The organism is Streptomyces sp. NPDC127092 (genome assembly GCF_042722475.1).
Taxonomy (GTDB): domain Bacteria; phylum Actinomycetota; class Actinomycetes; order Streptomycetales; family Streptomycetaceae; genus Streptomyces.
The window spans coordinates 1-56,144 of sequence record NZ_JBHXFE010000047.1 but is presented as its reverse complement, the minus strand read 5'-3'; the positions used below and the strand labels follow the sequence as shown (position 1 = coordinate 56,144).

At 73.1% G+C, this 56,144-nt stretch carries 50 protein-coding genes and 1 pseudogene (1 of these 51 running past the window's edge); 23 read left to right on the top strand and 28 right to left on the bottom strand.

The features are described 5' to 3' along the window. The 5 genes from ACFWJO_RS30815 to ACFWJO_RS30795 form a co-directional block, all read right to left on the bottom strand. A protein-coding gene (locus ACFWJO_RS30815) for a BTAD domain-containing putative transcriptional regulator (RefSeq protein ID WP_386870424.1) crosses the window boundary here: on the bottom strand, window positions 1–299 show its 5' portion. Its footprint begins 526 nt before the window's first position; the window shows 299 of its 825 coding nt (coding positions 1–299); the start codon lies at window positions 297–299; its stop codon lies beyond the left edge, outside the window. A gap of 27 nt (window positions 300–326) precedes the next feature. Then, window positions 327–1,118 carry a thioesterase II family protein gene (locus ACFWJO_RS30810; RefSeq protein WP_386870422.1) on the bottom strand — a complete coding sequence of 264 codons (792 nt, stop codon included), beginning with the start codon at window positions 1,116–1,118 and terminating at the stop codon, window positions 327–329. A 182-nt stretch (window positions 1,119–1,300) separates the two neighbouring features. After that, the gene (locus ACFWJO_RS30805) at window positions 1,301–2,035 is read right to left on the bottom strand and encodes a 4'-phosphopantetheinyl transferase family protein (protein ID WP_386870420.1); all 735 of its coding nucleotides are present in this window, start codon (window positions 2,033–2,035) and stop codon (window positions 1,301–1,303) included. Window positions 2,036–2,067: 32 nt separating this feature from the next. Beyond that, window positions 2,068–3,777, bottom strand: a complete 1,710-nt coding sequence (locus ACFWJO_RS30800) for an acyl-CoA dehydrogenase family protein (RefSeq protein ID WP_386870418.1) — start codon at window positions 3,775–3,777, stop codon at window positions 2,068–2,070. Window positions 3,778–3,866: 89 nt separating this feature from the next. Then, window positions 3,867–4,106 carry a hypothetical protein gene (locus ACFWJO_RS30795; RefSeq protein ID WP_386870416.1) on the bottom strand — a complete coding sequence of 80 codons (240 nt, stop codon included), beginning with the start codon at window positions 4,104–4,106 and terminating at the stop codon, window positions 3,867–3,869. Between the two features lie 176 nt (window positions 4,107–4,282). Between ACFWJO_RS30795 and ACFWJO_RS30790 the strand changes: the two genes are divergently transcribed. From ACFWJO_RS30790 to ACFWJO_RS30775, 4 genes are all read left to right on the top strand, one after another. Then, a complete protein-coding gene (locus ACFWJO_RS30790) occupies window positions 4,283–4,885 on the top strand; it encodes a hypothetical protein (protein WP_386870414.1) in 603 nt (200 codons plus the stop codon). A gap of 62 nt (window positions 4,886–4,947) precedes the next feature. Further along, entirely contained in the window at window positions 4,948–5,172 is a 225-nt protein-coding gene (locus ACFWJO_RS30785; RefSeq protein WP_386870412.1) for an acyl-CoA carboxylase epsilon subunit, read from the top strand. 121 nt (window positions 5,173–5,293) lie between these two features. Further along, window positions 5,294–7,033, top strand: a complete 1,740-nt coding sequence (locus ACFWJO_RS30780; RefSeq protein ID WP_386870410.1) for a fatty acyl-AMP ligase — start codon at window positions 5,294–5,296, stop codon at window positions 7,031–7,033. 129 nt (window positions 7,034–7,162) lie between these two features. After that, window positions 7,163–8,398 (top strand): acyltransferase domain-containing protein, encoded by a 1,236-nt coding sequence (locus ACFWJO_RS30775; protein ID WP_386870408.1) that lies wholly within the window; start codon window positions 7,163–7,165, stop codon window positions 8,396–8,398. 75 nt (window positions 8,399–8,473) lie between these two features. On the opposite strand, the gene ACFWJO_RS30770 is transcribed toward ACFWJO_RS30775, so the two are convergent. The 4 genes from ACFWJO_RS30770 to ACFWJO_RS30755 form a co-directional block, all read right to left on the bottom strand. After that, window positions 8,474–9,082 (bottom strand): DNA-binding response regulator, encoded by a 609-nt coding sequence (locus tag ACFWJO_RS30770; protein ID WP_384422565.1) that lies wholly within the window; start codon window positions 9,080–9,082, stop codon window positions 8,474–8,476. A gap of 34 nt (window positions 9,083–9,116) precedes the next feature. Beyond that, window positions 9,117–10,325, bottom strand: coding sequence for a sensor histidine kinase (locus tag ACFWJO_RS30765; protein ID WP_386870406.1), 1,209 nt, complete (start codon window positions 10,323–10,325; stop codon window positions 9,117–9,119). A gap of 93 nt (window positions 10,326–10,418) precedes the next feature. After that, complete coding sequence (locus tag ACFWJO_RS30760; protein ID WP_386870404.1) at window positions 10,419–12,689, bottom strand: TOMM precursor leader peptide-binding protein; 2,271 nt, start codon at window positions 12,687–12,689, stop codon at window positions 10,419–10,421. Beyond that, complete coding sequence (locus tag ACFWJO_RS30755) at window positions 12,686–12,865, bottom strand: hypothetical protein (RefSeq protein WP_386870402.1); 180 nt, start codon at window positions 12,863–12,865, stop codon at window positions 12,686–12,688. Before ACFWJO_RS30755 ends, ACFWJO_RS30760 begins: the two co-directional genes overlap by 4 nt. 305 nt (window positions 12,866–13,170) lie before the next feature. Between ACFWJO_RS30755 and ACFWJO_RS30750 the strand changes: the two genes are divergently transcribed. From ACFWJO_RS30750 to ACFWJO_RS30730, 5 genes are all read left to right on the top strand, one after another. Continuing rightward, entirely contained in the window at window positions 13,171–13,965 is a 795-nt protein-coding gene (locus ACFWJO_RS30750; RefSeq protein ID WP_386870400.1) for a BTAD domain-containing putative transcriptional regulator, read from the top strand. A gap of 165 nt (window positions 13,966–14,130) precedes the next feature. Continuing rightward, window positions 14,131–15,738: an acyl-CoA carboxylase subunit beta gene (locus ACFWJO_RS30745; protein WP_386870398.1), complete on the top strand. Its 1,608-nt coding sequence runs from the start codon at window positions 14,131–14,133 to the stop codon at window positions 15,736–15,738. Window positions 15,739–16,046: 308 nt separating this feature from the next. After that, entirely contained in the window at window positions 16,047–17,246 is a 1,200-nt protein-coding gene (locus ACFWJO_RS30740; RefSeq protein ID WP_386870396.1) for a cytochrome P450, read from the top strand. Further along, window positions 17,243–17,464: a ferredoxin gene (locus ACFWJO_RS30735; RefSeq protein ID WP_386870394.1), complete on the top strand. Its 222-nt coding sequence runs from the start codon at window positions 17,243–17,245 to the stop codon at window positions 17,462–17,464. Before ACFWJO_RS30740 ends, ACFWJO_RS30735 begins: the two co-directional genes overlap by 4 nt. Window positions 17,465–17,569: 105 nt before the next feature. After that, entirely contained in the window at window positions 17,570–18,511 is a 942-nt protein-coding gene (locus ACFWJO_RS30730) for a bile acid:sodium symporter (RefSeq protein ID WP_386870392.1), read from the top strand. 13 nt (window positions 18,512–18,524) lie between these two features. Here the strand turns inward: ACFWJO_RS30730 and ACFWJO_RS30725 are convergent, their stop codons facing one another. The 8 genes from ACFWJO_RS30725 to ACFWJO_RS30690 form a co-directional block, all read right to left on the bottom strand. Further along, the gene (locus tag ACFWJO_RS30725; protein ID WP_386870390.1) at window positions 18,525–19,652 is read right to left on the bottom strand and encodes an LLM class flavin-dependent oxidoreductase; all 1,128 of its coding nucleotides are present in this window, start codon (window positions 19,650–19,652) and stop codon (window positions 18,525–18,527) included. A gap of 16 nt (window positions 19,653–19,668) precedes the next feature. After that, window positions 19,669–20,736, bottom strand: a complete 1,068-nt coding sequence (locus ACFWJO_RS30720) for an LLM class flavin-dependent oxidoreductase (protein WP_386870388.1) — start codon at window positions 20,734–20,736, stop codon at window positions 19,669–19,671. Then, window positions 20,733–22,133: an NtaA/DmoA family FMN-dependent monooxygenase gene (locus ACFWJO_RS30715; protein ID WP_386870386.1), complete on the bottom strand. Its 1,401-nt coding sequence runs from the start codon at window positions 22,131–22,133 to the stop codon at window positions 20,733–20,735. Before ACFWJO_RS30715 ends, ACFWJO_RS30720 begins: the two co-directional genes overlap by 4 nt. A gap of 20 nt (window positions 22,134–22,153) precedes the next feature. Continuing rightward, complete coding sequence (locus ACFWJO_RS30710) at window positions 22,154–23,365, bottom strand: LLM class flavin-dependent oxidoreductase (protein WP_386870385.1); 1,212 nt, start codon at window positions 23,363–23,365, stop codon at window positions 22,154–22,156. A gap of 113 nt (window positions 23,366–23,478) precedes the next feature. Further along, on the bottom strand, window positions 23,479–23,607 hold the full coding sequence (locus ACFWJO_RS30705; protein ID WP_386870383.1) for a putative leader peptide: 129 nt from the start codon (window positions 23,605–23,607) through the stop codon (window positions 23,479–23,481). Window positions 23,608–23,798: 191 nt separating this feature from the next. Next, window positions 23,799–24,782, bottom strand: a complete 984-nt coding sequence (locus ACFWJO_RS30700; protein WP_386870381.1) for an ABC transporter substrate-binding protein — start codon at window positions 24,780–24,782, stop codon at window positions 23,799–23,801. Between the two features lie 35 nt (window positions 24,783–24,817). After that, window positions 24,818–25,582, bottom strand: a complete 765-nt coding sequence (locus ACFWJO_RS30695; protein WP_386870379.1) for an amino acid ABC transporter ATP-binding protein — start codon at window positions 25,580–25,582, stop codon at window positions 24,818–24,820. Then, window positions 25,579–27,012, bottom strand: a complete 1,434-nt coding sequence (locus tag ACFWJO_RS30690) for an ABC transporter permease subunit (RefSeq protein ID WP_386870377.1) — start codon at window positions 27,010–27,012, stop codon at window positions 25,579–25,581. The genes ACFWJO_RS30695 and ACFWJO_RS30690 overlap by 4 nt, the downstream gene beginning before the upstream one ends. 940 nt (window positions 27,013–27,952) lie before the next feature. Between ACFWJO_RS30690 and ACFWJO_RS30685 the strand changes: the two genes are divergently transcribed. The 11 genes from ACFWJO_RS30685 (at window position 27,953) to ACFWJO_RS30635 (ending at window position 38,000) form a co-directional block, all read left to right on the top strand. Continuing rightward, on the top strand, window positions 27,953–28,975 hold the full coding sequence (locus tag ACFWJO_RS30685; protein WP_386870375.1) for an ABC transporter substrate-binding protein: 1,023 nt from the start codon (window positions 27,953–27,955) through the stop codon (window positions 28,973–28,975). 5 nt (window positions 28,976–28,980) lie between these two features. Continuing rightward, on the top strand, window positions 28,981–29,811 hold the full coding sequence (locus tag ACFWJO_RS30680) for an ABC transporter ATP-binding protein (RefSeq protein WP_386870373.1): 831 nt from the start codon (window positions 28,981–28,983) through the stop codon (window positions 29,809–29,811). Next, window positions 29,808–30,701 (top strand): ABC transporter permease, encoded by an 894-nt coding sequence (locus ACFWJO_RS30675; RefSeq protein WP_386870371.1) that lies wholly within the window; start codon window positions 29,808–29,810, stop codon window positions 30,699–30,701. Before ACFWJO_RS30680 ends, ACFWJO_RS30675 begins: the two co-directional genes overlap by 4 nt. A 54-nt stretch (window positions 30,702–30,755) precedes the next feature. Continuing rightward, window positions 30,756–32,126 (top strand): LLM class flavin-dependent oxidoreductase, encoded by a 1,371-nt coding sequence (locus tag ACFWJO_RS30670; protein WP_386870369.1) that lies wholly within the window; start codon window positions 30,756–30,758, stop codon window positions 32,124–32,126. 235 nt (window positions 32,127–32,361) lie between these two features. Continuing rightward, window positions 32,362–33,342, top strand: a complete 981-nt coding sequence (locus ACFWJO_RS30665) for a TauD/TfdA dioxygenase family protein (protein WP_386870367.1) — start codon at window positions 32,362–32,364, stop codon at window positions 33,340–33,342. Between the two features lie 90 nt (window positions 33,343–33,432). Then, window positions 33,433–33,891 (top strand): RrF2 family transcriptional regulator, encoded by a 459-nt coding sequence (locus ACFWJO_RS30660; RefSeq protein WP_386870365.1) that lies wholly within the window; start codon window positions 33,433–33,435, stop codon window positions 33,889–33,891. Window positions 33,892–33,967: 76 nt separating this feature from the next. Next, window positions 33,968–34,162, top strand: coding sequence for a putative leader peptide (locus ACFWJO_RS30655; protein WP_386870363.1), 195 nt, complete (start codon window positions 33,968–33,970; stop codon window positions 34,160–34,162). 173 nt (window positions 34,163–34,335) lie between these two features. After that, complete coding sequence (locus ACFWJO_RS30650; RefSeq protein ID WP_386870361.1) at window positions 34,336–35,442, top strand: aliphatic sulfonate ABC transporter substrate-binding protein; 1,107 nt, start codon at window positions 34,336–34,338, stop codon at window positions 35,440–35,442. A 32-nt stretch (window positions 35,443–35,474) separates the two neighbouring features. Then, window positions 35,475–36,275, top strand: coding sequence for an ABC transporter ATP-binding protein (locus ACFWJO_RS30645; protein WP_386870359.1), 801 nt, complete (start codon window positions 35,475–35,477; stop codon window positions 36,273–36,275). After that, the gene (locus ACFWJO_RS30640) at window positions 36,262–37,158 is read left to right on the top strand and encodes an ABC transporter permease (RefSeq protein ID WP_386870357.1); all 897 of its coding nucleotides are present in this window, start codon (window positions 36,262–36,264) and stop codon (window positions 37,156–37,158) included. Before ACFWJO_RS30645 ends, ACFWJO_RS30640 begins: the two co-directional genes overlap by 14 nt. Before the next feature lie 26 nt (window positions 37,159–37,184). Beyond that, the gene (locus ACFWJO_RS30635) at window positions 37,185–38,000 is read left to right on the top strand and encodes a sulfite exporter TauE/SafE family protein (RefSeq protein ID WP_386870355.1); all 816 of its coding nucleotides are present in this window, start codon (window positions 37,185–37,187) and stop codon (window positions 37,998–38,000) included. Here ACFWJO_RS30635 and ACFWJO_RS30630 read toward each other — a convergent pair. Further along, window positions 37,978–39,375, bottom strand: a complete 1,398-nt coding sequence (locus tag ACFWJO_RS30630) for a uracil-xanthine permease family protein (protein WP_386870354.1) — start codon at window positions 39,373–39,375, stop codon at window positions 37,978–37,980. The genes ACFWJO_RS30635 and ACFWJO_RS30630 overlap by 23 nt on opposite strands. Then, the gene (locus ACFWJO_RS30625) at window positions 39,372–40,505 is read right to left on the bottom strand and encodes an aryl-sulfate sulfotransferase (RefSeq protein ID WP_386870352.1); all 1,134 of its coding nucleotides are present in this window, start codon (window positions 40,503–40,505) and stop codon (window positions 39,372–39,374) included. Before ACFWJO_RS30625 ends, ACFWJO_RS30630 begins: the two co-directional genes overlap by 4 nt. A 206-nt stretch (window positions 40,506–40,711) precedes the next feature. Between ACFWJO_RS30625 and ACFWJO_RS30620 the strand changes: the two genes are divergently transcribed. Further along, window positions 40,712–41,266 carry a helix-turn-helix domain-containing protein gene (locus ACFWJO_RS30620; protein WP_386870350.1) on the top strand — a complete coding sequence of 185 codons (555 nt, stop codon included), beginning with the start codon at window positions 40,712–40,714 and terminating at the stop codon, window positions 41,264–41,266. 44 nt (window positions 41,267–41,310) lie between these two features. Here ACFWJO_RS30620 and ACFWJO_RS30615 read toward each other — a convergent pair whose 3' ends face one another. The 5 genes and pseudogenes from ACFWJO_RS30615 to ACFWJO_RS30595 all read right to left on the bottom strand — a co-directional run. Further along, complete coding sequence (locus ACFWJO_RS30615; protein ID WP_386870348.1) at window positions 41,311–42,237, bottom strand: LLM class F420-dependent oxidoreductase; 927 nt, start codon at window positions 42,235–42,237, stop codon at window positions 41,311–41,313. A gap of 216 nt (window positions 42,238–42,453) precedes the next feature. Further along, on the bottom strand, window positions 42,454–44,517 hold the full coding sequence (locus ACFWJO_RS30610) for an ABC transporter permease (protein WP_386870346.1): 2,064 nt from the start codon (window positions 44,515–44,517) through the stop codon (window positions 42,454–42,456). A gap of 99 nt (window positions 44,518–44,616) precedes the next feature. Further along, complete coding sequence (modA, locus tag ACFWJO_RS30605) at window positions 44,617–45,426, bottom strand: molybdate ABC transporter substrate-binding protein (protein ID WP_386870344.1); 810 nt, start codon at window positions 45,424–45,426, stop codon at window positions 44,617–44,619. A 90-nt stretch (window positions 45,427–45,516) separates the two neighbouring features. Next, window positions 45,517–45,906: a molybdopterin-binding protein gene (locus tag ACFWJO_RS30600; RefSeq protein WP_386870342.1), complete on the bottom strand. Its 390-nt coding sequence runs from the start codon at window positions 45,904–45,906 to the stop codon at window positions 45,517–45,519. Between the two features lie 124 nt (window positions 45,907–46,030). Continuing rightward, window positions 46,031–46,147: pseudogene (locus ACFWJO_RS30595) on the bottom strand (branched-chain amino acid ABC transporter); the annotation flags it as partial. Between the two features lie 78 nt (window positions 46,148–46,225). Between ACFWJO_RS30595 and ACFWJO_RS30590 the strand changes: the two are divergent. Together ACFWJO_RS30590 and ACFWJO_RS30585 are read left to right on the top strand one after the other, a co-directional pair. Then, entirely contained in the window at window positions 46,226–46,939 is a 714-nt protein-coding gene (locus tag ACFWJO_RS30590; protein ID WP_386870340.1) for a response regulator transcription factor, read from the top strand. Further along, window positions 46,936–48,342: an ATP-binding protein gene (locus tag ACFWJO_RS30585; protein ID WP_386870338.1), complete on the top strand. Its 1,407-nt coding sequence runs from the start codon at window positions 46,936–46,938 to the stop codon at window positions 48,340–48,342. The genes ACFWJO_RS30590 and ACFWJO_RS30585 overlap by 4 nt, the downstream gene beginning before the upstream one ends. On the opposite strand, the gene ACFWJO_RS30580 is transcribed toward ACFWJO_RS30585, so the two are convergent. From ACFWJO_RS30580 to ACFWJO_RS30565, 4 genes are all read right to left on the bottom strand, one after another. Then, window positions 48,305–48,859, bottom strand: a complete 555-nt coding sequence (locus tag ACFWJO_RS30580; RefSeq protein ID WP_386870336.1) for an SgcJ/EcaC family oxidoreductase — start codon at window positions 48,857–48,859, stop codon at window positions 48,305–48,307. The genes ACFWJO_RS30585 and ACFWJO_RS30580 overlap by 38 nt on opposite strands. Window positions 48,860–49,010: 151 nt before the next feature. After that, window positions 49,011–51,635, bottom strand: a complete 2,625-nt coding sequence (locus ACFWJO_RS30575; protein WP_386870334.1) for an RICIN domain-containing protein — start codon at window positions 51,633–51,635, stop codon at window positions 49,011–49,013. Between the two features lie 40 nt (window positions 51,636–51,675). After that, entirely contained in the window at window positions 51,676–54,051 is a 2,376-nt protein-coding gene (locus ACFWJO_RS30570; protein ID WP_386870332.1) for a non-reducing end alpha-L-arabinofuranosidase family hydrolase, read from the bottom strand. 303 nt (window positions 54,052–54,354) lie between these two features. Continuing rightward, window positions 54,355–55,917, bottom strand: coding sequence for a sigma-70 family RNA polymerase sigma factor (locus ACFWJO_RS30565; protein WP_386870330.1), 1,563 nt, complete (start codon window positions 55,915–55,917; stop codon window positions 54,355–54,357). Window positions 55,918–56,144: the final 227 nt, after the last annotated feature.

Genomic DNA, 56,144 nt, shown 5'->3' with positions numbered 1-56,144 from the left:
CCGCCCGGCTCGGTGACGAGCACGCTCTTGGCGCCGTTCGGCAGGGACTCGCGCTCGGCACCGGCGCCGAGCGCGGCCCCGATGGCGTTGCGGATCTGCAGGATGTACGTCTGCAGGGTGGTCTGGACGCTGCGCGGCGGATGCTCGCCCCACACCTCCTCCACCAGCGAGGCCACCGAGACGACCTCGTCCGCCTGGAGGGCGAGCAGCGCGAAGACCTTGCGCGGTTTGACCGCCGTGAGGTGCACCGGCACCCCGGACAGGGTGGCCCGGAACGGGCCTAGCACGCTGATGTCCATGCGCGGATCTCCTTCGGGTTACGTGGATCAGCCGGCCTGGTGCGGCGCCGTGCCGGGGCGCGCCGCGTCAGGTCCTGTCGCAGGGGCCCGCAGGGCCTCCCCCATCGCACGGGGCACGTCACGGCCCCGTACGAAGAAGTGCGTGCCGCGGACGGTCCGCAGCCGGAATCGGGTCGTGGTGCAGTCCTGCCAGGCGTGCACCTCGGGCGCGGAGACCAGCGGGTCGACCTCGCCCGCGAAGGCCTCCAGAGGGCACGGCAGCGCGGTCACGGGTGTGGACCGCAGGTCCTGGGCGAGCAGCAGATCGGTGCGCAGGGTGGCGAGGGTGCCGGCGAGCCAGCCGATCCGGTTGCGCAGCGGAGCCGGGATGGACTCCTTGTCGCCCAGGGCCGTGATCAGCTCCTCGTCCGGGAGTTCCGGGCTGAGGAGGGTCTCGAGGATCGGGGCGGGCAGGTGCGGCGCCGAGCAGGCGCCGACCGCGAGCAGCTCGGGCGGGCGCCGCCCGGCGCGCACCCGGTGCTCGGCGAACCGGTAGGCGACGAGCGCCCCCAGGCTGTGCCCGTAGAAGGCGTGCGGCTCGTCGAGCAGCGGGCCCAGGTCCTCCTGGAGCTCCTCGACGAGACGCGCGCCGTCGGTGATCCGTTCCTCGCGCCGCCGGGACTCCCGGCCGGGCAGCCGTACCGGCAGCACCGACACGCCGGCGCCGATGCGCCGCTGCCAGCCGGCGAAGGTCATGGCGCCTCCGCCGGCGTGATGGAAGCAGAACAGCCGGACCCCGTCACTGGCGGGCCCCGGCCGGACCGCGAGATAGCGCTGCACCCGATCCCCCTTCGTCGCCGCACTCCTCGGCGCGCCGTTCCTCCGCACCGGTCGGCCGGATCCCGGCCGCACGCTCCTGCGCCGCACCTTTTCGGTCAGATGCGCGAGGAGAGGGTCACCGCAGGGCCTCGGTCATCGCTCAACTGGCGGTGGAGCCCCGTCTGCGCGCCCTGGGACAGGTCCTAGCCGAAGCCGGGGTCCTTCACGGCGGCGCTGACGGTGTAGGCGTCCTCGACCAGCCAGCTGTGGAAGGTCCACTCCCGGGCGGTGCGGGGCGTGCCGTCGGGCAGCAGCATGCGGATCGGTCCGCCCGGCGGACTGAACCCGAACTCGGTGAAGCGGAACCTCAGTCCCTGGCCGATGGCCTTGCTGTAGGCCTCCTTCAGCGTCCACAGGCGGACGAGGTCCCGGTTGCGCCGCTCCGGCGGCACCTCCTCCAGGCACTCCAGCTCGTAGGGGGTGCAGGCCTTGTGCTCGGTGCCGAGCTCCAGCATCCGCCGGTCGGCCGGCTCGGTGTCCACGCCGATCCGGCCGACCCTGGTCAGGCCCACCACCAGGAGGCCCTCCGTGTGGCTGAGGCCGATCTCCAGCTGGTCGATGCCGCGCAGGTACGGACGGCCGCCCGGTTTGTACGCCAGTTCGAGCTCGCTCGGCGGGGCGCCCAGCACGGCGCCCGCCGCGGACTTGAGCAGCAGCCGGGCGGCGACGAACCGGTCCCGGTTGCGCGAGGCGGGCATCCGGACCAGGCGGGCGTGGTCGTCCGCCCCGAGGTCGGCGGCGACGTCCGGCGCGCCTACGTCCGCGGGCACCCAGTCGTCGACGGCCGCGTACACCACACAGCTGCCGCGCACGGCGACCGCGTCCCGCACCTCCTGCCACGGGCTCCCGCCTCCCGGGTGCCGCACCGGCCGCTCCATGTCGAACCTCCTCGTTCACGCCGGACGTACGGTCACGAGCGCCCCAGCGCGGTCGCGTACAGGTCGTAGCTGCGGGCGTCGTCGAAGCGGTGGAGCAGCTCGGCGAGCAGGTGGTCGGCGGGCTCCGCCGGCATCCGGACCGCCGAGCGGTCGAGCCGGCCGGCGACGCGGGTGAGCGCGGTCGCCGCCCAGTCCGGCCCGGCGAGGAAGCCGCCGGCCGGACGGTGGCGCCACACGCCCAGGCAGGCGGCGCCCGCGACGAGCAGCGCGTAGCGGTCGGCCAGCGCGTAGGCACGCGGGCCGAGCTGCTGCGCGGCGGGCCGGGCGGCGAGTTCGGCGCAGCCCTCGCGCAGCGCGCCGAGCTGCGCCACGAGCACCCCGGCGGCCTCGGCGAGCGGTCCTTCGGCGTGCCGCGCGGACTCCTCCAGGGAGCCGAGCAGCGAGTCCCGGTCGGCGGGCAGCCCGTTCTCCCCCACCTCGCAGGGCGGCAGTCCGGCGTCGAACGGCCGGAAGAGCCGGGCGAGTCCGCCGTCGTCCCCGGCCCCGGCGAGCGAGGGCAGCCGCAGCAGCTGCCCGACGAGCACGGCCCTGCTGGCCGAGGCTCCGGCGCTGCCCAGGCCGAGCATGGGGAGATCGCGCGCGGTCTTCTGGAAGATCGCGTAACTCCCGCTGGTGGCGTACGCCTCGGAGCCGAGCACGATCGACAGGTCGTCCATCGTCTCGGTGAGGATCATCGGCAGCAGGTACTTGGCGACGGCGGCCAGGGTCCGGCTCTCCCGCGGCAGCACGTGCGCCGCCCGGGTGGCGACGAGCGACAGGCAGTCGCACACCAGCAGGTCGGTGAAGGCGTTCACGAGCGCGGTGCGGGTGCGCGAGGAGTGCAGCGAGGACGGGCTGCGCTGGCGGCGCGAGCGGGCGAAGGCCGTCGTGGTGCGCAGGGCGGTGTCGGCGCAGCCCAGGGCCATCGACAGACCGGCGCTGCGGGTGAGCGGGAAGACGTGCTCGGCGAGCCGGGTCCCCTCGCCGGCCGCCCCGAGCAGCCGCCCGGTGGCCGGCCGGTCGCCGTCGAAGGCGAGCCCCTGGACGGCGCAGCCGCGCACGCCGACGGTCGGGCGGCGCGGCAGCAGCCGGATCCCGGCGCCGTCGGGGTCCGCGGGGCCCGGCGCCAGGAGGGCGCTCAGCCCGTCGGGCGTGTCCGCGAAGAGGACGAGGGCCCCGGCGCGGGCCGCGTTGTTGAAGGCGTCCTTGCGGCCGGCGATGCGGTAGCCGGAGCCGTCCGGCACGGCGGTGAGCCGGTTGTGCAGGAAGTCGTTGCGCTGCGGCGGCTCGGGATAGGCGCAGGCCATCCGGCCCTGGGCGAGCAGCAGTCCGGCGGTGTCCCGCCGCTGGCCCGGGGTCCCGGCCGTCCACACGACGACCGCGGCCAGGTACGAGGTGAGGCCGTAGCCCAGGCCCAGCGCCGCGTCGCGCCGGAACACCGCGCGCAGCACCCGGGCGAGGGCGTCGAGCCGGTCGAGCCTGCCGCCCAGTTCGGCGGGCACGAACTCGGCGTTCAGGCCGAAGCGGTCGAGCAGCCGCTCGGCGGCCGGCAGCAGCCGCTGCCCTTCGTCGGCGGCCAGGAACTGCTGGGCGCCGAGCGGGTTGCCCGGGTCGTCGAGGTCCCCGAAGTCGTGTTCCAGCCGGGCGATGCGTTCCTGGACGGCGACCTCCGAGGAGTCCACCGGGTCCACCACCGTCGTCATGCCATCCCTCCGTCCTGCTCTCGCCCACGGGGCCCGCCGTCGTGCTCGCGCCGCCGTTCTCGTGCTGCCCGCCGCTCGGCGGGCACCGCTCAATTCGCGCTCAAGGTCTTCCGGCCAGAATCGGTTCCGTCGTTTCCGCCGGGCGCGGACGACGGGTCCGTCGACCGCGGGTCCGCGTCCCTGCCCTGCAGGTACTGCTGCCAGAGCGGGTTCTGGTCCACGGGCACCCACATGGAGCCGTAGGCCACCAGTGAGGTCCACACCGACCGCGCGAGCCGCCCGAGGAGCACTCGGGTGGCCACGGGGTCGCCGTTTCCGGTTGCGGGCATGTCGTGCCGTCCCTTCTGAGATTCGGGGAAAGGCCACGATCGCCGCGGCGGCTCGGTGGATCCTCGAGGAACTCTCGTGCGCGCGGCTCCCGGCCGTGCTCGAGCGGTACTCGAGCGGCGTGTGATCGGATGCCTTGGACTGCATGCACCACCGGGACGAGAAGGGGGGCCGGGCGGTGTACCCACGCGAGCGTGAACCTGAACTGACCGTGATCGGGCACTTCGCCACCACCGCGCCGCCCGGCACGTTCGAGCCGCGACTCCTCGCCTACGCCCGCCGCAGGGCGTCCCGCAGGGGCTTCGTGTCCCGGCTGACCGCCACCCTGGCCGGGCCCCCCGGCCGCTACGTCCACCTCGACCGCTGGACCGGCCTCGACCGCCTGCTGCGCGCGGCGCACGAGGAGCCGGCGGTCCCACCCGCGGCGGCGGAGACGGAACTCCTGGTCACGGTCGGCCGGATGGCCCCGAACGGCACGCCCGCCGAGGCGGCCCGGCTGGTCCTCCTGCGCGCCACGGTGGACCACGCCGCCGACCCGGAGCGCTTCGAGCTGGACTTCGGCTCCCTCGTCGGCCTGTGCGTCGCCGAGGACGCCTTCGGCGGCAGTCTCCTGCTGCGCTCGGTCACCGACCCGTACGCCTACACGGGCCTGCTGTGGTGGCACGACCCCACGGCCGACGACCGCGTCCGCGCGAGCACGCCCTGGAGCGCGGCCCGCGCCCGCCTCGCGGCCACGGCCCGCCTGACGGAGGACGTCGCCCGGCCGCTGCCGACGCTCTGACGGGCCCTGCGCCCGACCCTTCCCCGAGGGCTTCTCGAGCGCGCGAGCCAAGCATCGACGGCATGGACGAGACCGAGAAGACGCAGCCGGCGTTCGTCGTGGTGCGGGGCCGGCCGGACCCCGTGGAGCTCGCCGCGGTGACGGCCGTACTGCTGGCCAGACTGCGTGCGGCGGGCGCGGCGGGCGCGGAGGACGACGCCGAGGAGACGGCGGGCGGGGCGGCGCGGGCGCCGTGGGGAGCGGCACGCCGGACGCGGCCGCGGGTCGGATGGACCGCGGCTCACTGACGCCGCCCGGCCCAGCCGCGGTCGAGTGCGCTTCTAGACGTCGTACCTACGGTCGAGTGGCGGGTGAAACGGGCGCCGACGTCGGGGGCGTCAGCGCCCGTACGACACGCAGGGGGCCGGAATGAGCGACTATCGCACGTTCACCGAACTGATGATCGACAGAGCCGAGCGGACGCCCGAGCGCACCGCGCTGCTCATGCTGCCGGACAGCGACGAACGCGGTCGCCCCGCCACGGTCTCGTACCGCGCGCTCGACACCCAGGCCCGCCGGCTGGCCGGCCGGCTGGTCGCGGACGGCGCCGCCGGGGAGCCGGTGCTGCTGCTGCACGACTCCCGGAGCCAGTTCGCGGTGTCGTTCCTGGCGTGCCTGTACGCCGGGGCGGTCGCCGTGCCGGTTCCTCCCTACGGCGGCCGCAGCCACCACGAGGAGCGGGTGGCCGGGATCGTCCGGCAGACCTCCCCGCGGGCCGCGCTCACCTGCGCGTCGCTCGCCCCGGACGTCTCACGGCTGCTCGCCCGGCACGGCCACGGCTCGGTGCCCTGTCTCGCGGCCGACGCGGTCGCCGGGACGGGCACCGAGCGGCTGCCGGAGCCGGACCCGGACACGGTGGCGTACCTGCAGTTCTCGTCCGGCTCCACGGGCAGCCCGAAGGGCGTGGTGGTGACCCACCGCAACCTCCTCGCCAACCAGGAGGCGCTGGCCCGGCTGCTCGGCGCGGGGCCGGACGCGCGGATCGGCGGCTGGCTGCCGTTCCACCACGACATGGGCCTGGTGGGGCAGTTGCTGCATCCGCTGTGGCTCGGGGCGACCGCCGTCACGCTGTCGCCCGAGGCCTTCGTCCGGCGGCCCGCCCGCTGGCTCGAGGCCGTCGGACGGTACGGGATCGAGGTGAGCGGCGCCCCGGACTTCGCGTACGAGCTGTGCGCGCGGCGGGTCTCGGACGAGGAGCTGGCCGGGCTCGACCTGTCGGGCTGGCGGGTCGCGATCTCCGGCGGTGAGCCGGTGTGCGGGAGGACCCGGCGGGCGTTCATCGAGCGCTTCGCGCCCGCGGGCCTGCGCCCGGAGGCGATGTACGCGGCGTACGGGCTGGCCGAGGCGACGCTCCTGGTCTCCGGCGGCCCGTCGGCGGAGGGCGAGCGGACGGTCGACGGCGAGGCCCTGGAGCAGGGCCTGGTGCGCGAGGCGCGGCCCGGGCGGCCGGCCCGCACCCTGGTGTCGTGCGGCCGGGTGGACGCGGCGGCCGGCCGGGTGCTGGTCGTGGACCCGGAGAGCCGCCGGGAGCTGCCGGACGGGCAGGTCGGCGAGATCTGGGTCGGCGGGCCGGGCGTCGCCTCCGCGTACTGGCGCGACCGCTCGGCGACCGCGGAGCGCTTCGGCGCCGTGACGACCGACGGGACGGGCGGGATGCTGCGTACCGGCGACCTCGGCACGGTGGCCGGCGGCCGGCTCTACGTCACGGGCCGCCTGAAGGACGTGATCATGGTCGCGGGCCGCAATCTCTACCCGCAGGACGTGGAGCGCACCGTCCAGCGGGTCAGCACGCTGTTCGGCACCGGCTCGGCCTTCTCCGTACCGGGAGACCGCGAACGCGTGGTGGTGGTGCAGGAGTTGCGGACCAGCCAGCGGTACGCGCTGGACCTGGAGGAGCTGGTGACGGACGTACGGCGCTGCCTCAGCGAGGAGTTCGAGGTGGCGGTCGCGGGCGTGCTCCTGGTGCGCCCGGGCACCGTCCGGCGCACCAGCAGCGGCAAGGTCGAACGGGTCGCGATGCGCCGCCTGTTCCTGAACGGCGGTCTGCGGCCCCTGCACCAGTACCTGGCCGACGACCTGGTGGGAGCGGCGGGCCCGCGCCGGACCTAGGGGTCCGGCCCTGGGCGCGGAAGACGCGTACGGACAACGGAGGGGCGGCGGGCCCGCGCCGCGAGCGGCGGGCGACCCTGGCCGGCGGACGAACCGCCGGCGGGAAGGACCACGGAGCAGGGGGAAGACATGAGCGGAAAGGCACCGGGCGAGCCCGGCGAGAGGGAGTTCGCCGCCTGGCTCACCGAGCGGATCGGCCGCTACGCGGGACGGGAGGTCGGCGACGACGAGGACCTGTCCGGCTGGGGCCTCGACTCGGTGGCCCTGCTCAGCCTGTGCGGGGAGATCGAGGAGCAGTTCGGCCCGCTGTTCGACCCGGCGGACGTGTGGACCCATCCGACCGTCCGCGATCTCGCGCACTACCTGGCGATGCGCCACGGGATGCGCCGGAACTCGGGGCGGGTGCGGGCGGCGTTCGTGTTCACCGGGCAGGGCGCCCAGCATCCCCGGATGACCGCCGGGCTGCACCGGGAGCTCACCGGCTACCGGCGTCACCTCGCCGCGGCGGACGAGGCGATCGCCCCGTACCTGGGGCGCTCGGTGGCTGGGCTGATCCTCGACGGGGACGACCGGGTCCACCAGACGGCACTGACCCAGCCGGCCCTGTTCGCCGTCGGCTACGCGCTGGCGATGACGCTGGTGGAGGAGGAGGGCGTGCGTCCGGTCGCCGTGCTCGGCCACGGCATCGGCGAGCTCGCCGCGGCCGTGGTCGCGGGCGCGCTGGCCCTGGACGACGCGGCCCGGCTGGTGTGCTGTCGCGGTGCCTTCATGCAGTACCTGCCGTCCGGCGGCGGGATGATGGCGACCTGCGCGAGCCCGTTCGAGGCGGCCGACGCGGCGGCGGAGGAGCCCGAGGTGACGATCGGCGCGGTCAACGCGGCGCGCGCGACGGTCCTGTCGGGGCCGCTCGCGGGCCTGGAGCGGGTGCGGGAGCGGCTGGCCGCGGTCGGCATCGCGAGCACCTTCCTCCAGGTCCAGCACGCCTTCCAGTCGCCGCTGATGCAGCCGATGACGCCCCGTTTCGAGGCGGCGGCCCGGCACGTGACGGGCGGGCGGCCGGAACTGCCGTACTACTCCACGGTGTACGGCCGGGAGTACGACGAGCCGCTGTCGACGGCGTACTGGACGGCGCAGATCACCACGCCGGTGCGGTTCGCCGACGCCGCCCGCCGGATGCTCGCGCAGCAGGGGCCGAGCCATGTGGTGGAGATCGGTCCGCGGGCGGTGCTCACGCCGTTCCTGCGGCGGATGGCCGGGGCGCGCGGGCCCGTCTGTCTGGCGGCGTGCCGGGGCCCGGAGAGCGACGCGGTGCACCTGGCGGGCGTGCTGTCGAAGCTCGACGCGGGCCCGTTGTCGGAGGGCTGACCGCGGCCCGGGGCGGGCGAGGGGCCGGCGGCGCACCCCACGGTGCCGGTCCGGCCCCGACCGCCGGGCAAGGCCCTACGGGATCCAGCCGGCCTCCTCCGCGATGCGGATCGCGTCGATGCGGTTACGCGCGTTGAGCTTGTCGACGATGGCGGTGAGGTAGTTGCGTACGGTCCCCTGGGTCAGGAAGAGGTGGTCGGCGATCTCCACGGCGTCGGCGCCGCGGGCCGCGAGCCGCAGCACCTGGGTCTCGCGCGGGGAGAGCGGGTTGTCGGGGGCCTCCCAGGCGCTGAGGGCGAGTTCGGGGTCGATGACCCGCTGACCGGAGGCGACCGAGCGCACCGCCTGGGCCAGCCGCGACGGCGGGGAGTCCTTCAGCAGGAAGCCGGACACCCGCGCGGCCATCGCCCGCCGCAGCGTGCCGGGTCTGCCGAGGCTGGTGAGGATGAGGGTGCGGCAGTCCGGCACCCGGTCGTGCAGCTCGGCAGCCGCGGTGAGCCCGTCGACCCCGGGCAGGTCGATGTCGATGACGGCGACGTCCGGGCGGGACTCCAGTGCGGACGGCACGATGAGGTCCCCGCGGGGCACCGACGCGACGACCTGGAGGTCCGGCTCCAGTTCCAGCAGCGCGACCAGCGCGCCGCGGACCATGTGCACGTCCTCGGCGAGCAGGATCTTGATCAGCAGCATGAGCTCCCCCGATGTGTCCTGTGTGCGCTCAGACGCCTTGTCTGCCCGCGTCCCCGCGTCTGCCGAGCAGCGGTTCGGCGTCCTCGCCCTTGCACGGTCTGAGCGGGGCGACCGCCGTCAGCCGGAACCGGTTCCCGGCGAGGACTCCGGTGCGCATCTCGCCGCCGATCGCGGCGAGCCGGGTCCGCAGGTTGCCCAGGCCGCTGCCGCGGTCCGGGGCGTCGGGGCGGTCCTGCGCGACCACGCCGTCGTTGACCAGGTCCAGCCGCACTGCCTCTCCTTCGATCCGCACCGTGATGACGCACGACTGCACCTTGCTGTGCCTGAGCATATTCGTGACGCCTTCGCGCAGGGCCGTGGCGAGCACGGTGTCCACCAACGGGTGGAGCCGGCCGCAGTCGATGTCCACCTTCGTCTCCACGTCGGCCGCCGCCATGACCTCCGCCACCGACTCGGCCTCCGCCGCCAGCGACATGTCCCGGTAGCCGCTGGCGACGAGACGCACGTCGGCGAGGGCCTGCCGGGCCACGCCGAGCACCGATTCGACCTCCTCACGGGCCCGTTCGGGGTTGACCGGGGTGAGCCGGTGGATCAGCTCGCACTTGAGGGTGATCGCGGAGAGGCTGTAGCCGAGCAGGTCGTGCAGGTCCCGCGCGAACCGCAGCCGCTCCTGGGTGACCGCCATCCTGGCCATCTCGGCCCGGGTCTCGTGGACCTCGCGGACGAGGTCGGTGAGCCGGGTGAGGCCGTAGATGACCAGGCCGGTCAGCGCCGTGGAGACGGCGTAGTAGCCCGTCTCGAGCGCCGAGATCCCGCCGCTGGCCGACCAGCCGAGGATGGCCAGCGGGACCGCGCCGTAGCAGGGCCAGGCGATCCGGCCGGGAAGCATCAGGAGAATCGATCCGGCGAGTGGTCCCGCCATGCTTCCCCAGGCGATGCCCAGCCACACCATGGGCCCGAAGGTGAGGACGACCTGGGAGACCAGGATGGCCGCCCTGCGCCGGCCGGACCACCGGCGGGCGCGGGGCGAGGTGAGCAGGATCTGCAGGGTGTAGAGCGCCGCCACGGCGACGGTGCACAGGACGAGCCCGAGCGTGCCCGACACCACGTTCTGCACGTTGAGCAGGGTGACGACGCCGTATCCCGCGAAGACCACCGTGCTGATCCCCTGGGCGAACCGCGGCGCCAGCAGATCCCTGATGAGGTCGTTGTCCGAAACCCGGAAACGGCCCGCCATGTTCGACTCCTCGCATGGATGTCGGGAGTGTGCGAGTCCGAACTATAATCCGACACCCACCGGATCCGGGGCCAGTCCGGCGCTTCCCGCGAACTACAAGGCCAGCGGTACGGAGTTGAGCTCCTCGTAGGGCGTCGGCCGGGCCAGTTGCCCGAGCCTGACCGGCACGTCGTAGAGCCTTCCCGGCGCGAACCTGGCGTAGAAGTGACGGAGTCCGGGCACGATCACCTTCACGACCGGGATGCCGACGTCCGGCCGCGTCTGGTCGAGCACGAGCAGCTCCAGACCGTGCGCCGCGACCAGGTCGCGGACCGCCTCGACGTCGGCGAGCAGGTCGTCGTTGCGGACGTACGGCGGCCAGGAGGCCGGTGTGCGCGCCGACTGCCCCGGATCGGGCAGGAGTTGGGGCTGCGCCGGGGTGCCGGGCGCCGCTCCGGCGGCCGCGGGCGGCAGCATCTGGACCATCTCGGTGAGCGCCCGGCGCAGCGCCAGACGCGGGTCGAAGTGGGCCCCGAACCCGTAGACGACGTCCTGCACTTCGGCGCCCTCGCGCCGGGACACCGCCGCCACGACGGGGATCCCGAGGTCGAAGGTGAGGTCGAGGGCCCAGACGCGGCGGCCCGCCCGTCCCAGCGCCTCGCGCAGCCCGGCGAGCCACGGCTCGTCGAAGGCGTCCAGGTCGATGCCCGGCCGGCGGAGCCGGTTGTACCACCACAGCGCCACCGCGTCCCGCTCGACCAGTTCGAGGAAGCCCTGCACCACGGCGTCCTCGGTGCTGCTGCCCGCCGCGTTGCCGTTGGAGTCGGCCCACAGCCCGTCCGGTGAGCCGCCGGGCGCGCAGTCGAAGTACAGCGTGGAGGTGGGCAGCAGCCGGTGGGCGCCGGCGGTGAGCGACCACACCGGGGTCCAGTCGGTGGGCCGCCGCGGGTCGAAGGGCGCGCACACGTGGTGGAACGGGGTGTGGGAGGCGTTCCAGCGGTCCCGGTCGGCGTACTGGCGTTCGTGGAACAGCTGGTACGCGTTCGGGTGGACGGCGCCGTCGCCGAGCCCGGCCAGCGTGTCGGTGACCGTCATCTCGTCGCCCTGCCGGGTGGCGCAGTAACGTTCCACCGCCTCGCCGAGCGCACTGGCCCGCGCCTCGGCCGCCGTCGCGCCCTTGCCGGAGCTGCGCGCCCGCAGCACGCGCCGCATGCTCGCCGGCGAGTGTCCGCGCAGGGCCAGGTTGTGCCCGGAGTCGTAGGCGTGCAGGCCCTCCGGAAGCCCCGCCATGGGGCGGACCTCGGTCACGATGCCGGTGACCGGGCCGATCAGATGGCCGTACCGCTCCAGCATCTGTTCGGCGGACAGCGCGCGGTCGTTGCTGCCCGAGCCCTCGGCCTTGGGCCGCGACACCGGCACCACCGGCCGCCGGGTCCGCTCGGCGACCAGCGAGGGATCCCCGCAGGAAGGACACTGCGGGCGGCGCAGCACCGGGTGGTGGGCGGTGCGCAGGGTGAGGCCGTCCAGGACGCACACCGCCCGCTGCTCCGGCGTACGCAGCCCCGCCAGCCACTTGGCCGTCTCCAGGACGGCGCTGTGCAGGCCCACGGCCCGTACGGCGGGCAGCGAGGAGGCGGGGCGCGCACCGGGCCGGTCGAGACCCAGGGCCTGCCGCACCGACAGCTCGCCCCGGCGGTGCTCGCGCAGCCGGTGCGCCAGACAGGTCCAGCAGGCGCCGTCGCCCTCCGGGTCGAAGACCGGGCCGGTCCACGGCTCGGCGGCGAACGGACTGGCCGGCAGCCACGGCCGGCGCGCGGCCCGTAACCGCTCGGCCACCTCCTCCAGACCGGGCATCAGATAGTCCTCGCACAGCACGAGCGCGAAGTCGGCGCGGGCGTCCTCGCCGACCGGTCTGAGGCCCGAGACCCGGCACGCCGCCCGGGCCGCCTCGCGGTCCACCTCGCCGACACCGATGACCGCCACCGCCCGGCCGCGCACCGCGCCGTCGGCGACCGCGCCGTCGAGCCCCGCGCGGTCCCAGTACGCCTCCGCCGCGGAGCGCTCGGCCGAGCGCTCGGCCGGATCGGCCTGGCCGGCCGGGCACGGCCCGCCGTGGCGGTATCCCACCAGGTTGGCCTCGGCCAGCCGCCGCACCACCCGGCCCGCCACGTCGGCCGGCATGGCCGCCGCGGCGTCCTGGAGCAGTTCGGGCAGGGTACGGCTGCCGTCGAGCAGACCGAGGAGGGTTTCCGCGCCGGCACCGCGCACGGCGGTCATGTCCTGGTCGGACCACACGAACACCGCCTCCCCCGGGACCGACACGGCCCGCACGTGACGCTTGAGCGCCACGAACGGGCCGCGGGCCGGGCTCTGTGCCTCGGTCACGCACCCACCCGGGCGTCGAGCGCCGCCGAGATGCACATGCACCAGCTCGCGCGCCCGCCGTCGGCACGGCTCAGGCTCTCGACCAGGATCTCCTCGAGCGGCCCGCCGGCCGGCCCGGACTCGGCGGTCCGGCTCTCCGACGGAACGAGACGAAGGATGTCTTCGGTGATGTTCATGTGTGCCCCCAGTGATGAACGAAGTGGGCGGGCGGACGCGGCAATGCGAAGACGAGACACGTCACCCGCTCGGAACCGTCCGCGTCGAGGAACCGGAACCGGCCTCGGCGTCTGGCCAGAGTGTGCTGTCGGAACTGGAACCTCCGGCAGTGCAGCACTCATCGGCGAGACATGACATTTTCATGATTGGGGTCGTGCTCCCCTCACTGGGCCGCGAGCCGCTCCGGTGCGAGTCTCGAGTGCCGGACTCCGAAAGGGCCGTCACGGGGACGCCGACGGCCGTGGCCCAAGGGGGAGAAAGCCGAATGGACATCCAGATCCTGGGGTCGCTCGCCGCGCAGGAGCGCGGCGTGTCTGTGGTGCCGAGCGCCGCCAAGCCCCGCCAACTGCTTTCCCTGCTCGCCCTGCACGCCGACCGCGTGGTGTCGGTGCCGACGCTGATGGAGGAGATCTGGGGCGAGTGCATCCCCCGCAGCGCCTCCACCACGCTGCAGACGTACATCCTCCAGCTGCGCCGACGCCTCACCGCCGCGCTCGACGGCGACCCGCGGCGCGACGCCAAGGACATCCTGGTCACCCGGTTCGGCGGCTATCTGCTCCAGGTGGAGCCCGGCCGGGTCGACGCCCACGAGTTCGACCGGCTCGCCGCGGCCGGCGCCACCGCCTTCGAGGTCGGCGACTACCGCGCCGCGTCCGAGCTGCTGCGCCGCGCCCTCGCCCTGTGGCAGGGCCCGGCCCTGGTCGACGTACCGGCCGGCTCGGTGCTCGAACTGGAGGTGCTGCGGCTGAACGAGCAGCGCACCACCGCGCTCGAACGCCGCATCGAGGCGGACCTGCGGCTCGGCCGGCACGCCGAGGTGGTGCCCGAGCTCCGGGTGCTCGCCGCCCGCCACCCGCTCCACGAGGGCTTCTGCGCCCAGCTGATGCGCGCCCTGCACCGCACGGGCGGCAGCTGGCGGGCCCTGGAGGCCTACCAGCGGCTGCGCGGTTCGCTCGTCAGCGAACTCGGCCTCGAACCCTCGGCCGCGCTCCAGGAGCTCCACCGCGCGGTCCTCTCGGGCGACCCGGACCACGCACTGCGGGCGGCGACGGCGGACTGAGCGCGGCACGGACCGCCCGGGCGACGGGTGGCGAGCAGACCACGCGGGCGGGCCGGCCTCGGGCGGGTGTCGCGCGGGCGGGCCGGCCTCGCGCGTGAAGGCCGGTCGAGCGGTTCTCCAGGGGAGGTACCGGGGGCTTCGAGTACGGGCCCCTACGGTGCCGCAATGACGACCTTCGACGAACTCCTCGCCGACAGTCCCGCACCAGCCTCCCCTCCCGAACCCGATCTGCGCCGCTCCACCGACGAGTTGCAACGCCTGAAGGAGGAACTGAGCCGCGGGCCCGACCCCGAGGCCACCCGGCGCCAGCACGCCAAGGGCAAGCTCACCGCGCCCGAGCGGCTGGAACTGCTCTTCGACGAGGGCTCGTTCACCGAGATCGAGCCACTGCGCCGGCACCGCGCCGCGGGCTTCGGCCTGGAGGCCCGCAAGCCGCACGGCGACGGCGTGGTCATCGGCTGGGGCCTGGTGCACGGCCGCACGGTCTTCGCGTACGCCCATGACTTCCGGGTCTTCGGCGGTGCCCTGGGCGAGGCCCACGCGGAGAAGATCCACAAGGTGATGGACCTGGCGGAGGCGGCGGGCGCGCCCGTCGTGGGCCTCAGCGACGGCGCGGGCGCCCGGATCCAGGAGGGTGTCACGGCACTCGCCGGGTACGGCGGCATCTTCCGCCGCAACACCCGCGCCTCCGGGGTGATCCCGCAGATCAGCGTGATCCTGGGTCCCTGCGCGGGCGGGGCCGCCTACTCGCCGGCCCTCACCGACTTCGTGTTCATGGTGCGGGGCACCTCCCAGATGTTCATCACGGGCCCGGACGTGGTGCAGGCGGTGACCGGCGAGCAGATCACCCATGACGGCCTGGGCGGCGCCGACGTGCACGCCGGCGTCTCGGGCGTGTCCGGTTTCGTCTACGACGACGAGGCCGAGTGCCTCGCGGACGTCCGCCACCTGCTGTCCCTCCTCCCCCAGAACAACCGCGAACTGCCCCCGGTCGTCCGCACCGACGACCCGGCGGACCGCCGCACGGAGGCCCTGACCTCCCTGGTCCCGGCCGGGCCCCAGCAGGCGTACGACATGCGTGCCGTGATCGAGGAGATCGTCGACGACGGCGACTTCTTCGAGGTCCACGAGGCGTGGGCGCAGAACGTGGTGTGCGCGCTGGCCCGCCTGGACGGCCATGTGGTGGGCATCGTCGCGAACCAGCCCACCGCCCTGGCCGGCGTCCTCGACATCCACGGCTCGGAGAAGGCCGCCCGCTTCGTGCAGTTCTGCGACGCCTTCAACATCCCGCTGGTCACGCTGGTCGACGTGCCGGGCTTCCTGCCGGGCGTCGACCAGGAGCACAACGGCATCATCCGGCACGGCGCCAAGCTCCTGTACGCCTACTGCAACGCGACCGTGCCCCGCATCTCCCTGGTCCTGCGCAAGGCGTACGGCGGCGCCTACATCGTCATGGACTCCCGCTCGATCGGCGCCGACCTCTCCTTCGCCTGGCCGACCAACGAGATCGCGGTGATGGGCGCGGAGGGCGCGGCCAACGTGGTCTTCCGCCGCGAGATCGCCGCGTCCGACGACCCCGAGGCGACCCGGAGCCGTCTCATCAAGGAGTACAAGTCCGAGCTGATGCACCCGTACTACGCCGCAGAGCGCGGCCTGGTCGACGACGTCATCGACCCCGCCGACACCCGCGGCACCCTGATCCGCTCGCTCGCCATGCTGCGTCGCAAGCACGCCGCCCTCCCGGAGCGCAAGCACGGCAACCCGCCGATGTGACGCGGGGCCTCCGGCGCGACGGGGTCGCCGCCCGAAGGGGCGACGGCCCCGTCGCCCGTCCGGCCCGTTCGCGGCGGGCGGCCGGCGGCGGGCGGCGGACGGCGGGCAGTGGACGGCGGGCAGTGGACGGCGACCATTGCCTTCAACCCATCTCATTGCAACATGACGTTGCTTTCACCTTCACCGTCATTGCATCAATTTCCCATCTCCCACCAGGGAAAAGGCCTCTCAGTTGATTGACGACTTCCTGAACGCAACGTAGCTTTCGGGATGCGTCAACCGCATACGCCGCGAGCTGAGGAATGGCCATGAGCGCATCTCCGCACACCGTCACCACGCTGCCGACGACCCGTCCGGCCGGCTGCCCCTTCGACCCGCCGGCCGAGCTGAGCGAGGCCCGCCGGCACGGCCCGATCAGCCGCTACACCCATCCCGGCGGCAAACCCGGCTGGATGATCACCGGTTACGACCTGGTCAGGTCCGTCCTGGCGGACCCCCGGTTCAGCTCCCGCAAGGACCTCCTGAACGTGGTCGACTTCGAGCTGCCTCCGGCGCCGCCCGGCGAGTTCCTGCTCATGGACGAGCCGCAGCACAGCCGCTACCGCAAGCCGCTGGTGGGCAGGTTCACCGTCCGGCGGATGCGGATGCTGACCGAGCGCATCGAGCAGATCACCGCCGAACGCCTCGACGCGATGGCCGAGGCCGGGGGCCCGGTTGACCTGGTGACCGCGTTCGCCAAGCCCATCCCGACCATCGTGATCTGCGAGATCCTGGGCGTGCCGTACGAGGACCGGGCCTCCTTCCAGGAGCAGATCGACGCGTTCATGGGCGGCGAGGTGAGCGACGAGGAGCTGATCGCCGCCTACACCGCGACCCAGGAGTACCTCGCCGAGCTGGTGGCTGCCAAGCGCGCCAACCCCACCGACGACATCCTCAGCGAGCTCACCGACAGCGACCTCACCGACGAGGAACTGAAGGGCATCAGCCTCATCCTCCTGGCCGCCGGCTTCGACACCACCGCGAACATGCTGTCCCTCGGCACCTTCGCCCTGCTCCGGAACCCGGAGCAACTGGCCGCGCTGCGCGACGATCCCACGCTCACCGACGGGGCCGTGGAGGAGCTGCTGCGCTATCTGAGCGTCGCCAAGACCTTCCACCGCACGGCACTCGAGGACGTCGAGCTGGCCGGCCAGATCATCGAGGCCGGCACGACGGTGGTCCTGTCGTTCCACACCGCCAACCGCGACCCCGAGCGCTTCGCCGACCCGGACACCCTCGACGTCCGGCGGAAGTACGACGGACACCTGGCCTTCAGCCACGGCATCCACCAGTGCCTGGGCCAGCAGCTGGCCCGCGTCGAGATGCGGGTCGCGTTCCGCGCGCTGCTCGACCGCTTCCCCACGCTGCGTCTGGCCGTACCGGCCGAGGAGGTCGCCCTGCGCCCGGAGACCGCGGACATCTTCGGACTGAAGAGCCTGCCGGTCACCTGGGACGAGGAGACGTCATGACCTCGCCTCGCTTCAGCGTCGACCGCGAGCGCTGCATCGGCGCCGGGATGTGCGCCATGACGGCACCGGACGTCTTCGACCAGGACCCCGACGACGGCCTCGTCCTCCTCCTGCACACCACCCCGCCCGCCTCCCAGCAGACGGCCGCCCGGATGGCGGCCGGCGTCTGCCCGTCCGGCGCGATCACCCTTCAGGACCCGGACACCGACCCCTCCTAGCCACCCGCCCCCGGCAGGCCGACGTACGCTGGCCGGCACGAGGGGGTACGACGGCGAGACGTACGGAGCGGTGTGCAGCAGGAGGCCAAGGGAGCGGTCCCGTGGATGGAGGACCGCCAGATCGGGATCTACCTCGGCGCGATGGCCGGCGGCGGCCTGCTGGGACGGCTCGCCCCGGCCGCCGGCCCCGGTCTGGAGCACGCCGTCAGCCCCGTGCTCGGTGCCCTCCTCTTCGTCACCTTCCTCCAGGTGCCCGCCGCCGAGCTGCTCCGTTCCCTCCGCGACGGCCGCTTCCTGGCAGCCGCCCTGGTGGTGAACTTCGTCGTCGTACCCCTCGTGGTCGCCGTCCTGTTCCCGTTCCTGCCCGCCGACCAGGCGGTCCGCCTCGGCGTCCTGCTGGTCCTGCTGTGCCCCTGCGTCGACTACGTCATCGTCTTCTCGGGCCTGGCCGGCGGCTCCGCCCGCCGCCTCCTCGCCGCGACGCCGCTGCTCCTCGTCGCGCAGATGCTGCTGCTGCCCGGATTCCTGTACGTGTTCCTGGGCTCCGGCCTCGCGGACGTCGTGGAACCCGGCCCCTTCTTCGAGGCCTTCCTCGTCCTCATCGTCCTCCCGCTCGCCCTGGCGTGGGCGCTGCAGGCGTGGGCGGCCCGGCGCCCGGCCGGCCGGAAGGTCTCGGACGCGGCGACCACGGCGATGGTGCCGCTGATGGCGGCCACCCTCTTCGCGGTCGTCGCCTCCCAGGTCCCGAAGCTCGGCGGCAGCCTCGGCGACGTCGCCGCCGTGGTCCCGTTCTACGTCGCGTTCCTCCTGGTCATGGCCTTCGCGGGCCGGGCCGTCGCCCGCCTGTTCCGTCTCGGCACGGGCGCCGCGCGGGCGGTCGTCTTCACCGGCGCCACCCGCAACTCCCTGGTCGTCCTCCCGCTGGCCCTCGCCCTGCCCGACGCCTTCGCGGTCGCGGCCGTGGTGGTGGTCACCCAGACCCTCGTCGAGGTCCTGGGCATGGTCGTGTACGTGCGCCTGGTCCCCCGCCTCCTTCCGGCCGGCTGAACGCGCGTACCGGTCAGCGGCGTTGCCACTCCTCGGCGAGGAGCCGGTAGGAGCGGACCCGGTCGGCGTGGTCGTGGGTGATGGTGGTGACGATCAGTTCGTCGGCGCCGGTGGCCTCCTGCAGTTGTTCGAGCTGGTCCGCGACCCGTCCGGGCGAGCCGACGAACTGGGTGTCGACGCGGTCGGCGACCAGGGCGCGGTCGGCTTCGGTCCAGGCGTGGGCGCGGGCCTGGTCCGGGCTCGGGAAGGGGATGGCGCCCTCGGCGGTACGGATGCTGCGGACCCAGGGTCCGTAGCCGGTGGCCAGTTCGCGGGCCGTCTCGTCGTCCTCGGCGACGACGACGTCGGCGGAGACGCTGACGTAGGGCTTGTCGAGGTGGTCGGAGGGCTGGAACGCGGCCCGGTAGCCCTCCGCCGCCTCCAGCACGGTGGCCGGGCTGACGTGGTAGTTGGCGGCGAAGCGCAGGCCGTTGCGGCCCGCGACCTCGGCGCTCTGGCCGCCGCTGCTGCCGAGGATCCAGACCTCCAGGTCGGCGCCCTCGCCGGGGACGGCGTGCGCCTCGGTCCCGTCGGCGGCGCGGTAGTCGCCGCGCAGCAGCGCGAGGACGTCGTCGACCTGCTCGCCGTAGTCCTGGGAGCGGGCGCCGGGCTGGTGCAGGAGCCGCTGCTGCACCTGGAAGCGGGGCGCGCCGATCAGGTGCTCGAAGGAGAAGCGGGGCGGGATCTTCAGGCCGTTGGGCGCGCGACCGTCGACGACGGGGGTCGTGGTGGGCCGGGGGCCGGCCGTCTGCCCGGAGGGCCGGCCGGCGGACCGGCCGAGACCCAGGTCGAGCCGCCCGGGGTGCAGGGCGTCGATCAGCCCGAACTCCTCGACGGTGGACAGGGCGGTGCGGTGACCGAGCTGTACGGCCCCGGAGCCGATCCTGATGGTGGAGGTCGCGGAGGCGGTCAGGGCGAGCACGACGGCGGGAGACGCCCCGGCCACACCGGGGTTGAGGTGGTGCTCGGCGACCCAGTAGCGGGCGTAGCCGAAACGCTCGGTCTGCCGGGCCAGGTCGACGGTGTTGGCCAGCGCCTGGGCGGCGGTGGAGCCGGACGTGATCGGGACGAGGTCGAGGACTCCGAGAGGTGTGCGGGACATGGTCGGGTGGTGCTCCTCAGCGGTCGTGGGGCGTCACGGGTGCCCAGGGGAACGGCGGGTCCGGGATGTCGCGTCGCAGCACCGGCGCGATCTCGGACTGGAAGAGTTCGAGCGAGGCCCGGTGCCGGGCGGGGGTGAGACCGTTCGCGTCGGCCTGCAGGTGCAGCACGCTGTGTCCGAACCGCTCGTGGTAGCGGTGCACCTTGTCGACGATCTGCTGCGGGCTGCCGATCAGCGCCGAACTGCGTTCGACGAAGTCCTCCAGGGTGGGGAACACCGGCTCCAGGCCCTGGCTCTTCTGGAACGCGAGCTGCCCCTCGAACACCGGCCGGTACGCGGCGACCGCCTCCTGCGAGGTGCGGGCCGCGTGGAAGCCGGCCGTGCCCGCGCCGACGACCGCCAGGGCCGGGTCGTGGCCGTAGTGCTCCCAGCGCTCCCGGTAGTGGTCGACGAGTTCGGCGTACGGCTCGATCGGGTGGGTGACGTTGGCGGAGAAGAGCGGATCTCCGTACCGGGCGGCGAGGTCGACCGATTCGCGGCTGGTGGCGCTGCCGTGCCAGACCCGGACGGGCTGCTGGAACGGCCTCGGCCACACCTCGGCGTCGGTCAGCCCCGGACGGTAGCGCGGGGACGCGCTGACCTTGTCCTGGCGCCAGATGCGGCGGAACAGGTCGTAGCTCTCGGCGTTGCGGTCCCACTGGTCCTCGGGCGTGACGTGGAACAGCTCGCGCTGGGCGGTGCCGTTGCCCTTGCCGATGATCAGGTCGAGGCGACCGGCGGACAGGTGGTCCAGGGTCGCGTAGTCCTCGTAGGCGCGCACCGGGTCGAGCAGGCTGAGGGTGGTGACGGCGGTGAACAGCCGGATCCGGGAGGTGAGGGCGGCGACGTGGCTGAGCACGACCGGCGGCGAGGAGGAGAGGAACGGCCGCTCGTGGCGTTCGCCGACGCCGAAGCCGTCGAAGCCGAGTTCCTCCGCCAGCAGCGCGTTGTCGATCACCTCGCGGAAGCGCTCGTGGGTGGACTTCCGGATTCCGGTCACCGGGTCCGGGGCGTGCACGATGAGGGTGATGGCCAGGAACTTCACGACGCCACCCGCCGGATCCCCGGATCCCCGGCGCGGGCGTCCGGGTGGGCCAGGCCCAGGTGGTCGCGGAGCGTGGTGCCGGTGTAGTCGTGCCGGAACACCCCGCGTTCCTGGAGCAGCGGGACGACGGTGTCGGCGAAGGCGTCGAGGCCGCCCGGGGTGATGTGCGGGACGAGGATGAAGCCGTCGGCGGCGTCCGTCTGGACGAAGTGGTCGATGGTGTCGGCCACGGTGGCCGGGGAACCGACGAACGACTGGCGGCCGGTGGTCTCGATGACCAGCTCGCGGATCGACAGGTTCTCCGCCTCGGCGCGCTCGCGCCACTGCCGGGCGACGGCGAGCGGGTCGCGGAACGACCGGACACTGGCCCGGCCGCGGGCGATGGTGTGCTCGCCCGGGTCCGGGTCGACGTCGGGAAGCGGGCCGTCCGGGTCGTACGCGGACAGGTCCCGGTTCCAGACGTGTTCGAGGTACCTGATCGCCGTCTGGCCGCTGACCTGCAGGCGGCGCACCTCTCGGGCCAGCTCCTGCGCCTCGGCGTCGGTGTCGCCGAGCACGAAGGTCGCCGCGGGCAGGATCAGCAGCTGGTCGTGGGTGCGGCCGTGGCGGGCCAGGCGTCCCTTCACGTCGGTGTAGAAGGCCCGGCCGGCCTCCAGGGTGCTGTGCCGGCTGAAGATGGCGTCGGCGCCGGCGGCGGCGAACTCGCGGCCCTCCTCGGAGTCGCCGGCCTGGAAGATCACCGGGCGGCCCTGCGGGCTGCGCGGGACGTTGAACCGGCCGGCGATGTCGAAGTGCTGTCCTCGGTGGACGAAGGCGCCGGCCCGCGCGTCCTTGAGGAAGATGCCGGATTCCCGGTCGGCGACGATCTCGTCGCCGTGCCAGGAGTCGAACAGCTCGGTGGCGGTGGACAGGAACTCCTCGGCCCGGGAGTAGCGCTGGTCCTCCGGGAGGAAGCCGCCGCGCCGGAAGTTCTCGCCGGTGAAGGCGTCCCAGGAGGTGACGACGTTCCAGGCGGCGCGTCCGTCCGACAGGTGGTCCAGGCTCGCGAACTGGCGGGCCACCTCGTAGGGCTCGTTGAAGGTGGAGTTGATGGTGCCGGTCAGGCCGAGGCGGTCGGTGACGGCGGCGAGCGCGGACAGGACGGTGAAGGTGTCGGGCCGCCCCACGACGTCCAGGTCGTAGATCTGTCCGCCCTGTTCGCGCAGCCGCAGTCCTTCGGCGAGGAACAGGAAGTCGAACTTGGCTCGTTCGGCGGTCCGGGCGAAGTGCGCGAACGAGCTGAACTCGATGTGGCTGCCCGCCCGGGGGTCGCTCCAGACGGTGGTGTTGTTGACGCCGGGGAAGTGGGCTGCGAGGTGGATCTGCTTCCGGGGCTTGCCGGTGGTCGGGTTCGTCATGGCGGTACGGCTCCTGCGGCTCAGACGGATGGGGGTGCCCCCTGCTCGAGCGAAGCCGAGAGCTCGGGGGAGTAGCGGTTGGCGGGGCGGGCGAGTCCGAGCAGCCCCCGGAGGGTGTCCGCCTCGTAGGCGCTCCGGAAGGCGCCACGGCGTCGGAGCTCGGGCGCCAGACGCCGGGTGATCTGCTCCAGGTCGTGGCCGATCACGCCGGGGCGCAGCCGGAAGCCGCTGAGGCCGGCCCGGCGCAGGTCGAGCAGCCGGTCCGCCAGTTGCCCGGGAGTGCCCGTGAACACCTCGGCGTCGCTGGTGTAGACGTGGCCGGCGAGGCCGTCCAGGCGGGCCTTGCGGTCCTTCGCCGCGGCGGGATCGTCGTCCAGGAACACCACCAGGTCGCCGAAGAGGTGCAGCGGCTCCTCCGATCGCCCTGCCGCGGCCTGGGCGGCACGGACCTCGGCGACGACGGCGCGCGCGTGGTCGGTGTCGCGGGGGGTGACGTACCCGATGTCGGCGGAGCGGCCCACCAGTCGGTACGGCTCGCTGCCGTGCGCCAGCGCGCTGACGACGGGCTGTCCCTGCGGCGGCCGGGGCGTGATGGAGGGTCCCCTGACGCTGAAGTACCGGCCCTCGAAGTCGATGTAGTGCAGCTTGTCGCGGTCGACGAAGCGCCCGGTGGCGACGTCCCGGATCTCCGCGTCGTCCTCCCAGCTGTCCCACAGGCGGCGCACCACCTCGATGTGGTCGGCGGCCTCGTCGAGGAGTTCGGCGGTCAGGGCCCGGCCGGCGGGCGGGTCACGGTCCTCGACGCGGAGGGACGGGAAGGTGCGGCGGCCGAAGTGCGCGGCCTCGTCCGGCCGCGCCGTCACCCGGACGCGCAGACCCGCGCGGCCGGTGCTGACGTAGTCCAGGGTGGCGATCGCCTTGGAGATGTGGAACGGCTCGGTGTGCGTGGCCACCACGGTCGGCACCAGCCCGATGTGCCGGGTCAGCGGTGCGACCCGGGCGGCGATCAGTACGGCGTCCAGCCGACCCCGGATCTGGTCGGTGCGCTCGTCCGGCTCCGTGGGGTGCGAGGACTGCGGCCCGAGCCCGTCCTCGAACGTCACGAAGTCGAGCAGGCCGCGCTCGGCCTCGGCCACGAGCCCGGCCCAGTAACCGGCGGTGAACAGGTCACGGGGCCGGGCGCCCGGCTCGCGCCACGCGGCCGGGTGCCAGCCGGTGCCGTCCAGTGCCACGGCAAGGTGAAGAGGGGGAAGCGGGGGAAGCGGGGACACGAAAAGGGGCCCTTCCTGGTCGACCGTCGGTGATCACCGGCCTCCCGTGCGGAGGCTCGGTGGCGGGGAACGGGTCAGGGACGACAGAGGGCGCCGGCGACCCTGCGCAGGTCGATGTGGGTACGGGAGTGGAGACGGACGCAGCCGCGCGCGACGAGCACCGCGGCGGCGGGAACGAGCACGCGGGAGAGGGGGGTCGACACCGTCACCTCCGCTCGTCCGGCCCCTTCGGGGCGCTTACGGCCACGCCGGGCCTCTTCGGGCCCCTTCGGGCCGCTCGGGTCCGGGGGGCCTGCCGCGCTCGGCACGGCAGGTCCCCCTGTCCTCGCAGCCTAGGTGAAGCCGGACGGGCGAAGGTGGAGAGCGTGTTGCGGCTCCATGAAACCGCCGGCGGCTACTTGTTGGTCTTCGGAAGGCCGGGCGGGTTGACCGCGGACGTGGTCACGGCCTCGTCGGACAGGCCCCAGCGCTGCAGCACCTTGGCGTACGTGCCGTTCTCGATGACGTGGTTGAGCGCGGCGGCAAGGGGCTCGGCCAGGCCGCTGTCCTTCTTGGTGGTGGCGGCGATGAGGCCCTGGAGGGTGGCGCCGGCGCCGGAGTAGGTGCCGACCACCTCCGTCTTCCCGGTGGTGGCCGCGTGGTAGGCGGCGGTCGGGTTCGGCCCGAGGTAGAGGTCGATGCGGCCGGACTGGAGGGCGAGGTAGGTGTCGCTGTCGTTCTGGTAGTACTTGATGTCCACCGGCTTGCGGCCGGCCTTCACGTTCTCCTTGCTCCACTCGACGAGCAGCTTCTCCTGGTTGGTGCCGCTGCTCACGGCGACGGTCCTGCCCGCGACGTCCTCGGGCCCGCCGATCTTCAGGCCGCTGCCCTTCTTCGCCTCGAAGCCCAGGTTGTCCTCGCGGTAGGTGGCGAAGTCGTACTTCTCCTTGCGCTCCTCGGTGACGGTGATGTTGCTGAAGCCGACGTCGTACTTGGCGCTGTCCAGGCCGACGAAGATGTTCTCCCACGAGACCGTGTTGATGTGCGGCTCGAGGCCGAGCACGTCGGCGACCAGGTACGCGATGTCGGGCTCGACGCCGATGACGGTCTTGTTGTCGGTGGCGAAGAACGTCAGCGGGGCGGCCGAGCCGGAGGAGTCGACGATCTCCAGGGTGCCGCGCTTGCGTATCTCCTCCGGGACCCGGGCGGCGATGGAGTCGACCTTGCCCGTGGTGACGCGGTTCTGGTCGGGACTCAGGTTGATCTTCACCTTGTCGCCCGACGCGGCCGCGACCTCGGTCGTGCCGCCGTCGGAGGGGTTGCCGCAGGCGGCGAGGACGAGGGCGGCGGTCAGTCCCAGCGCGGCGGCGGCGGTGCGGCGGGTGATCGAGGTGGTCATGGTCGTGCTCCTTGCCTGGAAGGGGTGAGGGGTGGTCAGAGGACCTTGGAGAGGAAGGCGCGGGTGCGCTCGTGCCGCGGGGCGTCCAGGACGGCTTCGGGCGGGCCCTGCTCCACGACGACACCGCCGTCCATGAACACCACGGTGTCGGCGACCTCGCGGGCGAAGCCGATCTCGTGGGTCACGACGATCATGGTGGTGCCGCTGCGGGCCAGGTCCTTGATGACGTCGAGGACCTCGCCGACGAGCTCCGGGTCGAGTGCCGAGGTGGGCTCGTCGAAGAGCAGCACCTTCGGTTCGAGCGCGAGGGCGCGGGCGATGGCCACGCGCTGCTGCTGGCCGCCGGAGAGCTGCCGCGGATAGGCGTCGGCCCGGTCGGCGAGGCCGACGCGGCCGAGGAGCCGGCGGGCGGTCTCCTCCGCTTCCCCGCGCGGGCGGCGCAGTGCGGAGACGGGCGCCTCGGACAGGTTGTCCAGCACGGTGAGGTGCGGGAAGAGGTTGAAGTTCTGGAAGACGAACCCGATATGGGTGCGCTGCCTGAGGACGTCCCTCTCCCTCAGCTCGTACAGCTTGCTGCCGGAGCGGCGGTAGCCGATGAGCTCGCCGTCGATGCCGATCCAGCCCCGGTCCGCCTTCTCCAGGCGGTTGATGGTGCGCAGCAGCGTGGACTTCCCGGAGCCGGACGGGCCGAGGATGACGGTGACCTCGCCGGCGCGGACCTTCAGGTCGACGCCGCGCAGCACCTCCAGCGGGCCGAAGCTCTTGTGGACGCCCCGGACGTCCACCATGACGGTGCTCACGAGCTCTCCTTCGTGACGAAGCGCCGGACGCGCCGGAGCGGGGTGGGCGGCGGGGTGCGGTCGGCGCCCCGGGCGTAGCGGCGCTCCACGTAGTACTGCGCGACCGACAGCAGGGAGGTGAGGAGCACGTACCAGGCGGTGGCGACGAGGAGCAGGGGGATCACCCGGCCGTTGCGGCCGTAGATCACCTGCACCTGGTAGAAGAGCTCGCCGATGGCCATCACGTAGACCACCGACGTGCCCTTGAGCAGGCCGATGATCTCGTTGCCGGCGGTGGGCAGGATCGCGCGCATGGCCTGCGGCAGCACGATCCGCCGGATCTGCCGCAGCCGGGGAATGCCCAGTGCCGCCGCTGCCTCCAGCTGGCCCTGGTCGACGGCGAGGACGCCGCCGCGCACGATCTCGGCGGCGTAGGCGGCCTGGTGCAGCGTCAGTCCGATGACGGCGGCGCCGATGGTGCCGATGAGGCTGTTGCTGTCGACGGACCAGAACACCGGCCCGAAGGGGATGCCGACGCCCAGCTCCGCGTACAGCGCGCTCAGGTTGAACCAGAACACCAGCTGGACGATCATCGGGATGGACCGGAAGATCCAGATGTACGACCAGGCGACGGTCTGCAGCACCGGGCTGTGCGACAGCCGCATGAACGCCAGGACGGTGCCGAGGAGGAAACCGAGCACGGTGGCGTACGCGGTGAGCTGGAGGGTCACCCACACCGCCTGGACGATCGTCTCGGACAGGAAGTAGGCGCGGAAGACGTCCCACTCCCAGACCGGGTTGGTGGCCAGACCGTGCACGAACTGGGACACCAGCACGATCACGGCGGCGGCCGCCGCCCAGCGGGCGTAGTGCCGGACGGGCACGACCTTGAGCGAGGACGGGTCGTCCGGAGCGGGCCCCGCCGCCTCCTCCGGCGCGGGTCCCGCCGCCTTCTCGTGAGGTGCGCCGGCCGGCAGGTGCTTCTCGAAGGGCAGCGGGCCGATCGTCTCCGGGTCCGCCTCCGTGTCGAACAGCGGGGTGTAGCCGGTGGCCAGGTACAGGCCGCGGGCCTCGGGCTGGCGCGGGCCGGTGGTCAGGAAGATCCGCCGGTAGCCACGGGCGTGCGCCTCGCGCTCCAGTTCGGCGAGGACACGGCGGGCGAGGCCCCGCCGCCGGTGGGCGGAGTGCGTCCAGATCCGCTTCAGCTCGGCCGTGGTGGCGTCATGGCGGCGGAAGGCGCCGCCCGCGACCGGCTCGCCGTGCTCCAGGAGCAGGAGCAGGACGCCTCCGTGCGCGGCGGTGAACTCCTCGTCGGGGTAACGGGAGATCTCGGCGTGCGCGTCCTTGCCGTAGCGTCGGGTGTACTCGTCGCCGAGTTCCCGCAGCAGGGGCCGGACCCGCGGGTCGGAGACGGGCACGTGAACGACCGTCAGTTCCGGGGCCTGCGTCATCGCCGCACCGCCGCGAGGGTGCCGCGGGCGGGGCGCGGGGCGGTGGGGCAAACGTCGTGGGCGGCGGCGACGCCAGGGGATGCCACGGGCATGGGAGACGGCCTTTCCTCGAGTTCTTCGGTTCCGTGACGTGGTGCGGCGCACGCGGGCACGGCGGAGCAGCACGCGGCGCCGCCAGGTGCGGCGGCGCTTCAGGGTGCTGTGCGGCAGGGGGTGTACGGGTGCGGGCCGGGCCGGTGCGTGCGGCTGTACGGCGACGGGAGCGCCTCGGCCCGCGACGGGGTCACCGAGGGAGAAGAGGGCCGGTCAGACGGCCCGTTGCCACGTCAGGCGGGACACGCCGCGGACCACACCCGACCGAAGTCGATGTGGCCACGGGCGACCAGGCGCTGCTCGGCGTTCATGCGACCAATTGAGCAGAACACCGCGCCTCTCGTCAACCGCCGGCCGTATTCCGGAACGGCAGTTGGGGGTTCCCGACCACCCGCGCCACGCGGTTGATGAACGGAATGCTTCAGGCGCGTGTCGAGGAATTCGGAATTGAGACGGCGCCGTTTCTCGCATTGACGTGGCCGATTCCCGCTGCCAGCCTCGTTGGCGTGAGCCGGTCAGCGAACCTCGGCACGCGGCTGTCCGTCGGTCCCCGGCGGCACGCCGGCGCCCTCCGTATGTCCTCCCGCGTCTGTTAGACGACGGGACGACGGGACGACCCCCGGCGAAGCGCGAACAAGGCCGCCGCCCGGAAGTCCCCCGCGTACGTGCGGCGTGACGTGCGGCGTGTTCTTCGCTTCTCTTTCCCCGCCCCTTTACCCGTCTCTTTCCCCGGCTCCTGCCTTTCCCTGGCCGGCTCCTGCCTTTCCCCTGGAATTCCTGCGCCGGGCGCCGTCTCGCGCCGTCCGCGATTCCGCTTTCGTCCCCCCCTTCTGAACAGGACGTTCCCATGAGCACGTTGTCCACGACGAACCGACGCCAGTTCCTCGCCCTGCTCGGCCTCTCGGCCGTCGCGGTCGGCTGCGGCACGGCCGCGGGCAGCGGCGGCTCCGCCAAGGGCGGCACGAAGGCGCTCCGCTACCAGGGCTGGACCGGTCAGGTCACCCCCGCCGAACTCGCCCAGGACCTCGGCTACCTGAAGGACGTGGAACTGGAGTGGGTCGGCAACACCATCAGCGGTCCGCAGGACATCCAGTCGGCCGCCACCGGCCAGACCGACTTCGGGGGCGCGTTCAACGGCGCGGTGGTCAAACTCGCGGCAGGCGGCGCGCCGATCAAGGCGGTCATCAGCTACTACGGCTCCGACGAGCACGCGTACAGCGGCTACTACGTGCTCGCCGACAGTCCGATCCGCTCCGCCCGCGACCTCATCGGCAAGAAGGTCGGCATGAACACCCTCGGCGCGCACTCCGAGGCCATGCTCGACATCTACCTCCAGCGCGGCGGGCTGTCCCCGGCGGAGGCCGACAAGGTCGAGCCCCTCGTGGTGCCGCCCGTGAACACCGAACAGTCGCTGCGCCAGAAGCAGATCGACGTCGCCGTGCTGGGCGGCGTGCTGCGGGAGAAGGCCCTGGCCGGTGGAGGACTGCGGCCGCTGTTCACCGACCACCAGCTCCTGGGCTCGTTCAGCGCCGGCACGTACGTCATGACCGACCGCTTCATCCGGCAGAACCCCGACACCGTGCGGACCTTCGTCACCGGCGTCGGCCGGGCACTCGACTGGTCGCGCACCACCCCGCGTGACGAGGTGGTCGCCCGGATGACGGAGATCGTCCGGAAGCGGAAGCGGAACGAGGACGTCGGTGCCCTCCGCTACTGGAAGTCGTACGGCGTGGCGGAGCCCGGCGGGCGCATCACGGGCAAGGAGCTCCGGCTCTGGATCGACTGGCTCGCGCAGCGCGGGGACGTCGACCGCGGCCGGGTCCGCCTCGACGCCCTCTACACCAACGACTTCAACCGCAACGGGAGGTGACCCTCGTGACCGCCGCGCACACGGCAAAGATCGTCTTCGACGGGGTGCGGAAGGAGTTCCCCGTCAAGGGCAGGGACGGCGCACGCTCGGTCGTCACCGCGCTCGACGGTGTCGACCTGACCGTCGGCGCCGGCGAGTTCCTCGTCGTGGTCGGACCGAGCGGCTGCGGCAAGTCGTCGCTGCTCGACCTCCTCGGCGGCCTGTCCCGGCCCACCTCGGGCCGCATCCTCCTCGACGGCTCCCCCGTGACCGGGCCGGGCCTCGACCGGGGGATCGTGTTCCAGCAGTACGCGCTGCTGCCCTGGCGCACCGCCCAGGGCAACGTCGAGTTCGGGCTCGAGGCCGTGGGCGTGCCCCGGCGCGAACGGGCCGCGCGAGCACGGGAGTTCCTCGACCTGGTGGGGCTCGGCGGGTTCGAGGGCCGGCATCCCCACGAGCTGTCGGGCGGCATGCGGCAGCGGGTCGCCATCGCCCGCAGCCTCGCGTACGACCCGGACGTGCTGCTGATGGACGAGCCCTTCGCGGCGCTGGACGCGCAGACGCGCGAGTCGCTCCAGGACGAGCTGCTGCGCATCTGGCGGGCCACCGGCAAGACGGTCGTCTTCATCACGCACGGCATCGACGAGGCCGTGCACCTGGGGCAGCGGGTGGCCGTGATGACCTCCAGGCCCGGCCGGATCAAGGAGGTCGTGCCGATCGACCTGCCGGCCCGGGCGGACGGCGACGACCCGCGCTCCAGCCCCGGGTTCGCCCGCCACCGGCACCACATCTGGTCCCTGCTCCGCGACGAGGTGTCCAGGGCCCAGCAGGAGGAAAGGGAGGGAGTCGCCGCATGAGCACCGTGACCACCGCAAAGGGGGCCGGCACCGGCCTCGCCACCCGTCCCGAGGCGGCACCCCCGAAGCCCGCCGCCCCCGCCCCGGTACGCCTCGGGCGGTCCCGGCGGGCGGGGCGCCGGCTGGCCCACGGGGTCCTCAGGGCCGGCACCAGGTCGGCGGCCGTCGTGGCCCTGCTCCTGCTGTGGGAGACCGCGCCCCGGCTCGGCCTCGTCGACCGTACGTTCCTTCCCCCGTTCGGCGAGGTCGCCGAGGCATGGTGGGGGCTCGCCGCCGACGGGCAGCTCGCCGACCACGCGCGGGCCAGCCTCACCCGGTCCTTCAGCGGCTTCCTGATCGCGGTATCGCTCGCCGTGCCCCTCGGCCTGCTGATCGGCTGGTACCGGCCGGTGGCCGATCTCCTCGGACCGCTGCTCGAGGTCTTCCGGAACACCGCGGCCCTCGCGCTGCTGCCGGTGTTCGTGCTGCTGCTCGGCATCGGCGAGACGTCCAAGATCTCGATCGTCGTGTACGCCTGCGCCTGGCCCGTACTGCTCAGCACCATCAGCGCCGTACGGTCCGTGGATCCGACCCTGCTCCGGCTGGCCCGGTCGCTCGACCTGCCCGCGGTACGGCTGTTCCAGAAGGTGATCCTCCCGGCGTCGGTGCCGGCCGTCTTCACGGGCGTCCGGCTCGCGGGAGCCGTGTCCATCCTGGTCCTGGTCGCGGCCGAGATGATCGGCGCCAAGGCGGGCCTCGGCTATCTGATCAACGCCTCGCAGTACAACTTCGCCATCCCGCAGATGTACGCCGGGATCATCACGATCTCCGCCGTCGGCGTGGCCTTCAACCAGCTCCTCGTCGCTCTGGAGCGGCGGCTCAGCTCCTGGCGCGTCCCCGCGAACGGCTGAACCGCGCCCCGCCGTCCGCCTCCCCGTACTCGCCCACCCACCTAGGACACCACCATGCCCGGATCCCCGCCCCTTCCCCGTCAGCTGCACCTGAACGCCTTCCTGATGAACGCCGGCCACCACGACGCGGCCTGGCGGCACCCCCGCACCACGCCGGAGCGCGTCACCGACGTGGCGTACTTCCAGGAGCTGGCCCGGACCGCCGAGCGCGGGCTGCTCGACTCGGTGTTCCTCGCCGACGGCCTCGCCCTGTGGGGCAACGCCCGGTACAACGCACTCGGCGGCTTCGAGCCGCTCACGCTCCTGTCGGCGCTGGCCGGCGTCACGCGGCACATCGGGCTCATCGCCACCGTCTCGACCACGTTCAACGAACCGTTCACCACGGCCCGCGCGTTCGCCTCCCTCGACCACCTCAGCGGCGGCCGGGCGGGCTGGAACATCGTGACGTCGGGCAGCGTCGACGAGGCCCGCAACTTCGGCCGCGAGGAACACCTGGAGCACGGCCTGCGCTACGAGCGGGCCCGGGAGTTCGTCGACGTCGCCGTCAAGCTCTGGGACAGCTGGGCCGACGACGCCGTCGTCCTCGACCGCGAGCGCGGTGTCTACGCGGACACCGACAAGGTCCGGCCCATCGACCACCGGGGGACGCACTTCCGGGTGCGCGGCCCCCTGAACGTGCCCCGCTCCCCGCAGGGGCACCCGCTGCTTGTGCAGGCGGGATCGTCTGAGGACGGCAAGGAGTTCGCGGCCCGGTACGCGGAGGCCGTGTTCACCGCGCAGCAGACCCTGTCCGACGCCCAGGCGTTCTACAAGGACCTCAAGGGCAGGGTGGCCCGTCAGGGCCGGGCCGAGGACGGCGTGAAGATCCTGCCCGGCATCTGCCCCGTCATCGGCTCCACGGAGGCGGAGGCCCGCGCCCTGGAACAGGAGCTCACCGACCTCCAGGTGCCGGAGTACGGCCTCGCCCAGCTCTCCGGGATGCTCGGCACCGACCTGACCGGCCTGCCGCTGGACGGGCCACTGCCCCGGCTGCCCGACGAGCGCGACATCAACGGCAACAAGAGCCGCTTCACGCTGGTCGCCGAACTCGCCCGGCGGGACGGGCTCACCCTGCGCGAACTGATCGCCCGGCTCGGCGGCGGGCGCGGCCACCGGGTCGTCGCCGGCACCCCCGAGCAGATCGCCGACCAGCTCCAGGAGTGGTTCACCCAGGGCGCCGCCGACGGGTTCAACATCATGCCGCCGTACCTGCCCGGCGGGCTCGACCACTTCGTCGACCAGGTGGTCCCGATCCTCCAGGCCCGCGGCCTGTTCCGCACCGAGTACACCGGCCGCACCCTGCGGGAGCACTACGGGCTGCCGCGGCCGACGGGCGTCGCGGCCCCGGCGCCCGCAGCGGCCGTCGGCGCCGGACGGACGGCCTGACCCGCGAGGCGCGCGACCTCACCACCGACCTCCTAGGGGGTGTCTCGTCGATCATGCCGGGCTCGCGACGCCTGGCACCGCGCCTCGCCGCGTTGCCGAAGCGCCCCGATAGCTCCGCTATCGAGCCACTCCGGCGCCTTGCGACGCACGGCACCAGACGCCGCTCCCTGATCCGGCCTGATCGACGAGACACCCCCTAGGCCCCGCTCATCACTCACCGAAAGGACGACCTGCCATGACCCTCGCCTCCACCCCCTCGGGCGCTCCGACCGCGCCCACCTCCGCCACACCCGCCACGCCCGCCGGGGCGACCGGGGCGACCGGACCGACCGGCTTCGGGCTCCGCCGGATCGGCGGCCGCATCGGCGCCGAGGTCCACGGCCTGGACCTGGCGGGCGACCTCGCCCCGGGCACCGTGGCGGCGCTCAACGACGCCCTTCTGGAGCACAAGGTCCTGGTCTTCCGCGAGCAGCACCTCGACGACGACGGCCAGCTCCGCTTCGCCTCGCTCTTCGGCGAGCTGACGGGCGCCCACCCCACCGTGCCGGCCGTCGACGGGCGGCCGCAGATCCTGCCGGTGGACGGCGACGAGGGCATCCGCGCCAACCACTGGCACACGGACGTCACCTTCGTCCGTACGCCGCCCAAGGCGTCCACCCTGCGGGCCCTCGTCGTCCCGCCGTACGGCGGCAACACCCTGATCGCCAACGCGGCCGCGGCCTACCGGGACCTGCCGGAGCCGCTGCGGGAGCTCGCCGACCGGCTGTGGGCCGTGCACACCAACGCGTACGACTACGCCGAGCCGAAGAACGAGAAGGCCGCCGAGCACCGCAGGCAGTTCGTGTCACGGCGCTACCGCACCGCCCACCCGGTCGTGCGCGTCCACCCGGAGAGCGGCGAACGCGGCCTGTTCGTCGGCGGGTTCGCGCAGAGCCTGGTCGGGTTCGGCCCGGCGGAGTCGCGGGTCCTCCTGGGGCTCCTCCAGTCGTACGTCACCCGGCCCGAGAACGTGGTGCGGATCTCCTGGAACGCCGGCGACCTCGTGCTGTTCGACAACCGCGTCACCCAGCACTACGCCCCGGACGACTACGGCGACCAGCCGCGGCTGCTGCACCGCGTCACCGTCGCCGGGGACGCCCCCGCCGGGGTCGACGGCGCGCACAGCTACGTCGTCGAGGGCGACGACGCCGCCCACTACACGCCCGTCCCGGCCTGACCGGGGCCACGCCATCCGACGGGTGCCGCCGCGGCTCCCGCCCGCAGGTCCCGCCGCGACCGACGGCGGGACCTGCGGGATAATGCCGGCATGCGGATCTCAGCCAGGGCGGACTACGCGGTACGGGCCGCCCTTCTCCTCGCCGGCGCCCCCGGGGGCGGCCCCCTGAAGGCGGAGGCCATCGCCGAGGCGCAGGAGATCCCGCACAAGTTCCTCGAAGGCATCCTCAACGACATGCGCCGCGGCGGACTGGTGCTCAGCCAGCGCGGCGCCAGCGGCGGCTACCGGCTGGCCAAGGCCGCCGAGGACATCTCCGTCGCCGACGTGGTGCGGACGGTCGACGGCCCGCTGGTCTCCGTACGCGGCGTGCGCCCGCCGGAGCTCTCGTACAACGGCCCCGCACAGGCGCTGCTGCCGCTGTGGGTCGCCCTGCGCGCGAACGTCCGCCAGATCCTCGAAGGCGTCTCGCTGGCGGACATCGCCTCGGGCGAGCTCCCCGACTTCGTGCACTCCCTGGCGCAGGACCCGACGGCCTGGACCAATCCCTGAGACGACGGCCACGGCCTCGAACCGCCACCGGTCTGACCTGCGACATCTCGATCAATAAGACGAGATCGTCCAGTATATGAAATCCCTCTTGGGGCCGAAACCCGCCTCTGCCACTATGCCTATCACTCAGGTGGGAAAACTAGGGATTCCGGAGGTGGCAGCTGTGCGCACGCTGAAGCAGGCAGACGACTCGCTCCCGTCCTCGCTCCTCACCTCCCGCCGGCACATCGACCTCGGCCGCACGTCCAGCGCCATCTGTCGGCCTTTCTGAGGCCGTTCAGCGGATCCGCCTCTCCAGTCCCGCAGAACAGCCGCCACCGCCGATCGCATCCCGCCACCGCCCACGCACCGCACGCGCCCTGCCCCGCGCCGGGCGAAGCTCGCGGGCGGTCGCGTCACGCATGTCCGCACTTCCTGAAGACCTTTCCCCGAAAGGACACCTCCGTGTCTGCCGCAAGACCGCTCACCGCCCTCCGCACCCTCGCCGCCGTCGCGGCTCTTCCCCTTCTGCTCACCGCCTGCGGCTACGGCTCCCAGGCCGCCGAGGACGACGAGCAGCCCAAGGTCGCGGCCGACGCCAAGAAGCTCTCCGCCGGCGAGGTGCGGATCGGCTACTTCCCGAACCTCACCCACGCCACCGCTCTCGTGGGCGTCGAGAAGGGCCTGCTCCAGAAGGAGCTCGGCGGCACGACGATCAAGCCCTCGACCTTCAACGCGGGCCCGTCGGAGATCGAGGCGCTGAACGCCGGCTCGATCGACATCGGCTTCATCGGCCCCTCCCCCGCCATCAACGGCTACACCAAGTCCAAGGGCCAGAACCTGAGGATCATCTCCGGTTCCGCCTCGGGCGGCGTGAAGCTGGTCGTCAACCCGGAGAAGATCAAGACGGTCGACGACGTCAAGGGCAAGCGGATCGCGACCCCGCAGCTCGGCAACACCCAGGACGTCGCGTTCCTGCACTGGGTGTCCGAGAAGGGCTGGAAGGTCGACTCGCAGAGCGGCAAGGGCGACGTCTCCGTGCTGCGCACCGACAACAAGGTGACGCCGGACGCCTACAAGTCCGGTTCCATCGACGGCGCGTGGGTGCCGGAGCCGACCGCGTCGAAGCTGGTCAGCGAGGGCGCGAAGGTCCTCCTCGACGAGTCCGACCTGTGGCCCGAGAAGAAGTTCGTCATCACCAACATCATCGTGCGCCAGGCGTTCCTCAAGGAGCACCCGGACGTCGTCGAGGCGGTGCTGCGCGGCACGGTGAAGACCAACGCGTGGATCACCGCCAACCCGGACGCGGCCAAGGAGTCGGTGAACGCGGCGCTGAAGAAGGAGACCGGCAAGCCGCTCTCCGCCAAGGTCATCGACGCGGCCTGGCCGTCCATCACCCTCACCGACGACCCGCTCGCGGCCACCCTCCAGGCGCAGGCGGACCACGCGGTGGACGCGGGACTGCTGAAGAAGCCCGAGCTCGCCGGCATCTACGACCTCACGCTGCTCAACAAGGTGCTCAAGGCCGAGGGCAAGCCGGAAGTCGCCGACGCCGGTCTCGGCGCGAAGTAAAGCCGTAGCAGCGCAGCCCGAACTCCCAGGAGATGACGACCATGGCCACGACCACGACACTCGCCAAGGCCGAGGACCGTGCGGCGGTGACACACGCCGCGCGCATCGAGCACGTCTCGAAGTCCTTCGGCGGTCCCGCCGGCGGCCAGCTCGTCCTCGACGACATCTCCCTCGACGTCGCCCCCGGCGAGTTCGTCACCCTCCTGGGAGCCTCGGGCTGCGGCAAGTCCACCCTGCTCAACCTCGTCGCCGGACTCGACTCACCCACCGCCGGCTCCATCACCACCACCGGCCGGCCCGCCCTGATGTTCCAGGAACACGCCCTCTTCCCCTGGCTGACCGCCGGCAAGAACATCGAACTCGCCCTGAAACTCCGCGGCGTCCCCAAGCCCGACCGCCGCCCCGAAGCCGAACGACTCCTCGAACTCGTCCGCCTCACCGGCTCCTACGGCAAGCGCGTCCACGAACTGTCCGGCGGCATGCGCCAGCGCGTCGCCCTCGCCCGCGCCCTCGCCCAGGACTCCCAGCTCCTCCTCATGGACGAGCCGTTCGCCGCACTCGACGCCATCACCCGCGACGTCCTCCACGACGAACTCACCCGCATCTGGCGCGAAACCCGCCTCTCGGTCCTGTTCGTCACCCACAACGTCCGCGAGGCCGTACGACTCGCCGAACGCGTCGTCCTGCTCTCGTCCCGCCCCGGCCGCATCGCCCGGGAATGGACCATCGACATCCCGCAGCCGCGCCGCATCGAGGACGCCGCCGTCGCGGAACTGTCCGTCGAGATCACCGAAGAACTGCGTGGGGAGATCCGCCGCCATGGCCAGCACTGAGACGACCGCCGCCGCCGCCGGAAAGGCCGACGACCTGGCCGGCCTGGAGGCGGGCCTCGACGCCCTCGACAGCGTCGAAATACGCAGCACCCCGGTGCGCGAGGTCCTCCTGAAGAAGGTCCTGCCGCCGGTCCTCGCCGTCGTCCTCGTGCTGGCGGCATGGCAGTTGCTCGTGCACCTGAAGGTCACCGACGAGGGCAAACTGCCCGCACCGTCCGCCGTCTGGGACAGCCTGACCACCATGTGGCTGGAAGGAACCCTCCTCGGCGTCCTGTGGACCAGCGTGTCCCGCGCCCTGCTCGGCTTCCTCCTCGCCCTCGCCATCGGCACACCCCTCGGCCTGCTCGTCGCCCGCGTCGCCGTCGTCCGCACCGCGATCGGCCCCATCCTCTCCGGCCTGCAGTCCCTGCCCTCGGTCGCCTGGGTCGCCCCCGCCGTCCTCTGGCTCGGCCTCAACGACTCCATGATGTTCGCCGTCATCCTCCTCGGCGCCGTCCCCTCCATCGCCAACGGCCTCGTCGCCGGCGTCGACCAGGTCCCGCCCCTGTTCCTGCGCGCCGGACGCACCCTCGGCGCCACCGGACTCAAGGGCGCCTGGCACATCGTCATGCCCGCCGCCCTCCCCGGCTACCTCGCCGGCCTCAAGCAGGGCTGGGCCTTCTCCTGGCGCTCCCTCATGGCCGCCGAAATCATCGCCAGCTCCCCCGACCTCGGCCTCGGCCTCGGCCAACTCCTCGAAAACGGCCGCAACAACTTCGACATGCCCGGCATCTTCCTCGCCATCATCCTCATCCTCCTCGTCGGCGTCGCCATCGACCTCCTCGTCTTCAGCCCCCTCGAACGCGCCGTCCTGCGCCGCCGCGGCCTCCTCGTGAAGGCCTGATCCATCCGGTCAGGGATGATGCCGCCATGGCGACCGACAACGACCTCCTGCCCGCGCGTACGCGGCGCTCCGCTCCCCTGGTGTTCGCCATGGGAGCGGCCGTGGGCGTGCTCGGCGGGATGATCGGTCTGGGCGGTGCGGAGTTCCGGCTGCCGTTGCTGATCGGCCTGTTCGGGTTCGCCGCGCTCTCGGCGGTCATCCTGAACAAGGCCATGAGCCTGATGGTGGTCCTCGTCGCGCTGCCCGCCCGGATGGCGGCGGTTCCGGCCTCGGAGGTGGCCGCTCACTGGCCCGTCGCCGTCAACCTGCTGGCCGGGAGCCTGCTGGGTGCGTGGGTCGGAGCGGCCTGGGCCGTGCGGACGCGGGGTGCGACGCTGTACAAGGTCCTTGCCGGCCTGATGGTGCTCATGGCCGCGGCCCTGGTCGCCTCCCACAGCACCACACCGGCGACGCTCGCGCTGCCGGTGTGGGCGCAGGTCGCCTGCGGGGTCGTCGCCGGGTTCGGCATCGGAGTGGTCGCGGCGATCATGGGCGTGGCCGGCGGTGAGCTGCTGATCCCGACGATCGTGCTGCTGTTCGCCGTGGACATCAAGGCGGCGGGCAGCCTTTCGCTGCTGGTGTCCCTGCCGACGATGCTGGTGGCCTTCGCCCGTTACAGCCGTGACGGCAGCTTCGCGGTGCTCGGCGCCAGCCTCCGCTTCGCCGCGGTGATGAGCGCGGGCTCCGTCGCCGGTGCCCTGCTGGGCGGGCTGCTCCTCGGGGCGGTCCCCGACCTGCTGCTCATCCCCGCCCTGGCCGTGGTCCTGCTGGTCTCCGCGGTCAAACTCGCCCGTCACCGCTGACGCCACCCACGTCCTCACCCGCCGCCGTCCCCCGCCCGGCCGTCTCCTTCGGGCGGCTCCCCGGACCGGACCGGCCGAGCGTCGCCGTGAGCAGGACGGCCGTCAGGGTGCCCGCGACCACGCCGCTGCCCAGGATGGTGCGGGCCCAGGCGGGGAATCCCGCGTACAGGTCCGGGCTGAGCAGCGGCAGCAGTCCCACGGTGAGCGCGAGTGCGGCCGTCAGCGAGCCCGTGCCCGTGCCGGACAGGTCGGCCCTGCGGAGCATCTCGACGCCCATCACGGCGATGACCGCGTAGACGACGAGGGCGGAGCCGCCGACCACGGCCTCGGGCATGCCCGCCAGCGCCCGGGAGACCGGCGCGGCGAGGCCGAGGACGACCAGAAGCACCCCGGCGCCGGCGGTGACGAAGCGGCTGCGGACTCCGGTGAGCCGGCCGATGCCGATGTTCTCGGCGCTGGTCACCATGAGGGACGTGCCGAAGAGGCCGCCGGCCAGGGACACCAGGGCGTCGGCGCGGGCGACACGCGGAACGTCCCGTCCGGGAGCGGGAGTCCGGCCGACGGTCTCGCTGTTGAGGACGGTCTGTCCGGTGATCTCGGCCAGCGTGGTGAGGCTGAACACGAGCAGCGGAAGGGCGGCCACCAGGTCGAACCGCGGCGCCCCGAAGGGCAGGAGCGCGGGCAGCGCGAAGCCGCTGCCGGCGGCGGGGGCGAAGGTCCCGAGCCCGGTCGTCACCGCCACGGCCGTGCCCGCCGCCATGCCGATGAGGACGGAGGTCTGGCGCCAGACGCCGCGCAGGAGGACGTACGCGGCGACGGTCGCCGCGACCGTGAGCGCGGCGAGGAGGACCGCGCGGGGCTCGCCCGTGCCGTCCGGGCCGGTGACGAGCCGGGCGGCGACCCGGATCATCGCGATGCCGATGAGCAGCACGGTCACGCCCATGACCAGCGGCGGGAACAGCCGTACGACACGGGCGTACAGGGGCAGTACGGCGAGCAGCAGCGCCGCCGCGAGGAGGACGGCGCCGGTGGCGGTCGGCGCCCCGTGTTCCTGGGCGATCTGGAGGAACAGCGCGGTCGCGGCCCCGCCGGGCAGCATGACGAACGGGAGGCGGCCGCCGATCCGCCACACGCCGAGGGACTGGAGCAGCGCGCCGGCGCCGCACAGCAGCAGGACGGCGCTGAGCAGCGAGGCGGTGGCGTCCGGCGGCATCCTCAGGGTGCCGGCGACCAGGAACACGGTGGAGACCGGGGCGGCGATCATCGCCAGGACGTGCTGGGCCGACAGCGGGACCAGTCGCCGCCACGGGACGCGGGCGTCGACGGCTGCCGGGGAGGAGCCGGCCGCCGCGGGGGTGCGGGTGGGGGCCGTCATGCCGTCGCCTCCAGCCACGGGATGTCGGCCGCGGCGTAACGGTAGGCGCGGAAGACGGCGTTGGGCTCGGACGGGAAGAGGCCGCGTACCTCGCTCTCGCCGTAGCCCGCGAAGTACGGGACGACGTACTCCCAGCAGAGGTAGCCGTCCTTCGTCACCTCGAACAGCCGCCCGGACGGAGAGTCGGTGACGAGCGTGTTGCCGTTCGGCAGGCGCTGCGCGGAGCCCATGAAGGGCGCGAAGAAGAACTCGCGGGCCGGATCGTGGTACTCCCACACCACGTCGCCGCCCGCCCGGTCGATCTCGATGACGCGGGAGTAGGGCACGTCGTGGCCGGGCCGGAAGACGCCGTTGTCGAAGACCAGCAGCCGGCCGTCGTCCAGTTCGGTGGGCGCGTGCTGCTGGCTCACCGTGCCGGGGCGGCTGCGCCACAGGATCTCGCCCGTGTCGCGGCTGATGACGACGACGGCCGAGACGCTGCGCAGGCTGGCGAGGACGTTGCCGTCCCGCAGGGGCGTGACGCTGTTGATCAGGGGCCAGTGCTCGCGGGCGTACGCCTCGTGCAGCGCGAACTCCTCGCGGTCCAGGTGCTCCGCCGCACGCCAGGACCACAGGAGTTCACCGTCCGGGCCGACCTCCTTGACGGTGTCGGCCCACACCACGCCGCCCGCGGCCTCCGAGCCGGGTACTCCGCCCCGTACGGCCGCCGCCTCCGCCCCCGACAGGGGTTCCAGGGCGGTGTAGAGGATGCGGCCGTCGTCGAGGTGGTGGGCGTCGTGGTGCTGGAGGGGGTCGCGGTGCTCCCGCAGCACGGTGCCGTCGGGGGCCGCCCGGAGCATGACGCCGCCCCGGTACTTGTGCCACATCGGGAAGAGGGCCTCCTCCCCCGGGAGCACGCCGTTGTAGGCGAGGGTCCCGTCGGGGAGGAGGCGGGCGTGGCGGCCGGGGCGGTAGGGCAGGTCCCAGCGGTGGACGGTGCGGCCGTGGAGGTCGACGAGGTAGACCTCTCCGCTGCCGGTGAGCGGCGCGAAGAGGGTGTAGCCCTCGGACGCGGCCGTCTCGTCGAGGGCGATGAGGCCGGTGGGACGCCGGCGGCGCGAGTTCTGGTCGATCGGGGGGATGGCGGGCACGTCGGATCTCCTCGCTGCGCGGGTGCGCGCTTCAAACTTTCTTTGATGAGAACAACCGACTTTGACGGTAGGGGCGTTGTGTGACGGGCGTGTGTCAGGAGTACGAAACCGTCTCCGGGTTCACGCCGCGGGCCGCGTAGGGTGCCGTCAGGCGCACTCGACCGGGGAGAACGGCGCCACGGGGCGGGGAAGGACGGGACACGATCATGGAGGCCGCGAACACACCGCGGGTGGGGGCTGCCGTACGCCGCCGGCGGCGGGCACTCGACCTGACGCTCGCCGACGTGGCCGGGCGCAGCGGTCTTTCCTCCCCGTTCCTCAGCCAGATCGAGAACGACCGGGCGCGCCCCAGCATGCGGTCGCTGCAGCGGATCGCCGACGCCCTCGGGACCACGGCGGTGCAGCTGCTCGCCGCCTCGGACGAGACCCGCACGGTCGACATGGTCCGCGCCGCCGACGACAGCGGCCTCGACCGGGAGGCGCGCGTCCGGCCGGTGGTGCGCGGCCGCCATCAGCTGCACGCCCTGGAGTTCACCGGCGAGCACGAGGCGGACCGCGAGTTCCGGCACCGCAACGACGAGCTGATGTACGTGGCGGACGGCGCGGTGGAGGTGGAGGCCGACGGCCGGGTGCACCGGCTGGGCCGCGGTGACACCCTGCTGCTGTCCGGCGGCGTCCGCCACCGCTGGCGCTCCACCGGGCCGGACTCGCGGGTCCTGGTGGTCGCGATCGGCGACCACGTGGAGGTACTGGAGTCCTGACGGGGCCCGTCCGCCCGCGCCGCCCCGCGTCCGACGCGGCCGGCTCAGCCCGCCGACAGCTCGCCGAGCAGCTTCCAGGTGCGGCGCCGGTCGTCCTCGCCGCTCAGGTCCGTCGCCGTGAACACGACCTCGGTCGCCCCCGCCTCGCGATAGCGCCGCACCTCGGCGGCGACGGTCTCCTCGTCGCCCAGGACGGCCAGGTCGGCGGCCCGCTCGACGCCGGAGAGCTCGATGACGCGCTGGTACGAGGGCACCCGCTCGTAGAGCGCGAGCGCCTCGGCCGCGCGCCGCCGCACGCCCTCGGCGTCGGACGTGACCGCGCCGGGGACGAGCGCGACGATCCGGGGCGCGGGGCGGCCCGCCGCTTCCGCCGCGGCGGTCACGGCCGGGACGACGTGCTCGGCGAGGGCGCGCGGCCCGGCCAGGAACGGCAGGATCCCGTCGGCGAGTTCACCGCTGACGCGCAGCGTCTGCGGCCCCATCGCGGCGACCAGCACCGGCACCGGGGGCCGGGCCCCCGGCACCGCCGCCGAGTACGGCGTCGTCGCCGTGAGCAGCTCTCCGTGGAAGTCGGCCTCGCCCGTTTCGAGGAGGGGCCGCAGGGCGGTGAGGAATTCGCGGAGCAGCTTGACGGGCCGCTCGTACGGAAGGCCGAACCCGGTCTCGGTGAGGTGCTTGGTGCCGAGGGCGAGCCCGAGGTGGTAGCGGCCGCCGGTGGCCGCCTGGGCCGTCTGGGCCTGGCTGGAGACGAGCAGCGGATGCCGGCCGAAGATCGGGATCGCGGCCGTCCCCACGTGCAGGCCGGGAACTTCGCGCCCGACGATCGCGGCCAGCGACGGCGAGTCGTACGCGAAGGTCTGGCCGAACCACGCCGAGTGCAGTCCGGCGTCCCGCGCCTCCCGCGCGAGCGCCACGGTGCTGTCGACGGGGAGCTGCCGGGAGGTCGAGCTGAGCGTTACTCCGAGGGTCATGCAGGCGACAACAGGCGCCCGCAGCAACGGAATTCCCGCTCCACACGACTGGACGGGGAGGCGCCGGAGGCCCGCTCGGTCTCCCGGCGTCCGCCGTCACCCGTGCCGGACACCTCGACCGGCGCGCGGGGCCCTTCGGACCGGCGGGCCGGGTCGGCCGGGGGACGGTCCTCGTCCCCGTCGTCCCCGTCGCCCCCGTCGTCCCCGTCGCCGCCGTCAGAGCGCGACGATCGTGGTCTCGGTCGCCTTGACGCTCGTCCAGACGGACACCCCGTCGGCCAGGCCGAGTTCGGCGGCGGCCTGCGGGGTGATCTCGGCGACCAGGTCGGGGGCCAGGTCGGAGGTGATCAGGACCCGCAGCCGGCTGCCGCTGGTGGTGATCTCGCGTACGGTGCCGGCCCAGACGTTACGGGGACTGCCGGCGGGCCTGTCACGGTGCACGGACACCGCCTCGGGCGCGACGATCGCCAGCGCGGGGGTGCCGGGCGGTGGCGGTTCGGCCGCGACGAGGGTGCCGCCGCCGTCGAGGGCGAGGCCGTCGGGAGTGGCGGTGCCGGGCCACGCGTTGCGGCCGAGCATCCGGGCCACCCACGGCGAGCGGGGGTGGCGGGTGACCTCGGCCGGGGCGGCGTCCTGGAGCGCACGGCCCCCGTCGAGCACGAGGACGCGGTCGGCGAGCGACACCGCCTCCACCGGGTCGTGGGTGACGATCAGGCAGACGCCGCCGAAGCCGGCCAGGTGGCTCCGCAGGGTGTGCCGGACGTGGGCGCGGGTCGTCTGGTCGAGCGCGGCGAGCGGCTCGTCGAGGACCAGCAGCCGGGGCCGGGCGGCGAGCGCCCGGGCGAGGGCGACGCGCTGGGCCTGGCCGCCGGAGAGCTGCGTCGGCTTCCGGTGACCCAGGTGGCCGACCCCGAGGCGGTCGAGCCAGGTCTGGGCCTCGCGGCGGGCCTCGGCACGCGGGACGCCCTGGGCGCGCAGCCCGTAGGCGGTGTTGGCGAGGGCCGTCATGTGCGGGAAGAGGGCGCCGTCCTGCGGCACCCAGGCGACCCGACGGCGGTGCGGGGGCAGGCCGGTGACGTCGGTGCCGCCGACGGTGAGTTCCGCGTGAGCGCGGTGCGTGAGGCCGAGGAGGGCCCGGAGCAGGGTGGTCTTCCCGGCGCCGTTGGGGCCCACCACGGCGATGGTGGTGCCGGGGTCGGCGTCCAGGGTGAGCCGGGTGAAGCCGGTGACCCGGGCGCGCAGCGCCCATCGGCCGGCACCGGGGGCCGACGGGTCCGCGGCGTGGGGCGCGCCGGCGACGACCGGGACCGGGACCGCCGGGCCAGGGACGGCCTCACCGGCGGCGGCCGGGCCGGGGACGGCCGCATCGGGCCCGGCGGTGCCGGCCGTGCCGGCGACGGGCGTGCCCGGGGCGGCCGTGTCCGGTCCCGGCTCGGGGACGGCACGTCGCGTGCGGTCCGCGGGAGTCCCGGTCCACCGGCCGCGCAGGGCGACGAGGACGCCCATGGCGATGGCGAGGAGCAGGAGGGAGACGGAGGTGGCGGCCTCCGGTTCGTCCTGGAGCAGCAGGTACACCTGGAGCGGCAGCGTCTGCGTGGTGCCGGGGAGATTGCCGGCGAAGGTGATCGTGGCGCCGAACTCGCCCAGCGCCCGTGCCCAGGTGAGCGCCGCGCCCGCGACGACCCCGGGCACCACCATGGGCAGGGTGACGGTGAAGAAGACCCTGACGGGTGAGGCGCCGAGGGAGGCCGCCGTCTCCTCGTACCGCGGCCGGAGTCCGCCGAGGGCGCCTTCCAGGCTGATCACGAGGAAGGGCATGGCGACGAAGGTGGCGGCGACGACGGCGCCGGAGGTGTGGAACGGCAGGGTGATGCCGAAGGTGCTCTCCAGCCAGGGGCCGAGGAGTCCGCGCCGGCCGAAGGCGAGCAGGAGGGCGACGCCGCCGACGGTGGGCGGCAGGACCATGGGCAGCAGGACGAGCGAGCGCACGAACGCCTTGCCGGGGAACGGCACCCGGGCCAGCAGCCACGCCAGCGGGACGCCGAGCAGCAGGGAGAGGCCGAGCGCCCAGAAGGAGACGAGGAGCGACAGTTTCAGCGCCTCGACCGTGCCCGGCGACGTCAGGTGGTCGCCGAGCTCGCCCCACTCGGTCCGCGCCAGGATCCCGACCAGGGGGAGCGCCAGGAACGCCACGGCCAGCAGCGCGGGCAGCACGAGCGCGAGGGGCGGCCGACGGTTCCCGGTGCGGCGTGCGTCGACGCGGGTGGCTGCTCGTTTCATCGGTGGTCCCGGGGAGGTGAGGGCGTGAGACGGAGGGGCTGTCCGACCCCCCGATGCGGACAGCCCCTCACGAGGAGGAGGGATCGGGGATCCCGTCGGTCACGGCTTCTGGAAGCCCGCGTCCTGGAGGATCTTCCGGCCCTCGGGCGAGGACAGCCAGGCGACGAACGCGGCGGCGGCCTCGGCGTGCTTCGAGTCCTTGAGCGTGGCGGCCGGGTACTGGGCGATGGCGTTCTGGGCGTCGGGGATCTCGACGGCGTCGACCTTGTCCTCGGCGCTCTCGGCGTCCGTCTTGTAGACGAGTCCGGCGTCGGCCTCGCCGAGCTCGACCTTGCTGAGCACCGCGCGGACGTTGGGCTCCTGGGAGACCGGCTTCACGGTGATCTTCTGGGCGTCGAGGATCTTCGCGCTGTACTTGCCCGCGGGCACCTCGGGCGCGGCCAGGACGACCTTCAGCTTGGTGTCCGCGAGGTCCTTCAGCTCGTCGACCTTGTGCGGGTTGCCCTTGCCGGTGGCGATGACCAGCCGGTTCTTCGCGATGATCGCGGGGGTGCCGGTGTCGGCCTTCACCTTGTCCATGCTCTTGGTGTCGGCGGTGACCAGGACGTCTGCGGGCGAACCCTGCGAGACCTGGGCGACGAGCTCCTGCGAGCCGGCGAAGGAGAAGGTGATCCTCGTGCCCGGGTGGGACTTCTCGTAGGCGGCGCCGGCCGTCCTGAACACGTCGGTGAGGGACGCGGCGGCGAGCACGGTGAGGTGCGCGGCGGGGGCGCCGTTCGCGGTGCCGGAGGCCGTGGAGCCGCCGGTGTCCTGCTTCGGGTCGTCGTTGCCGCAGGCGGCGAGCGGTACGAGCAGGGCGGCGGTGAGGACGGCGGAAGCGGTACGGCGTCCGGTCGGGGTGAGGGACATGGAGGTCGGAACTCCTCGGAGGTGGAAGCTGCGGGAAGGGCCGGTCGCGCCGACGGCCGAGGTGTCTCGTAACTGCGTGAGGGTCAGGTCTCAGGTGCGGTCGATGTGCACGCTGGTCGACTTCACGCGGGCGGTGGCCTGCATGCCGACTTCCAGTCCCAGCTCCTCCACGGCCTCCCGGGTGAGGAGGGAGACCAGGCGGTGGGGCCCGGCCTGGATCGTGACCTGGGCGGCGACGTCGCCGAGCTTGATCGCGGTGACGATGCCCGGGAACGCGTTGCGCGCCGACGTGTACGGCACGTCGTCGTCCTCGCCCTGCGCGAGCTCCACGGAGAACGCCGCCAGCGACTTCCCGTCGATGACGCGCCGCCCGCTCTCGTCGCGGTGGGTCGCGACCCGTCCCGCGTCGGCCCAGCGCCGTGCCGTGTCCGGGCTGACGCCCAGCAGACGAGCGGCCTGCCCGATGGTGTAGGACTGCATATGCGACACCGTAGGCGCACATCTCGCTCATCTGCAACAACGTCGTGGGACCCTCCATCGCGAATGCGAGGTGCGCCGTAGGAACCGACGAGAGCGCGTGCCCTCCGGGCTCCGCTCAGCCGAGGAGGGTGCCGGCCAGTGCCGCGAGCGGCGCCAGGGAGCGCGACTCGGTGAGGGACAGGTCGCGGAGGCAGTACACGACCAGGATGATCATGACGCCGGCCGGCATGCGCGTGCTGAGGTCCTGCGCTTCACGTCCCGTCTCACGATGAAGACCATCAGGTCCATCACCTGAACAGGTCCCTCTAGGGTGCGTCCCGTGCGCATACTTCTGGTGGAAGACGACGAGTCGGTGGCCCGGTCGCTGCGACGCGGTCTGGTCCGCTTCGGGTTCCAGGTCGAATGGGTCGCGACGGGGCACGCGGCGCTGGCCGCGGACAGCACGTACGACCTGGTCTTGCTGGACCTCGGGCTGCCGGACACCGACGGGCTCGACGTCTGCCGCGCCCTGCACGGCCGCGGCGACGGCGTTCCGATCATCGTGATCAGCGCCCGCAGCGACGAGACCGACCGGGTCGTCGGACTCGAACTGGGCGCCGACGACTACGTGTCCAAGCCCTTCGGCGTACGCGAGGTGGTCGCCCGCATCAGGGCGGTGATGCGCCGGGTACGCCCCGTGACCCCGCCCGAGGCCGCCGGCCCGGACCGTTACGGGTCCCGGCTGACCGTCGACCGCAAGGCGGCCCGGGTGCACCTGGACGGCGCCGAGGTGGCGCTCACGCCGAAGGAGTACGACCTGCTCGCCTTCCTCACCGAGGAGCCGGGCGCGCTGATGTCGCGCGAGCAGATCATGGAAGCGGTCTGGGACGCCAACTGGTTCGGCCCGACGAAGACACTGGACGTCCACGTGGCCGCGCTGCGCCGCAAGCTCGCGGGCGCGATCGCCGTCGAGGCGGTGCGCGGCGTCGGCTTCCGCCTGGTCGTCGTCGAGGGCGGCGCCGGCACCGAGGGCCGGGCCGGGGCCCCGTCGTGATCCGGCAGCTGATCGTCAGTTACGTGCTGCTGGTCGCCGTCGCCGTCGCCGCCTTCACCGTGCCGGTCGCCTTCACCCTCACCGACCAGCTGCGGGGGGACACCGAGCTGTCCGTGAGCCGGGAGGCCGCCACCATGGCCCGGCTGCTCGCGGACCCCGCTCCCGCCTCGCGGGCGGCGCTGGTCGAGATGGCCGACGCGTACGGCAGCGCCACGCCCGGCGCCGTCGAGGCGATCACCGCCGAGGGCGACGCCGTCGGCACGCTGCCGCTGCCGGCCCGGGCGGGCCAGCCGTACGACGCCGCCCTCGCCCGCGCGCTGGACGAGGGGAAGCCGACCGTGGACTGGGGGGCGAACTTCGTCTGGGGGCCGCGGCTGACGGTCACCGAGCCCGCGCGCTCCCGCGCCGGGGCGGGCGAGGTCGTGGGCGCCGTCCGCATCACCTACCGGACCTCCGAGCTGACCGAACGGCTCTGGACCATCTGGGGCTTCCGCGCGATCCTCGCCGTCGCGGTCCTGGCCGTGGCGGCCGGCCTCGGCGCCCTCGCGGCCCGTCGGCTGACCCGGCCGCTGCGCGAACTCAACGCCATGGCGGCCCGGTTCGGCGACGGCGACCTGACCGCGCGGTCACCGGTCACCGGACCGCCGGAGACGCAGACGCTGGCCCGCACCCTCAACCAGGGCGCCGAGCGGCTCGACACGCTCGTCGCCGCCCAGCGCATCTTCGTCGCCGACGCCTCGCACCAGCTCCGCACCCCGCTGACCGCGCTGCGGCTGTCCCTGGACAACATCGCGGACGGCGTCGACGACGAGTTCGTCCACGAGGACGTGGAGCTGGCCACCGCCGAGGTGGTGCGGATGAGCCGCCTCGTCGACGGCCTGCTGGTGCTGGCCCGGGCCGAGGCCAAGGTCGCGGCCGCCGAGCCGGCCCCGCTGCGGCAGACGGTGGAGGAACGGCTCGCGGTGTGGCGGCCGGCCGCCGACGAGCGCGGGGTGACGATCGTGCTCTCGGGAGAGTTCGACGACCGGCCGCGGGTGCTGTCCCGCCCCGGCAACCTCGACCAGGTCCTGGACAACGTCCTCTCCAACGCCCTGGAGGTCTCCCCGGACGGAGGGACGATCACCGTGCGCGCCGAGGTCCACCCCGACGAGGTGGCCCTGGAGATCCTCGACCAGGGCCCGGGCATGTCCGCCGCGGAGCGGGCCCGCGCCTTCGACCGCTTCTGGCGCGGCCAGGGCCTGACCGGCCGCTCGGGCTCCGGCCTCGGCCTCTCCATCGTCAAGCAGCTGGTGACCGACGACGGCGGCACCGTGACCCTGCGGGACGCCCCGGGCGGCGGACTGTGCGTGCGGATCGCGCTGCGGCTCAGCTCCCGGCCGGCAGCACAGAGGAGTGGTGGTTGACGATGAGCCACTTGCCGCCGCGCTTCTCGTACGCGTACGTGTAGCGGGCCTCGAGCCGCGTCCTCTCACCGGTCTTCGGGTCGGTGAGGTGGAACGCGTACAGACCGGCGTCGATCGCCGAGTCCCGGTCCAGGATGGTGATCACCGAGCGGATCTTCTCGCCCCTCGGCTTCTTCTGCAGGAAGTGCTCGAAGTAGTCGACGATCCCGGCGCGGTCGGTACGGATCCGGGGCGAGGCGGTCGGCAGCAGCACCGCTCCGGCGGCGTACCGGTCGGCCACCTTCTCCGCGTCACCCGTCATCAGGGCGGCGTTCCAGCCGTCGAACAGGGCGGCGACCTCCTTCTCTGCCGCCTCCCGCCCCTGCGCCACCGGCCCGGCACCGTACGCGGGCCGCGCGTCCCGGTGCTCCGCCGAGGCGACACCGACACCGGCCGTGACGGTACCGGCGACGACCAGCGCGGTGACAGTGGTGGCAGCGGTGCCGAGAACGGTCCGTGCGGATATCCGACGCTTCATCACACATCCCTGACGTAGGGGAACATGGGTCCACTCCCGTCGAACGAGGGAGTGGACCCACTGTCCCGGTCCGCCGGTTAGCCGTCGTCCAAGGCCCGTACAAGAGAGGGACAGGATCCGCCCAAGTCGCGGAACCCTCTCGGCGTGGGGGTCAGGACGGGTCGCCGTACTGGAGGCCGCGGCCGTTGGTGCCGACATAGACGCGGCCGTACGTGTCCGGGTCGCCCGTGATGACGCCGACGCCGCCGATGCTGCCCCACTGGTGGGCGTCGTCGTTGACGCGGAGCCAGGTGGCGCCCTTGTCGGTGGAGCGGAAGACGCCGGTGACGTCCTTGACGGTGCCGATCAGGTACAGGGCCTGGTAGGAGGCGCCGGGTGCGGCCTTGCCGAAGCCGAGGGCGGAGGCCGACCGCACCGTGGTGAGGGCGGTGAAGGTGCGGCCGCCGTCGGTGGAGTGCAGCAGCCCCTGGCCGCCGCCGGCGATCCACAGGTCTCCGGCGACGCCGGGGACGGCCGTGAGCCGGCCGGCGGGCAGGCCGGTCGCCCGGGCGGTGAAGGTCGCCCCGCCGTCGGTGCTGGCGTGGAGCGTGCCGCCGGCCAGTGAGTAGAAGGTCCCGGCCGAGGAGCGGTCGGCGACGACGACGGCGTCGGTGCCCAGTCCGCCGACCCTCGACCAGCTGGCACCCTTGTCGGTCGACCGGTACGGGACCTGGCCGGCCTGGGTCCAGACGATGGCCGAGCCGTCGGCCGCGAGGGCGACGCGGCCGTCCCCGGCACCGGCCACCGGCTCGGCCCTGAAGCCGTTCCAGCTGATGCCGCCGTCGGTGGAGTAGGCGCCGTCCTGCGCGCCGCCGTGGCCGACGCGGACCATCATCGAGGGCGCGGACTGGGCGAAGTCGATGTCCGTGCTGTTGGTCATCACCGGATTGCTCAGCCGCCCGGCCGGGACCTTGTTCAGGTCGTCGTGGCGGAAACCTCCCTGGTCGCCCATGGCGGTGACGACAGCGGCACCGCCGGGCGGGGCGATCGCGTCCATCAGCGCGGTCTCCTCCAGGCCCCGCGCCCCCACGGTCCAGTGGCTGGTGCCGCCGGTGTCGGTGGCGTGGGCGTCCTTGCTGCGCCAGATGCCGTTGCCGGTGCCGTACAGCACGTGCCCGGAGTCGAAGGGGTCGATGGCCAGGGCGGTCATCCAGTGCCCGGTGTGGGTGCCGACGTACGGGGCGGCGGAGGCGTCCCGTACCGACGTGTCCGCCAGTGCCTTCCAGGTCGTGCCGCCGTCGGTGGTGCGGTAGATCTCGTCCTCGGGCCACCAGCGGTCGAGGGTGGTGACCATCACCGTGGACGGTTTGCGCGGGTCGACGGCCAGGCCGGAGAACCCGTAGCCGCCCTGCGACGGGGACACGTTCTTCCATGTCCCGGCGGCCGGTGCGTACTTCCATACCGAGCCCGCCGTCACGCCGTTGGGTCCGAGGGCGTCGGTGTACGTCAGGTACAGCGAGCCGTCACCGGAGAGCACTCCGTGCTGGGGCAACTGGCCCGTGGGCTGCCCGGGGACGGCCTGCCAGGTGCTGCCGCCGTCGGTGGAGCGGTAGAGGGAGGTGGACCTGTCGGCGACGCCGACGTAGACCGTCCTGCTGCCGGCCGGGCCGTACGTCACGAAGGAGACGCCCGCGCCGCTGCCCGCACCGTCCTTGACGGGGAACGAGGAGACCTGCCGCCACGTCGCACCGCTGTCGGTGCTGCGCCACAGGCCGTTCTTGCGGGTGCCCAGCAGCAGGGTGCGGTTGTCCGAGGGGTCGATCGCCAGGCGTTCGCCGGCGCCGCGGCCGTCCTCGTTGCCGCCCAGCTTGAACGGCAGATCGGTGCGCTGGAAGGTGCGGCCACGGTCGGTGGAGCGCAGGATCGCGCCGTTGCCGGCCCACTCGTTGGTGTAGGTGCCGGTCGCGAGGTAGAGCCGGTCGGGGTCGACGGGGTCCGTGGCCAGCGCGTCGATGCCCAGCAGGTTCCAGTCCTTCTCGCCGATCCAGTCGGTCAGCGGGATCCACTGCTCGGCCGCGGCGTCCCAGCGGTAGGCGCCGCCCATGTCGGTGCGCGCGTACAGCAGCCCCCTCTCCCGGGGGTTGAACACCAGCCCGGTGACGTAACCCCCGCCCACGACCTGGGCGTTCTTCCAGACGTACGGTCCGGTCCCGGTGGCCGGGGCCTCGGCCGTCCTCACCAGCTTCCACTGCTGGTTGGTGCTGCCGTGGCCGCCGTACTGGATGACCGCCGCGCCGTCCGCGGTGGAGCCTCCGGAGACGTCCAGGACCTGGCCGCTCCTGCGGGAGGTGAAGGTGACGGCGTCGGAACCGCTCACCGCGTCGATCCGCCATTCCTGGGAGGCGGAGGAGCTGTCGGTCTGCTGCTCGGCGGCAGCCGCCCGCGCGGTCGAATCGCCCGCTATGCCGAGCACTTTGCCGCTGTTGCGGTTCACCAGCTCGTAATAGCCGTCGCCGGTGGACCTCAGCCGCCACTGCTGGTTGGCGGTGTTCTGGTCGGTCCACTGCTGGATGCGGGTGCCGTCGGCGGTGGAGAAGGCGTTGACGTCCAGCACCTTGCCGCTGCGCACCGAGACCAGCTTGTAGTAGGCGCTGACGTCGACCGTCGCGGCCTGCGAGTCGTCCTGCACGAACAGGAGGTACGGCACGACGGTGGCGGGCACACCGAGCAGCAGGGCGGTGGCGGTCCCGCGGCGGCGGTGACGTCCGCGGCGCCCGGCGTTGGTGGGGTTGTTCATGGGGGGGTGTTTCTCCTTGTACGACGGTGGATCGGGCAGGTCAGCGCTGCAGGGTGAGGACGCCCGGCCGGTACGGCAGCCGGTCGTAGGGTCCGCCCGCGGTGGGGGACTTGCCCTGGTACAGGAACCGCAGATCGCAGGGGTCGATGGTCATGGTCTGGTCGGGGTTGGTGCGGATCAGGTCACCGTGGCTGATGTCGTCGGTCCAGGTGGCGCCGCTGTTGGCCTTGCCCGCGAAGGGGCTGCTCTCGCTGCCGGCCTGCGGGGTCCACGCACCGCTCAGGCTGGAGGCCGTGAACGAGCGGAAGTAGCGCCGCTCGTTCGCGCCCCGGGCCTCGACGATCATGAGGTACTGGTTCCGGCCCTGGACCTTGTAGACCTGCGGCGCCTCGAAGAGGTTCTTCGCCGTGTCGCTCATGACCGTCGTGTACGACGAGCCGAAGCTGCCGGGGAAGTTCCCGATCGGCATGCTCGCCCGGTAGATCTTTCCGTTGTCTCCGGCGAAGAACAGGTACATGTTCTTCTCGTCGGCGATCAGGGTCTGGTCGATCGGGCCGGTGCCGGATTCGGTGCGGGGGATGCTGCCGGTGAACAGCGGCCGCGGCGCGGACCAGCCGTCGGGGTCGGCGGGGTCGCTCGACGTGCGGTAGCTGAAGGGCGAGGCACCCCACTGGTAGGCGAGGACCCAGATCTTCTTGGGTGCGAAGTAGAACAGGGTGGGCGCCACCGCGTTCTGGCTCATCCGGATCTGGCCGGCCGACGCCATGTCCGACCAGTTGGTGAAGGGTCGGAACGCCATCGAGCCGTACGAGGTGCCCGACGCGCTCGACGCGTAGACGAGGTGCTTGCCGTCGTGCACGGCGTGGGTGAAGTCCTTCACCGCGGCCCATCCGTTCGACGGCTGTGCGAGGGGACCCGTCGAGCTCCACCTGTACGTCGCCGGGAGATCGCACGTGCCGCCGCCCGTCGGGGACGGGGCGGTCCAGGTCCACTTCTGGTTGGCGACGGGCGCGCAGGCGTACAGCTGGATCGTGGTGCCGTTCGCGGTGGCGGCGCCGACGGCGTCGAGGCACAGCCCGGACTGGACGCCGGTGATCGAGCCGTCGGTGTTGATGTTCCACTGCTGGTTGGCGCCGCCGTTGCAGTCCCAGACGATCACCGGGGTGCCGTTGGTGGTGCCCTTGCCCTTGGCGTCCAGGCACTTGTCGCCGCCCGTCTTCAGCTGCCTGGCGGCGGTGTGGGTCCAGCGCCGGCTGGCCTGTCCCCCGCAGTCCCACAGGTGGGCCCGGGCGCCGTTGGCGGAGCCGTTGACGGGGCCTGGGACGCCGAGACAGCGGCCGGAGGCGACGCCCTTGATCTCCCCCGCACCGCCGGCCGGCTTGCCCGGGGTGGTACCGGAGGCGGCCTTGAGAGCGTTCGTGACGGCGGTGTACGCGGGCTTGGGCCTGCCGCCGCCGTCGAACAGCAGCGGGCTCTCGCCGCTGCGCCAGGAGTCGCTGTCACGGACGCCCCACACCGTGATGCCGGTGCACCGGGCCACGGACAGGCAGGCGTTGACCGCGTTCGCGTAGTGGGTGGGTGATGCCTGGGCGATGTCCAGCTCGGTGATCTGGACGTCGACGCCCAGGGCGGCGAAGGCGGCCAGGGTGGTCGTGAAGCTCGCCGGCGGGCCGCCCGCCCCGAAGTGGCTCTGGAACCCGACGCAGTCGATGGGCACGCCGCGGGTCGTGAAGTCCTTGACCATGCGGTAGACGCCCTGGGTCTTGGCGTCCGACCAGTTCTCGATGTTGTAGTCGTTGTAGCAGAGCTTGGCCGAGGGATCGGCCGCGCGGGCGGTGCGGAACGCCTCCTCGACGAAGCCGTTGCCGAGCACCTTCTGGAAGACCGAGTCGCGGAGCCGGCCGCTGCCGCCGTCCGCGAACGCCTCGTTGACCACGTCCCAGGCGTAGATCTTGCCCTTGTAGTGGGTCATCTGGGTGGTGATGTGATGGTTCATCACCTCGCGCAGCGTGCTCGCGTCGCGGATGGAGCCGACCCAGGAGGGGAGCTGCGAGTGCCAGACCGTGGTGTGGCCGCGCAGGCGCTGGCCGCGTGCCAGGGCGCGGTCGACGATCCGGTCGGCGGGGCCGAAGGTGAAACGGCCGCGGGACGGTTCGACGGCGTCCCACTTCATCTCGTTCTCCGGGGTGACCATGGTGAACTCCCGGTCCGCGATCGCGGTGTACGCGGAGTCACCGAGCCTGCCGGCGGCCACGGCCGTGCCGAAGTACCTGCCCGAGGGGGCGGCCTGGGCACCCAGGCCCGCGGCTCCGGCGGAGCTGGGGAGGAGCGTCACGACACCGGCCACCAGCGCCGTGGCCGACAGTCCGATCGCCCAGGTCCGGCGTCGCCGGCGGAGCCGGTGCAGGCCCTTCACGATTCTCCTCGGGGGCCCTGCGTGCCGGTCGCCCGGAGTTCGTGGGTGTGCTGCGTCATGTGAGGGGCTTTCTTCAGGGGATACGTCAGTGGGGGAAGCCGTGACCCTGCCGCGCCGGCACGTCATGACGGGCGGGCGGGGAGGACACCCCTGAAGTGGAGGCTTCCGGGCACGCGGTCCCGTAACAGAAAAGTCGCGCCGCCCGCGGGATTGCCCGGTGATGCATCTCGCAGGCGAAAAGCGTTATGCCGGACGCCGTGGCCCGACAGTGCGGCTCGGTCGGTACCGCCCGAGGAGCGGTGCTCAGGCCCCGGGGCCGCGCACGATGAAGGAAGCCTGGCCGGCGAAGGCGCGCGTACCGTCGGAGCCGTCGAGCCAGATGCCGCCGTCGCGGTGGCGGAGGACCGATCCCGGATAGTTGTGCGCGTGCAGCGTCACGGACCCGGCGACCGCCCCGGGACGGGGACAGAAGGTGGCGTCTTCACGGAACAGCGCGCTGCCGTCGTCGGTGCTCAGCCGCAGCCGGAGGTAGTGGTGGCGAAGGTACCGGCCGTCCGCGGCGCGGAAGGTGACGCACCGCGTGTCGGCCAGTCCCCCGACGACCGTGAAGGTGACCCGCTGACGATCCTGCGCGCTGCCGAGCGCCGCGAAGTCGCCCGTGTACGTGACGAACAGGCCGGGACTGTCCACGGACTCCAGCGACTGTGCGCCCAGCGGAACGGTGCCCGCGACGGCGGACGGGCCGGCCGAGGGCGGGCTCACCGGGGACGGACTCGCTGCGGACGGTCCGGCCGAGGTGGTGGTGCGCGAGGGAAGGGGCGTGGGAGTGCCGGCCGTGGGAGCGGCGGTGGCGCCGGGCACGCGAGGCGCCGGTTCGGGCCAGGTCGCGTACATGGCGGTCCCGGCGATGAGCACCGCGCCGGTCGCGAGGCTCACCAGCGGATGAGCGGTCACCGTCTGGAGTTTGCCGATCAGAGCGCCGTGCAGACCGCCTCCGCCCGTCGCCGTGCCGGCGGCGACGGGGGCCGCGGCCAGGCCGGCGGCGCTCGCCGCCGTGCCGGACAGCAAGCCCTTGGCGGCCAGCGCGGCGACGAGTCCGGCCGGAACGGCCAGCGCCGGGAGACCGAGCGGCAGGAGTTCGGCCGGAACCCGTTCGACCGACGCCGCCGTGCAGACCGGGCAGTCACGGGTGTGCCGCGCGATCCGCTTGCGCCACACCGACGCACGGTGACCGTCCCAGCCGGCGACGGTCTCCCCCAGCTGCGGACAGCGCGGGTCGGCCGCCAGCGCGGCGACGATCGTCCGGCACGCTTCCAGCTGCTCGCGCATGCGTTGGAGGCGCACGCCGAGGTGCGCGGCCGTGAGCCCGGTCGCGGCGGCCATGTCCTCCCGGCTGAGCAGGCCGGCGCACTCCTGCCACCACAGCGACAGCAGCACCCGGTGGTCCGGGTCGAGCCACCGGGCGGCTTCGACGACCCGGCGCCGCTCGTCCGACACGTGCAGTCGCAGAATCGTCACGTCCACGGGCTCGGCGCCGGCGTCCGGTATCCGGCGTGCCTCGTCGATGACCGTGGTCCGGTCGGCGAGGGCGTGCTGCCGCTGCCAGTGGGTGTTGATCTGGCGGAGCGTGATCGACACCAGCCAGGACCGGAAACTCTCCGGGGCGCGCAGCGCGGGCAGGTCGCGCACCACGCGCAGCAGGGTCTCCTGGACGACGTCGTCGACGTCGGCATGTCCGCTCAGCGCTCGCCCGACGATGTTGTACAGCAACGGCAGGTAGGCGGCGATCAGCTCCTCGCGCGCCCGATCGTCACCGGCCCGCGCCGCGACGACCAGCTCCGCGTGGTCCGCATCGATGAGCCCCATACCCACCTTCTCCAGGGGAACGATCCGCCAAGGCGGGACACCCTAGCGTCGGCAATGGGCCGCGGCCAAAGCACGCTGCCTTGGGTGCAGGGGCGGTGAACGCCGGTGCGGGGGGGGGGGAACCCCCCGCCCCACCCCACCCCCCCCCCAAAAAGGGTGTTTCTTCTATCGCCCCCCCCCCCCCCTTTTTTTCCCCCCCCCCCCCCCCCCCACCCCACCCCCCACTT

Excerpts from the sequence above, each read along its gene's own strand:
- ACFWJO_RS30805 (WP_386870420.1), bottom strand. The coding sequence starts at position 2,035 with ATGGAGCGGCCGGTGCGGCACCCGGGAGGCGGGAGCCCGTGGCAGGAG.
- ACFWJO_RS30800 (WP_386870418.1), bottom strand. The coding sequence starts at position 3,777 with ATGACGACGGTGGTGGACCCGGTGGACTCCTCGGAGGTCGCCGTCCAG.
- ACFWJO_RS30795 (WP_386870416.1), bottom strand. The coding sequence starts at position 4,106 with ATGCCCGCAACCGGAAACGGCGACCCCGTGGCCACCCGAGTGCTCCTC.
- ACFWJO_RS30785 (WP_386870412.1), top strand. The coding sequence starts at position 4,948 with ATGGACGAGACCGAGAAGACGCAGCCGGCGTTCGTCGTGGTGCGGGGC.
- ACFWJO_RS30780 (WP_386870410.1), top strand. The coding sequence starts at position 5,294 with ATGAGCGACTATCGCACGTTCACCGAACTGATGATCGACAGAGCCGAG.
- ACFWJO_RS30775 (WP_386870408.1), top strand. The coding sequence starts at position 7,163 with ATGAGCGGAAAGGCACCGGGCGAGCCCGGCGAGAGGGAGTTCGCCGCC.
- ACFWJO_RS30765 (WP_386870406.1), bottom strand. The coding sequence starts at position 10,325 with ATGGCGGGCCGTTTCCGGGTTTCGGACAACGACCTCATCAGGGATCTG.
- ACFWJO_RS30755 (WP_386870402.1), bottom strand. The coding sequence starts at position 12,865 with ATGAACATCACCGAAGACATCCTTCGTCTCGTTCCGTCGGAGAGCCGG.
- ACFWJO_RS30750 (WP_386870400.1), top strand. The coding sequence starts at position 13,171 with ATGGACATCCAGATCCTGGGGTCGCTCGCCGCGCAGGAGCGCGGCGTG.
- ACFWJO_RS30745 (WP_386870398.1), top strand. The coding sequence starts at position 14,131 with ATGACGACCTTCGACGAACTCCTCGCCGACAGTCCCGCACCAGCCTCC.
- ACFWJO_RS30740 (WP_386870396.1), top strand. The coding sequence starts at position 16,047 with ATGAGCGCATCTCCGCACACCGTCACCACGCTGCCGACGACCCGTCCG.
- ACFWJO_RS30735 (WP_386870394.1), top strand. The coding sequence starts at position 17,243 with ATGACCTCGCCTCGCTTCAGCGTCGACCGCGAGCGCTGCATCGGCGCC.
- ACFWJO_RS30730 (WP_386870392.1), top strand. The coding sequence starts at position 17,570 with ATGGAGGACCGCCAGATCGGGATCTACCTCGGCGCGATGGCCGGCGGC.
- ACFWJO_RS30725 (WP_386870390.1), bottom strand. The coding sequence starts at position 19,652 with ATGTCCCGCACACCTCTCGGAGTCCTCGACCTCGTCCCGATCACGTCC.
- ACFWJO_RS30715 (WP_386870386.1), bottom strand. The coding sequence starts at position 22,133 with ATGACGAACCCGACCACCGGCAAGCCCCGGAAGCAGATCCACCTCGCA.
- ACFWJO_RS30700 (WP_386870381.1), bottom strand. The coding sequence starts at position 24,782 with ATGACCACCTCGATCACCCGCCGCACCGCCGCCGCCGCGCTGGGACTG.
- ACFWJO_RS30690 (WP_386870377.1), bottom strand. The coding sequence starts at position 27,012 with ATGACGCAGGCCCCGGAACTGACGGTCGTTCACGTGCCCGTCTCCGAC.
- ACFWJO_RS30685 (WP_386870375.1), top strand. The coding sequence starts at position 27,953 with ATGAGCACGTTGTCCACGACGAACCGACGCCAGTTCCTCGCCCTGCTC.
- ACFWJO_RS30675 (WP_386870371.1), top strand. The coding sequence starts at position 29,808 with ATGAGCACCGTGACCACCGCAAAGGGGGCCGGCACCGGCCTCGCCACC.
- ACFWJO_RS30670 (WP_386870369.1), top strand. The coding sequence starts at position 30,756 with ATGCCCGGATCCCCGCCCCTTCCCCGTCAGCTGCACCTGAACGCCTTC.
- ACFWJO_RS30665 (WP_386870367.1), top strand. The coding sequence starts at position 32,362 with ATGACCCTCGCCTCCACCCCCTCGGGCGCTCCGACCGCGCCCACCTCC.
- ACFWJO_RS30660 (WP_386870365.1), top strand. The coding sequence starts at position 33,433 with ATGCGGATCTCAGCCAGGGCGGACTACGCGGTACGGGCCGCCCTTCTC.
- ACFWJO_RS30655 (WP_386870363.1), top strand. The coding sequence starts at position 33,968 with ATGAAATCCCTCTTGGGGCCGAAACCCGCCTCTGCCACTATGCCTATC.
- ACFWJO_RS30645 (WP_386870359.1), top strand. The coding sequence starts at position 35,475 with ATGACGACCATGGCCACGACCACGACACTCGCCAAGGCCGAGGACCGT.
- ACFWJO_RS30640 (WP_386870357.1), top strand. The coding sequence starts at position 36,262 with ATGGCCAGCACTGAGACGACCGCCGCCGCCGCCGGAAAGGCCGACGAC.
- ACFWJO_RS30635 (WP_386870355.1), top strand. The coding sequence starts at position 37,185 with ATGGCGACCGACAACGACCTCCTGCCCGCGCGTACGCGGCGCTCCGCT.
- ACFWJO_RS30630 (WP_386870354.1), bottom strand. The coding sequence starts at position 39,375 with ATGACGGCCCCCACCCGCACCCCCGCGGCGGCCGGCTCCTCCCCGGCA.
- ACFWJO_RS30620 (WP_386870350.1), top strand. The coding sequence starts at position 40,712 with ATGGAGGCCGCGAACACACCGCGGGTGGGGGCTGCCGTACGCCGCCGG.
- ACFWJO_RS30615 (WP_386870348.1), bottom strand. The coding sequence starts at position 42,237 with ATGACCCTCGGAGTAACGCTCAGCTCGACCTCCCGGCAGCTCCCCGTC.
- ACFWJO_RS30610 (WP_386870346.1), bottom strand. The coding sequence starts at position 44,517 with ATGAAACGAGCAGCCACCCGCGTCGACGCACGCCGCACCGGGAACCGT.
- modA (WP_386870344.1), bottom strand. The coding sequence starts at position 45,426 with ATGTCCCTCACCCCGACCGGACGCCGTACCGCTTCCGCCGTCCTCACC.
- ACFWJO_RS30600 (WP_386870342.1), bottom strand. The coding sequence starts at position 45,906 with ATGCAGTCCTACACCATCGGGCAGGCCGCTCGTCTGCTGGGCGTCAGC.
- ACFWJO_RS30580 (WP_386870336.1), bottom strand. The coding sequence starts at position 48,859 with ATGAAGCGTCGGATATCCGCACGGACCGTTCTCGGCACCGCTGCCACC.
- ACFWJO_RS30575 (WP_386870334.1), bottom strand. The coding sequence starts at position 51,635 with ATGAACAACCCCACCAACGCCGGGCGCCGCGGACGTCACCGCCGCCGC.
- ACFWJO_RS30565 (WP_386870330.1), bottom strand. The coding sequence starts at position 55,917 with ATGGGGCTCATCGATGCGGACCACGCGGAGCTGGTCGTCGCGGCGCGG.